Raw genomic sequence first — 43,981 nt, 5'->3', positions numbered from 1 at the left:
TCTCAAACATCGGACGCTCACGACATCCCGGACCAAATGCTTGGGCCTTCGTGTCGAGGCTGTTAGTTTCCGAATCACATCTTGGGCTTCTCGGACCAGATCAATGACCTGCGGAGCGCGCTTGGCGTGTTCGGTTCCTCTACTGTAGCAGGTGTTTCTCCCGCTTCCTAATCGAGCATTTCCGCTCATCAGGACATACCGAAGTACCTTCTCGGTAGAGGTTGTCATCCGCGGGACCGGCCTACTTCGCTGCGAGGTTTCCCTGCTAGCAGTGGTGTCCGTTCCTCCCTGTCCGGGCGACATCGAGAACATTACGTGAAGGTGTCCGGGGAGACAAATCCGCTGGTCAGGACGCCGGCATACGACCAGCAGCCATGGACTTGCGCCCCCGCTTGAGCAGGGCCACCCGGCCGTGGAGGAAGTCCTGCTCCCCCAGCACGGCCTCGGGATCGGACACCTTGGCGTTGTTGACCGAGGCGCCGCCGTCCTTCAGCGCGCGGCGAGCCTCGTTGCGAGACGCCACCAGACCCACCGACACCAGCGCGTCGACCACAGTGTCCCCGGGGGACAGCTCTCCTCCAGGGAGCTCCGCCGTCGCGTCCAGCAGGGTCTGCCGGTCCAGGGCCGCGATGTCGCCCTTGCCGAAGAGGGCCTCGGACGCGGCCTGCACCGCCGCGGTCGCCTCGGGCCCGTGCACGAGCGTGGTCACGTCGGCCGCCAGCGTCCTCTGAGCCGTGCGCCGGAAGGGCTCCTCAGCGACCTGACGCTCCAGCTCGGCGATCTCGTCGCGCGTGCGGTCGGTGAAGACCTTGAGCAGCTTCACCACCGAGGCGTCCTCGACGTTGATCCAGTACTGGTAGAAGGCGTAGGGCGAGGTCATCCGCGGGTCCAGCCACACGGCGTTGCCCGCAGACTTGCCGAACTTCTCCCCCGACGAGTCGGTCAGGAGCGGCGTGGTGAGCACGTGCACCGACGCCCCCTCGACGCGACCGATGAGGTCGACGCCGGCCGTGAGGTTGCCCCACTGGTCCTGGCCGCCGGTCTGCAGGGTGCAGCCGTACTGCCGGTAGAGCTCGAGGTAGTCCAGCGCCTGCAGGATCTGGTAGCTGAACTCCGTGTAGGAGATGCCCTGGTCGGAGCTGAGCCGCGCCGCGACGGCGTCCTTCTTGAGCATCTGGTTGACCCGGAAGTGCTTGCCGTAGTCGCGCAGGAAGTCCAGGGCGGAGATCGGCGCGGTCCAGTCCAAGTTGTTGACGAAGATCGGCGGGTTGTCCGTGTCGGCCGCCAGGATCGCCCGCACCTGCACCGCGATCCGCTCCACGTCCGCGGCCGTCTGCTCCTTGGTCTTGAGCACGCGCTCGCTCGACGGGCGTGGGTCACCCACCAGCCCCGTCGACCCACCCACCAGACCGATCACCCGGTGACCAGCCCGCTGCAGGTGCCGCAGGGCGATCAGCTGCACGAGGTTGCCGAAGTGCAGGGAGGGCGCGGTCGGGTCGAAGCCGCAATACACCGTGAGCGGTCCGTCCTCGAGGGCCTGGCGCAGCTCGGCCTCGTCGGTGGACTGTGCCACCAGGCCGCGCCACTGCAGCTCGTCGAGGATGTCGGTCACGGTGCATCACTCCTTGCGTCGAGGTCCCCGCCGCCGTCGGGCGGGCCGTGACTAGCCTGCCCTATCCCTGCCGGTCGGCGTAGTCGGTGTCGAGCACCGAGTAGTAGTACTCGTCGAGCCAGCGTCCGTCGTGCTGCGTCGACTTGCGGAGCGCGGCCTCGCGGGTCATGCCGAGCCGGGCCATCAGCCGACAGGCGGCGTCGTTGCCCTCGATGGTGGTGGCGAACACCCGGTGCGCACCCAGGCCGCGGAACGCGTGGTCGAGCAGCGCCCGCCCCACCTCGGTGGCGTAGCCCCGGCGGTGGTACTTGGGGTGCAGGACCCACGAGATCTCGTAGACGTCGGGGTGCTCGTAGCGGTGGAAGACGACGTGCCCGACGACCTTGTCCTTGTCGCGACGGACCAGCGCCAGCACCGGCGGGTCGTCGCCCACCCAGCGCGACAGGAAGCGCTTGACCTGCTTGTCGGAGTAGGGATCGTCGACGTAGCGCATCACCTGCGGGTCGCCGAGGTAGCTCCGCACGGCCTTGAAGTCGTCCTGGTCGAAAGGTCGTAGCGCCAGCCGCTCCGTGCGGACGGACGCGCTGACCTGCCCGGTCCGTCGTTGGTCCTTGCTCACGCTGTCGTGCTCCTGCCTGGGGCGAGGCCCGCCGTCGATCAGTGGCGCGGCAGACGGCGCCGCACCACGGCTGGACGATACGCCGAGACGGTAGGCTCGTCCGCCAGCCAGTAGCGCCAGGGGTACGTGTCGCCGTCTCCGCCCGGGCCCGACACACCGACCCGGGGGCCGGTGCGGATCAAGCCCGCGTCAGCACCCAGTGTGCCCGGCGCCAGACGGACCGGCGCGGCGGGGTCCAGCAGGTCCAGCCCGTGGTGGCCGAGGTCCAGGCCGAGGGCCTTGGTCAGTCGCCCCGGCCCACGGGCCAGGTCGCGGGGCCGTATGCCGGGGCGTCGCTCGGTCACCTGCTCGTGACCGGCGACGACCTCCCCGGCACGCAGCAGCACGGCCGACGCCTCGCCCGTGGGCCCGCACACGACGTTGACCGCGTGGTGCATGCCGTAGGACAGGTAGACGTAGAGGTGGCCCGCCTCGCCGAACATGACGCGGGTGCGCGGCGTCGGACCACGGAAGGCGTGCGAACCGGGGTCCCGCTGACCGGCATACGCCTCGACCTCGGTGAGCCGCAGACCGACCGGGCCGTGCCACAGGACGCACCCGAGCAGGTCGGGGGCGACCTCGAGGACCGGCCGCGCGAAGAACGCGCGCGTCAGCATCAGGCGCGGACGTCCAGGGCGGATCCCGCGAACTCCCGCAGCCGCCGGGCCTGCTCGGCCACGCGGCCGCGCTGCTCGGTGACCCGCGCCGGGGCGGTCCCGCCCTTGGCGGAGCGGGACGCCAGGGACCCCTCGACCGACAGGACCGAGCGGACGTCGGGCGTCAGGTGCTCCGAGATGCCGCGCAGGTCGTCGTCGTCGAGGTCCCACAGCTCGATGCCGCGCTCCTCGCACGCGCGGACGCAGGCGCCGGCCACCTCGTGGGCGACGCGGAACGGCACGCCCTCGCGCACCAGCCACTCGGCGACGTCGGTGGCGAGCGAGAAGCCCTGGGGCGCGAGGGACTCCAGGCGGTCGTCGTGGAAGGTCAGGGTCGCGACCATGCCGCTGAAGGCCGGGAGCAGCACCTCGAGGGTGTCGACGGCGTCGAAGACCGGCTCCTTGTCCTCCTGCAGGTCGCGGTTGTAGGCGAGCGGCAGGCTCTTGAGCGTGGTCAGCAGGCCGGCCAGGTCCCCCACCAGCCGGCCGGCCTTGCCCCGCGCGAGCTCGGCGACGTCGGGGTTCTTCTTCTGCGGCATGATGCTCGAGCCCGTGGAGTAGGCGTCGTCGAGGGTGACGAAGCTGAACTCCTTGGTGGCCCAGAGGACGACCTCCTCGGCCAGCCGGGACACGTCGACGGCCGTCATGGCGCAGACGAAGGCGAACTCGGCGACGAAGTCGCGCGACGCCGTGCCGTCGATGGAGTTCTCCACGCTGGTCGCGAAGCCCAGGTCGGCGGCGACGGCCTCGGGGTCCAGGCCGAGGGAGGACCCGGCCAGGGCGCCGGCGCCGTAGGGCGAGACCGCGGTCCGGGCGTCCCAGTCGACGAACCGCTCGACGTCGCGCAGCAGGGCCCAGGCGTGGGCGAGCAGGTGGTGGGCCAGCAGCACGGGCTGGGCGTGCTGCAGGTGCGTGCGACCGGGCATGGCGGTGGTGGCGTGCGCCTCGGCCTGGGCGACGAGGGCGTCGACGACGTCGAGGACGAGGCCGGCCACGGAGCGCGCGTGGTCGCGCAGGTACATCCGGAACAGCGTCGCGACCTGGTCGTTGCGCGAGCGACCGGCCCGCAGCCGTCCGCCGACGTCGGTGCCGGCTCGCTCGATGAGCCCCCGCTCGAGCGCCGTGTGGACGTCCTCGTCGTCCTGCGCCGGCGTGAACGCCCCGGACTCCACGTCGTCCCGCAGCCGGCCCAGGGCCTCGAGCATCGCGTCGAGCGTGGCGTCGTCGAGCAGGCCCGCGCGGTGCAGGACGCGGGCGTGGGCGCGCGACCCGGCGATGTCGTAGGGCGCGAGCCGCCAGTCGAAGTGCGTCGACTTGGACAGGGCGGCGAGGGCGTCGGCCGGTCCACCGGCGAAGCGACCGCCCCACAGGCTGGTGCGCTCGGAGGTCATGCGGGTCCTCTCGGGAGGTGATGTGAGGTGATCTGAGGTGATGGCGGGGTGTTGTCGGGGTGAGGTCGACCGGATGAGGTGGACGGCGTGGCGCGTCGGGTCAGTCGTCGTTGACGCCGGCGAGGCCGAGCAGCTTGCCCGCCACGGCCTCGCCGCCGTCGGGCGCCGCGGTGATCACCAGGATGGTGTCGTCGCCCGCGATGGTGCCGATGATGTCGCCCTCGCGGGCCATGTCGATCGCCGAGGCGAGGAAGCTGGCCGCTCCCGGCGGGGTGCGCACGATGACGAGGTTGGCGGACGCGCGGGCGGAGACGAGGAGCTCCTCGCACACCTTGCGCAGCCGCCCGGACACCTCGGCCATGTCGGGTGCGATGCGGGGGGTCTGGTCGCCGCCGAGCCCGGGCAGGGCGTAGACGAGCGTGCGGCCCTGGCGGACCTTGACGGCGCCGAGGTCGACGAGGTCGCGGGAGAGCGTGGCCTGCGTGATCTCCACGCCCTCGGCCGCCAGGAGCTCGAGCAGCTCGTTCTGCGAGCGCACCGTGGTGCGGGCGAGGATGTCGGCGATCAGCTGGTGCCGGGCCCCGCGGGTCTGGGCGATCATGGAGTTCCTCCCTCGGAAGCGACGATCCCGTCCAGCACGACGGACAGGTCCGCGACGAACTCGTCCACCTCGTCCGTGGTGAGCACGAGCGGCGGCGCGAGCCGGATGGTGTCCGGGCGTACAGGGTTGACGATAGGCCCTCGGGCCTCGAGGTCCGCGGTGACCTGGGCGGACACGTCCCGCGTGAGGGCGATCGCGCGCAGCAGGCCGACGCCGCGGACCTCGCGGACCAGCGGGTGGCCGAGCCCCTCCACGGCCTCGACGAGGTGCTCGCCGGTGGCCTTGACCTGCTCGAGCAGACCGTCCCGCTCGATGGTGTCGAGGACCGCGAGGGCGGCGGCGCAGGCCAGCGGGTTGCCGCCGAAGGTCGTGCCGTGCTGGCCGGCGCCCAGCAGGCCGCTCACCTCGTCGCCGAAGGTGACGACCGCCCCGATCGGCACGCCGCCGGCGAGACCCTTGGCCAGGGTCATCACGTCCGGCCGGACGCCGTGGGCCTGGTGCGCGAACCAGAGCCCCGAGCGACCCACCCCGGACTGGATCTCGTCCAGGACCAGCAGCGCACCGGCGGCGGTGGTCACCTCGCGGGCGGCCCGCAGATAGTCGGTCGAGGCCGGTATGACGCCGGCCTCCCCCTGGATCGGCTCGAGCACGACCGCGGCCACCGTCTCGTCGACCGCCGCGCGCAGAGCCTCGACGTCGTCGTAGGGCACGAACGTGACGTCCCCGATCAGCGGCTCGAAGGGCGCGCGGTAGGCCTCCTTGTGGGTGAGGGCCAGCGCACCGGTGGTGCGCCCGTGGAAGGCTCCCTCGGCGGCGACGATGCGCGTGCGGCCGGTCCGGCGGGACAGCTTGACGACCGCCTCGATGGCCTCGGTCCCGCTGTTGCACAAGAACACCCGCGACCCCGACGGGGCGTCCGACAGCTCCAGGAGCCGCTCGCCGAGGCGCACCTGGTCGGGGGTGACGAAGAAGTTGGAGACGTGGACGAGCTCGCGGGCCGCGCGGCTGATGGCCTCGACCAGGGCCGGGTGGCCGTGCCCGAGGCTGTTGACCGCGATGCCCCCCAGCAGGTCGAGGTGCCGACCGCCGTCGGCGTCGTAGACGTAGCAGCCCTCGCCGCGGACCAGGGTGAGGCGCGGTCGCCCGAAGACGCCGAGCAGGACCTCCTGGGAGCGGTCGAGGGTGGTGGCGCCGGTCGTCATACGGTCTCCTCGGTCGGATGGTCGGCTCCGTCGGTGCCGTCAGGGTCACCGGGGTCACCGGGGTCACCGGCGGTGATCATCGTGCCGACCCCCTCGCTGGTGAAGACCTCCAGCAGCAGGGAGTGCGCCACACGGCCGTCGATCATGTGGGCCTGGGGGACGCCTCCGCGCACGGCTGCGACGCAGGCCTCGAGCTTGGGGATCATGCCGGCGTCGACCTGCGTCGCCAGCTCGGCGGCCTCGTCCACGCCCATGCGCGACACGATCGACGCGGGGTCCGGGTAGTCGAGGTAGACGCCCTCGACGTCGGTGAGGACGACGAGCTTGGTGGCCCCGAGCGCGGCGGCCAGCGCCCCCGCGGCGGTGTCGGCGTTGACGTTGAGGACCTGCCCGTCGACGTCCAGGTCGGGGGCGACGGTCGAGACGACCGGGATCCGCCCGGCATCCAGGATGTCTTGCACCGCAGCGGGATTGACGACCTCGACGTCGCCGACGAGGCCCAGGTCGACGTCCTCGCCGTCGACGACGGTGCCGCGGCGCCGAGCCCCGAACAGGTGGGCGTCCTCGCCGGACAGGCCCACCGCCAGGGGTCCGTGCTGGTTGAGCAGGCCGACGAGCTCTCGCCCGACCTGGCCCGTCAGCACCATCCGCACGACGTCCATGACCTCGGGGGTCGTGACGCGCAGGCCGCCCCGGAACTCGCTGGTCAGACCGAGCCGGTCGAGCATGGCCGCGATCTGGGGGCCGCCACCGTGGACCACGACGGGCCGCAGGCCGGCGTAGCGGAGGAAGGCGACGTCCTGGGCGAACGCGGCCTTGAGCTCGTCGTCGATCATGGCGTTGCCGCCGTACTTGACGACGACGAGCGCGCCGCGGAAGCGCTCCATCCAGGGCAGGGCCTCGACGAGGACGGAGGCCTTGGCGAGCGTCCGCGGGTGGGACTCGTGCAGGCGCGGGGTACGGGCGGCAGGTCGGGTCGTCATGTGCTGTAGGCCGAGTTCTCGTGGACGTAGTCGTGGGTCAGGTCGTTGGTCCAGATCGTGGCCTCCGCGTCGCCGGCGTGCAGGTCGACGAGGACGTGCACCGCGCGCGGGTCGAGGTCGACGAGCTCGCGCGGCTCCCCCACCCCCATGGCGCGGCAGACCTGGACCCCGTTGATCGCCACGTCGAGGAGGTAGGGGTCGAACGTCGCCCGGGTGGTGCCGACGGCGGCGAGGACACGGCCCCAGTTGGGGTCGTTGCCGAAGACCGCGCACTTGAACAGGTTGTTGCGGGCGATGGAGCGCCCGACCTCGAGGGCGTCGTCCTCGTCGGCTGCGTGCACGACCTCGATCCGGATGTCGTGGTGCGCGCCCTCGGCATCGCCGATCAGCTGTCGGGCGAGGTCCTGGCAGACCTGGGTGAGGGCTCCGGTGAGCTCGTCCTCGCCGGGCGTGACGCCGCTCGCGCCGCTCGCCAGGAGGACGACGGTGTCGTTGGTCGACTGGCAACCGTCGGAGTCGATCCGGTCGAAGGACCGTGCCGTGGCCGCCCGCAGCGCCCGGTCGAGCAGCTCCGGCTCGACCGCCGCGTCCGTGGCGAGGACGACGAGCATCGTGGCGAGCGCCGGTGCCAGCATGCCGGCGCCCTTGGCCATGCCGCCGACCGTCCAGCCGTCCCGGGAGACGGACGCCTGCTTGCTGCGGGTGTCGGTGGTCATGATCGCCTCGGCCGCGTCGGCTCCCCCGTCGGCGCCGAGCCGGCCCGCGGCGTCGTCGATCCCCGCGGCCAGCCGGTCCATGGGGAGGCGCTCGCCGATGAGGCCGGTGGAGCAGACGACGACGTCACCGGAGCTGAGGCCGAGCCGGTCGGCGACCTGCTCGGCCGTGCGGTGGGTGTCGAGGAAGCCCTCGGGGCCGGTGCAGGCGTTGGCCCCGCCGGAGTTGAGCACCACGGCGTCGACCCGGTGGTCGGCCAGGACCTGCCGGCTCCAGGTGACCGGGGCGGCCTCCACGCGGTTGCTCGTGAAGACCGCGGCGGCGGCGTGCTGCGGTCCGTCGTTGACGACGAGGGCCACGTCTGGCCGGCCGCTGGCCTTGAGTCCGGCGGTGACCCCGGCGGCGCGGAAGCCCTGGGCTGCGGTGACGCTCACGGGGCGACTCCTGCGGTCGGCAGGCCCAGGCCCTCCTGGAGCCCGAGCGCGAGGTTGGTGCACTGGACGGCGGCGCCGGCCGTGCCCTTGGTCAGGTTGTCCTCCGCCGCGACGGCCACGACGCGGCCCACCCGCTCGTCGAGGACGACCTGGACGTGGACCTGGTTGCTGCCCAGCACGTTGCTGGTCCGCGGCCACTGCCCCTCGGGCAGCACGTGCACGAACGGCTCGTCGGCGTAGCAGCGCTCCCAGGCATCGCGCACCTGGGCGGCGGTCGTGCCCGGACGGACTCGCGCGGTGCACGTGGCGAGGATGCCGCGGGGCATGGGCGCGAGGGTGGGCGTGAAGGACACGGTCACTCCGGCACCCCGGCCCGGTGACGCTCCCCGGGCCCGGGAGAGGTTCTGCTCGATCTCGGGGGTGTGCCGGTGGCTGCCGCCGACGCCGTAGGGCGACATGGCGCCCATGGCCTCGGCGCCGAGCAGGTGCGGCTTGAGGCCCTTGCCGGCGCCGCTGGTGCCGCTGGCCGCCACGACGACCACGTCGTCCCCCTCCAGGAGCCCGGCCGCGAACCCCGGTGCCAGGGCCAGCGTCGTCGCCGTCGGGTAGCAGCCGGGGACGGCCACGCGGCGCGCGGTCCTTAGCGCCTCGCGCTGGCGTGGCTGGTCGAGCCCGCCGAGGGGCAGCTCGGGCAGGCCGTAGGGCCAGGTCCCGGCGTGGTCGGAGCCGTAGAAGTCCCGCCACGCCTCGGGGTCCTCGAGGCGGAAGTCCGCGCCGCAGTCGACGACGAGCGTGCTCTCGGGCAGGGCGTCGGCGAGCTCGGCCGAGGCGCCGTGCGGCAGGGCGAGGTAGACGACGTCGTGGCGGGCGAGGAGCTCGGGGTCGGTCGGCTCGAGGCGACGCCCCGCGAGGGGGGTGAGGTGCGGGTGGACCGTGCCCAGCAGGGACCCGGCCTGGGACGCGGCGCACACGGCACCGATGTCGAGCTCTGGATGGCCGAGGAGCAGCCGGAGCAGCTCGCCCCCGGCATACCCGCTCGCTCCGGCGACGGCTACGGACAGCATTGCATGATCATACGCGAATCGGGGTGCTCATGCATGCGTGCTCCGGCGGCCGGGCAGGAGCAGGAGCAGGCCCAGCAGGACCTCGGGCGGGGCTCGGAGACGCCACGGTCAGGCGAGCGGGTCGTCCTCGCCGTAGGGCAGCAGGCCGATCGTGCGGGCCTGCTCGGACAGACCCGCCGCGGCCGCGGAGCGGAGCGACTCGACGGTGTCGGTGCCCGCGCGGACCATGCGGCCGGACCAGGCGTCGAGCTCGCCCGAGGCGAGGGCGAGCGCCAACGTCACCACGTCGGCGGGCTCGGTCCACTCGGTGCGGCCCCGGTGCTGGGGCATGGCCTCGGTCATGTCGGTCCGGACCACCCCCGGCGCGAGGTCGAAGGCGCGGATGCCCCGCTCGGAACCGGCCAGGTGCAGGCCACCGGTGATGCGGGCGAGCGCAGTCTTGGAGGCGTGGTAGGCGCTCTGGAGATCGTCCGCACGGGTCCCCGAGCCGCTGTTGAGGTTGATGACGCGCCCGCCGCCCCCGGCCAGCATGTGCGGGACGACGGCCCTGCTCATGAGGAAGGGGCCCAGGACGTTGGCGCGCTGCACGCCCCACCACGCGTCGACCTCCGCCTCCCAGAGGGGAGCCGGGGGCTCGATCACGCCGGCGTTGTTGACCAGCACGTCGACCTGCGCGTGCCGTTGCAGGAGCTGCTCGACGAACACCTGCACGAGGTCGGGCTCGGCGACGTCGAGGGCGCTCCCGACGGCGTCCAGCCCCTGGCGGGACAGCTCGTCGGCCAGCCGACGCGCGCCCTCGCCGTCACGCGAGGTGAGCTCGACGGCATACCCGGCCTCGGCGAAGCCGCGGGACAGGTGGGCCCCGATGCCGCGGGACCCTCCCGTCACGACGACGACCGGCCGCACATCAGGCTCCACGCTGGGTGGCGCCGGTCGCCGCGGCCGCCGCGGCGGTGGCCTGGTCGCGCAGCCCGCTGACCTCGGCGGTCGTGAGCGTGCGGTCGGGTGCGCGGAAGGTCAGGCGGTAGGCCAACGACCGGCGCCCGGGACCCAGCTGGTCGGACCGGAAGACGTCGAACAGCGCGACCGACTCGAGCTCGTCACCCGCGCCCTCGCGCAGCGCCTGCTCGACGCGCGCTGCCGGCACGGACTCCTCGACCACGAGCGCCACGTCGCTGTGCGCGACGGGGTAGGTCGACAGCTTGCGGGCCTCGGCCACGTGACCAGTCGCCGCCCCAACGAGCACGTCGAGGTCGAGCTCGGCGGCGCAGGTGCGCTCGGGAAGCTCCAGGGCGGCCACGACCTTGGGGTGCAGCTCCCCGGCGTGGCCGACGGTGGCGCCGTCCGCCAGCACCAGGCGCGCGCACCGGCCAGGGTGCCAGGGCGCGACGTCGTCCTGCTCGACGCGCAGGGTCACCCCGAGGGCGGTCGCGACGCCGAGCGCCACCGCCACGGCGTCGGACGCCTGCACGGGACGGGCCGCTCCCCACGGCCCGGCGGGCGTGGCGTCGCCGCAGAGGGCGATGGCCGCGTGCCACGGCTGTGCGGGGACGGCCTCGCGGATCCGGTCGAGCGTCGCGTCGTCGGGACGGGTGCCGAGCGGGGCTACCGGAGCCTGTCGCCCCTGACCGTCCGACCGGGTCACGAGCCCCAGCTCGTAGACGGAGACGTCGCGGGCGCCGCGCGAGACGTTGCGGCGCAGCACGTCGAGCAGGGTGTCCAGCACCGAGGTGCGCATGAGCGGCTGCTCGTCGTTGATCGGGTTGGCGAGACGCACCGTGCGGCGGCGCTCGTCGTCCGCGGCGTAGCGCAGGTCGTCGAAGCGCCCCTCCGCCACGAAGGGGTTGCTGAGGACCTCGACCAGACCCTGCTGCGCCAGCGTCGACGTGACCAGCCGCCGGGCACGCTGCGCCGCGGTCAGGCCGTGACCGCCGGGGGCCTGCGGCAGGACCGACGGGATCTGCGCGAAGCCGCGGACCCGGGCCACCTCCTCGACGAGGTCCGGCCCGGTGCGCAGGTCGGCCCGCCAGCTGGGCGGCGTCACCCGCACCTCGTCGCCGTCGAGCTCCTCGACCTCGCAGCCGATCTCGGCCAGCGTCCGGAGGACCTCGGCGCGCTCGAAGGTCAGCCCCACGAGCCGGGTCGGCAGGGTCACGTCGAAGCCGAACGGCTCGGGGAGCGTGATCTCGCCGACGTCGGTGACGCCCCCGTCGGCCGTGCCGCCCCCGAGCTCGACGAGCAGGCGCACGGCGAGCTCGGCCGCGGCGCCCGCCAGCGCGGGGTCCACCCCCCGCTCGAAGCGCTTGGCCGCCTCGCTCGGCAGCCGGTGCCGCCGCGCCGAGCGGGCCACGGTGACGGGGTCGAAGTGAGCCGCCTCCACGAGCACGTCGGTCGTCGAGTCGGTGACCTCGCAGTCCTCGCCACCCATGACGCCCGCGATGACCAGGGGCGTGGTGCCGCCGTCGGTGATCAGCAGGTCCTCGGGGTCGAGGACCCGCTCCACGCCGTCGAGCGTCGTCAGTCGCTCGCCGGCGCGGGCGCGGCGCACCTCGATCGAGCCCGAGAGCCGGTCGAGGTCGAAGGCGTGCAGGGGCTGGCCGAGCAGCAGCATGACGTAGTTGGTCACGTCCACGGTCAGCGAGATGGGGCGCATGCCGAGCTGGGTCAGCCGGGTCGCCATCCACGACGGCGTCGTCGCGTGCACGTCGACGCCGCGGACCGTGCGGGCGACGTAGCGGTCGCAGCCGGCGCGCCCGTGCAGCGGGGCGTCGTCGCGCAGGCGCACGGCATACCCCTGGTCGTCCGGCGCCGGGGCGGTGCGCGAGGGCTCCGCGGCCGGGTCGGTGAAGGGCACGCCGAGGCTCAGGGCCAGGTCGCGGGCGATGCCGCGCAGGCTGAAGGCGTAGCCGCGGTCGGGGGTGATGTTGACCTCGACGACCTCGTCGCCCAGGCCGAGCAGCTCGATGGCGTCGACGCCGGGCACGGCGCGGGCGAGCCGCTCGGGGTCGTCGGCCAGGTGGTCGCCCAGCACGATGATCCCGCTGTGGTCCTCACCGAGCCCCAGCTCGTCGACCGCGCACATCATGCCGTTGGAGACGTGGCCGTAGGTCTTGCGCGCGCTGATCCGGAACCCTCCGGGCAGCGTGGCGCCGGGCAGGACGACGACGACGAGGTCGCCGACCGCGAAGTTGTGCGCGCCGCAGACGATCTCCTGGTGCTTGCCCTCGGTGACCATCTGCCCGTGCTCGCCGACGTCGACGGTGCACCAGCGGATGGTCTTGCCGTTCTTCTGCGGCTCGTCGGTGTAGTCCAGGACCCGACCGACGACGAGGGGACCGGTGATATCGCCACCGTGCAGCCCCTCCTCCTCCAGGCCGACCTTGACCAGCGCGGCGGCGATCTCGGAGCCCGTCGTGGTCGCCGGCAGGGCGTCCTCGCCGACGAGCTCTCGCAGCCATGACACGGGTGCGCGCATCAGATCTCCATCCCGAACTGTGTGCTGAAGCGGACGTCTCCCTCGACGATGTCGAACATGTCGGGCACCCCGTGGCGCAGCATGACCGCGCGCTCGATGCCCATCCCGAAGGCGAACCCGGTGTAGCGGTCGGGGTCGATCCCGGCCGCCGCCAGGACGTTGCGGTTGACCATGCCGCAGCCACCCCACTCGATCCAGCCCGTGCCGCCGCAGACCCGGCAGCGCTCGTCCTGCCCCAGGCAGATCGGGCACTGGAAGTCCATCTCGGCGCTCGGCTCGGTGAAGGGGAAGAAGGACGGGCGCAGCCGGGTCGTCACGGCCGGGCCGAAGAGCTCGGCCGCGAACCGGTCGAGGGTGCCCTTGAGGTGCGCCATCGTCAGGCCCTCGGCCACGGCGAGGCCCTCGACCTGGTGGAACACGGGGGTGTGCGTCGCGTCGAGGTCGTCGGTGCGGAAGACCTTGCCCGGGCACACGATGAACAGCGGCAGGTCGCGGGTCAGCATCGCCCGCATCTGCACCGGGGAGGTGTGCGTGCGCAGGACGAGCCCCGCGTCGCTCGGCTCGACGAAGAAGGTGTCCTGCATGGCGCGGGCCGGGTGGTCGGGGGCGAAGTTGAGGGCGTCGAAGTTGAACCACTCGGCCTCGACCTCGGGCCCCTCGGCGACCTCCCACCCGAGGCCGGTGAAGATGTCCTGGACCCGCTCGATCGTGAGCGAGACGGGGTGCCGGGCGCCCAACGGGCGACGTGGCGCCACGACCGTCATGTCGAGCCGCTCGTCGACCAGCATGCGCTCGTCCCGCTCGGCCTCCAGGACGTCCTGGCGCGCCTTGAGGGCGGCACCCACCCGCCCGCGCGCCTGGCCGACGCGCTTGCCCGCCTCGGCCTTGGCCGACGGCGGCAAGGCGCCGATCTCGCGGTTGGCCAGGGCCAGCGGCGACCGGTCCCCCGCGTGCGCGAGCCGGACGGCCTTGAGCGCCTCCAGGTCGGTCGCGGCCTCGATCGCGGCCAGCGCGTCGGCGACGTTGGCGTCGACGGCTGCGGGGTCCAGGGCGCTGACCTCCACCGGGTCGTACTGCGTGTTGGGTCCAGACATCGCTCTCACTCGGATCGGGTCGGTGGCTGCGGCGGCCGGTGCGCTGCGGGCCCGTCGCCGGGCCCCGGCACGGCCCGGGCGACGACGTCCGTCATCCTAGTGGGCCGCCGCCGGGCGTCGTCGCGGCTGCTCGCAGGACGTGCTCGCAGGACGTGCTCGGCGGACGGGCTCGGACGACGGGCTCAGACGACGTGCTCAGGTGCCCCGGCGGGCAGGGTGAAGCGGAACAGCGCCCCTCCGGACGGCGCCCGGCCGACGGTGATCCGCCCGCCGTGCGCCTCGACGAGGCCCCGCACGACGTAGAGCCCGAGCCCCGTGCCGCCGCGCCGCGTCGAGTGCCAGAACCGGGTGAACACCATGGGGTAGTTCTCCTCCGGGATGCCGTCACCCTCGTCGGACACCGCCACGACCAGCTCGGGGCGCTCTCCGCCGCGCTCCCCGCCGGGCTCGACCCCTGCCTCGACACTCGGCTGCAGGTCGACGGTGACCGTGCCCGCCCCGTGGCGTACGGCGTTCTCGACGAGGTTGGCCATGACCTGCTCGATCCGGTCGGGGTCCGCCCACACCTCGGGCAGCGTCCCGTGGACCCGGATGGCGAACCTCTCCTGGGGATGACCGGCCGCGACGAGACCGTCGACGTGGCGGTCGAGCAGCCGCGGCAGGTCGACCGGTTGCCGGCGCAGCTCGAGTCGCCCGCTGTCGATGCGGGACACGTCCAACAGCTCAGCGACCAGCCGGGTGATGCGGTCGGTGTCGGCCTCGATGGTCTCGAGCATGAGGCGCTTCTGGTCGTCGGAGAACCGGTCCCAGCGCCGCAGCAGCGTGGACGTGAAGCCCTTGACGCTGGTCAGCGGCGACCGCAGCTCGTGGGCCACGGTGGAGATGAGCGCCGAGGTCTTCTGCTCGGCCCGTCGACGCGCCTTGGCGTCGCGCAGCGTGATGATCACCTGCTGCACCGGCCCGCGCGGGACGTGGCGCACCAGCGACGCGGTGAGGAAGACCTCGTGACCACCGGGCAGGACAAGCAGCGTCTCGGTGATGCGGGTGCGGGTCGCGAGCCCGCCGAAGGGATCGGCGCAGGTCCACCAGCTGCGGCCCTCGAGGTCCTGCAGCGGCACGGCCTGCCGGGCGTCCATGCCGGCCAGCGTCTCGGCCGCAGCACCGAGGAGGCCGGCGGCACGGGTGTTGAGGGACTGCACGCACCCGTCGGCATCGATCACGAGGACCCCGTCGGGCAGCGCGTCGAGGTCGCACCCGCACCGACAGCCACCGATCCGGGGCTCCGCAGGGCGCGAATCCTCCAGCCGTGCGATGTCGGTCGTCATAGAAGAACCATAGTCAGGCGGGGACCAGCCTCCACCCGAACGGCCTAGACAGATCGGCCTGCGTGGAGCATCCGCGCCGAGGCGTACAGACAAACCGTTGCAGCCATGGCGAGGTTGAGCGACTCGGCATGGCCGTGGATGGGCAGGCGCACCACGTCGTCGCACAGGGCCCGGGTCTCGGGTGGCATGCCCCACGCCTCGTTGCCCATCACCCACGCGTGCGGCCGGGCGAGCCGCCGCTCCACCGTCTCGTCGGTGAGCAGCTGGTCCCCGTGCCCGTCGGCGGCCAGCAGTCGTATGCCGCTCCCCCGCACCGCCTCGAGGGCCTCCTCGACGCCCACCCCCGTCACGACCGGCAGGTGGAACAACGAGCCGACCGTGGAGCGGACGACCTTGGGGTTGTAGACGTCGACGCTCGCCTCGCTCACGATGACCGCGTCGGCGCCGACGGCGTCCGCGCCGCGCAGGACCGTGCCGGCGTTGCCGGGGTCACGCACGTGCGTGAGCACGCACAGCAGACGGGGCCCTCGGGCCAGGACGGACTCCAGCGACACGTCGAGGTGACGGCACACGGCCACCATCCCCTGAGGGGCCTGGGTGTCCCCCATCGCGGCGAGGACCTCGTCGGTGACCTCGTGGACGGGCAGGCCCGCGTCGCGCGCGTCCTTGAGGATCGGCTCGTGCCGGGCGAGAGCGGCGGTCGTGACATAGACGTCGCGCACGACGTCCGGGCGGAAGGCCACCGCCTCGCGGACCGCCTGCGGTCCCTCGGCCAGGAAGGCCTGCTCGCGCTCGCGCACGGACCGGCGCGCGAGGGCCCGCATCGCGCGGACCCGCTCGGACCGCACGTTGCTCATCACGGCGCGCCCGTGGGGGCGACCACGGCTGTGGTCGCCCCCACGGGAACGGTGCGCGTCAGGACCGGTGGACGGCATACGGGCCGATCGATCCGATGATCCGGCTGGTCCGACTGATCTGCTGATCGCTCGGATCAGGCGGCGTCGGTCGCGGCCTGGGCCGGGACGTTGGCCTTGGCGATCTCGACGAGCGCCGCGAAGGCGGCGGCGTCGTTGACGGCCAGCTCGGCCAGCATGCGACGGTCGACCTCGACGCCCGAGGCCTTGAGGCCCTGGACGAAGCGGTTGTAGGTCATGCCGTTGGCGCGGGCCGCGGCGTTGATGCGCTGGATCCACAGGCGACGGAAGTCACCCTTGCGGGCGCGGCGGTCGCGGTAGGCGTACCCGAGGGAGTGGGTCACCTGCTCCTTGGCCTTGCGGTAGAGACGGGACCGCTGACCGCGGTAACCGCTCGCGCGCTCGAGGACGACCCGGCGCTTCTTCTGGGCGTTGACTGCCCGCTTCACGCGTGCCACGTGAGTACTCCTTAGCTAAGACTGAACAGGGGAAAGGGGCTCACTTGCCCAGGAGACGCTTGATCTTCTTCTCGTCGGCCTTGGCGACGACGACGTCAGGCACCAGGCGGCGCGTCTGACGCTTGGCGCGCTCCTCGAACTTGTGCACGTGGTGCGCACGCTCGCGCATGACCTTGCCGGAGCCGGTCAGGCGGAACCGCTTCTTGGCACCGGAGTGCGTCTTGTTCTTCGGCATGGTGGCCGATCTCCTCTAACTCGTTGTGCGGGCGGGGAAAAAAGATGGGTGGAGGCGAGGCGCCTCACTCAGGACGGGCGGCCTCTGCGACCTCGGCCGCGGGCGCTTGAGCCTCGGTCTCGTCCGGCTGAGCCTCGTGCGGCTCGTCGTCGTGGCGGGAGGCGTCCTCGCGGCGCTTGCGCTGCTCCGCCTTGGCGTCCGCCTTCTTCTTGGTCGGGCCCAGCACCATGACCATGTTGCGGCCGTCCTGCTTGGGTGCGGACTCGACGAAGCCGAGCTCGGACACGTCCTCGGCGAGGCGCTGCAGCAGCCGGAAGCCCAGCTCGGGCTTGGACTGCTCGCGACCGCGGAACATGATGGTCACCTTGACCTTGTCACCGCCGTTGAGGAACCGGACGACGTGGCCCTTCTTGGTGCCGTAGTCGTGCGGGTCGATCTTGGGACGGAGCTTGATCTCCTTGATGACCGTGTTGACCTGGTTCTTGCGGGCTTCACGGGCCTTCTGCGCTGCTTCGTACTTGAACTTGCCGAAGTCCATGAGCTTGGCGACCGGAGGCTTGGCCATGGGGGCCACCTCGACGAGGTCGAGGTCCGCCTCGGCTGCCAGGCGCAGGGCATCCTCCACGCGGACGATGCCGACCTGCTCGCCGTTGGGTCCAACCAAGCGCACCTCGGGGACCCGGATGCGCTCATTGATACGAGGCTCGCTGATGTGATGCTCCTTAAGTCGTCCGTGCCGGGACCGCGGCCGGAGATGCCGAAAGGCCCCTCGCGACCAGCACGAGGAGCCTTGGGTTTCCGCACAGACACCTGGGCAGGACGTCACCTTGGTGGGAGACGCACCGACGGTCGACGAGGAGACCTCGACGACTGCCGCACCTGCGACAGGACCTAGGACCCGGCTGCCTGCTGCTCGACTGGCGTCGATCGGTCGGCTGCGCGGGTGGAAGCGGGGCTTCTCTTGCACGTGGCACCCACGAGGGTGCCACCGGTCAGGGATCAAGGTTACCAGGTGGGCCGCACCGACCCTAATCGCGGGCGGGCGAGGGTCGCCGGGAGCGAGAACCCGCCCATGTGAACATCGCGTGACGGGAGCCGTCCCGCCTTGCCCGCCGCTGGTGGCCGGGCAGAGGGTGGACGGAGCGACGCTACGAGGAGGACGAGAGACGATGACGACCCAGCCGAGCCAGCCGAGCCAGCCGAGCCCGGGAGTACGTCCCGAGCTCACCCCCGCCGCCCCCCTGACGGAGGAGGTCCGCGACCGGCTCGCCCACCCGGACGAGGCCGAGCTCGCCGCCCTGGACGCCTGGTGGCGCGCCGACAACTACCTCACGGTGGGCCAGATCTACCTCCAGGCCAATCCCCTGCTGCGGGAGCCGCTCTCCCCCGAGCACATCAAGCCGCGGCTCCTCGGTCACTGGGGCACCTCGCCTGGCCTCGCGTTCGTCTACGCCCACGCGTCCCGGCTCGTGCGGCACACCGGCCAGCAGCTGATCTACCTCGCCGGCCCCGGCCACGGTGGTCCCGCGCTCGTGGGCGCCGCCTACCTCGAGGGCGAGTACACCGAGACCTTCCCGGACATCACGCAGGACGTCGAGGGGCTGCGGCGGTTCTTCCGGCAGTTCTCGGCGCCCGGCGGCATCCCCTCGCACGCCTCCGTGACGACGCCGGGCTCGATCCACGAGGGTGGAGAGCTTGGCTACGCCCTCATCCACGCGTTCGGCGCGGTGATGGACAACCCGGACCTGGTGGCGCTGACGGTCGTCGGTGACGGCGAGGCCGAGACCGGTCCGCTCGAGGGCTCCTGGAAGGGCATCTCCTTCCTCAACCCCGCCCGGGACGGCGCGGTGCTGCCGGTCCTGCACCTCAACGGCGCCAAGATCGCCGGCCCGACGGTGCTCGCCCGCAAGGACCCGGAGGAGGTCCGGCAGCTCTTCCGTGGGCACGGCTACGAGGTCCTGGAGGTCGAGGGCGACGACCTCCCCGGCATGCACCAGCGGTTCGCCGAGACGTTGGCGACGGCATACGGCCTAATCAGGGACATCCAGGACCGGGCGCGCGCGGGAGAGGCCCCGACGACCAGGCCGCGCTGGCCCATGATCGTCCTGCGCTCCCCCAAGGGCTGGACCGGTCCGCACGAGGTGGACGGCACGCTGATCGAGGGCACCTGGCGGGCCCACCAGGTGCCGCTGTCCGGGGTCGAGGACGACCCGGACCACCTGCGGCTGCTCGAGGAGTGGCTGCGCAGCTATCGCCCCGAGGAGCTCTTCGACGAGGCCGGGGCGCCCACGGAGCTGGTGACGCGCAACAACCCCGCCGGGCTGCTGCGGATGAGCGCGAGCCCCCACGCCAACGGCGGCCTGCTCACGCAGGACCTGGACCTGCCCGACGTGCGCGACTTCGAGATCGACGTGCCCGCGCCCGCGGTCGTGCGGCACGAGTCGACGCGGGTCCTCGGCGAGCTCATGAAGGCCCTCTACGAGCGCAACCCCCGCACGTTCCGGCTGTTCTGCCCCGACGAGACCAACAGCAACCGGATCGGCGCCGTCTTCGACGTCTCGGACCGGATGACGATGGAGCGGGTCACCGAGGACGACGTGAAGCTCTCGGCCGACGGGCGCGTGATGGAGGTGCTGTCCGAGCACAACTGCCACGGGTGGCTGGAGGGCTACACGCTCACCGGGCGGCACGGGCTGTTCGCGACCTACGAGGCGTTCGCGATGGTCAGCGCCTCGCAGACGATCCAGCACTGCAAGTGGCTCGAGGAGGCGCACCACCTGGACTGGCGGGCCGACATCCCCAGCCTCAACATCCTGCTGAGCTCGACCGCGTGGCGCAACGACCACAACGGCTTCAGCCACCAGGGTCCCGGCCTGATCCAGAACGTCCTGCAGATGCGCGGGGACGTCGCCCGGATCTATCTGCCCGCCGACGCCAACACCCTCCTGGCCGTCTCGGACCACTGCTTCCGCTCGCGGTCGCACGTCAACCTGATCGTGCAGGACAAGCAGCCGCAGCTGCAGTACCTCACCCTCGACGAGGCCCGGGAGCACTGCGAGCGCGGCGCCTCGATCTGGGACTGGGCGGGCAACGAGCTCGACTCGCGCGAGGAGCCGGACGTCGTGCTCGCCTGCGCCGGCGACGTCGTCACCATGGAGACGGTCGCCGCCGCGCAGATCCTGCGCGAGCGGCTGCCCGAGCTGTCGGTGCGCGTCGTCAACGTCGTCAACCTCATGACGCTGGCGCGGCGCAAGGACCACCCCAACGGGATGTCGGACATGTTCTTCGAGGAGCTGTTCACCACCTGGCAGGACGTGGTCTTCAGCTTCCACGGCTACCCGGGGGCCATCCACCAGCTCGTGCACGGCCGCAACGACGCCGACCGGTTCCACGTGCGCGGGTTCATCGAGCAGGGCACGACCACCACGCCGTTCGACATGGTCGTGCGCAACCAGGCGTCGCGCTACCACCTCGTGATGGACGCGCTCAACAACTCCCAGCGGCACCCGCGCGGCTCCGCCGAGCTCAAGGCCTGGTGCGAGGCGCAGCTGGACCGGCACGAGGAGTACATCCGCGAGCACCTGCAGGACATGCCCGAGGTGCGCGACTGGGTAGCCCAGGACCCGGGCTCGGAGGTCAGCGGGCGGCCGGTCGAGGCCTGAGGACGGTCGTCGCGACGGACCCGAGGCACCCCGAGCGCGAGAGGCGCCCGACCCCGCGTGGGGTCGGGCGCCTCGCCATACGGGCGATCAGTCGTGCTTGGGGACCAGGGCGCAGACCAGGGCGCCGAACACCGCGACCCCGGCGAACACGTAGAACGCGGTGGCGGCCGTCGCGGTCGGGCCGGCCAGGGCCGCGATGACCAGGCCGCCGATGATCGAGCCGGTGTTGAGCAGCAGGAGGAAGGTCAAGGAGTAGGTCGCGTTGAAGCCGTAGGACTCCATGATCCGCGGGAGCCAGGTGTTGAGGCCGTAGGTCAGCAGCAGGCCGGAGAAGGACATGAAGCCGAGCAGGATCGTGGGCACGAGATAGCTGCCGGTGAACAGCCCGCGGAAGCCGACCCGCTCGACGGCCTGGGGCGCGACGGGGGCGGACTCGATCGAGCCGGTCGAGCCGGTCGCGCTGGACGAGCGGGCAGGCGCCCCGTCCAGGGCCACCCCGGTGCGCTCGGCGACCCGCTGCGCCTCCTCGTGACGACCCTTGGCCTCGAGCCACTTCGGCGACTCGGGGATCTTCTTCCACGCGAACGGCAGCAGGATCACCAGAGGCAGGGCGCCGATCCAGAACAGCCCGCGCCAGCCGACGATCGGCAGCGCCACCAGGGCGATGATCGAGGCCAGGACGCCGCCGGCCGGGATGCCGGAGTAGACGAGGGCGTTGAAGAGGTTCTTCTTGTCGATCGGCGCGAACTCGGCGACGACCGCGCCCAGGGTGGCCAGCAGCGCGCCCAGCCCGATCCCCGTCAGGAGCCGCATGGCGCCGAAGTAGGTGAAGTTCATGGAAACGGCGGTGAGGGCCATGCCGATGGAGAACCACGCGATGGACCCGAGGACGATCTTGCGGCGGCCGATGTGGTCGCCGACGGCGCCGGCCGCGAGCGCGCCGATCATGACGCCGATCAGCGCGTAGGAGCCGATGGTGCCCGCCTGGGCCGCGTTCAGGCTGCCGAGCTGGCTGGGGTCCTTGAGCAGCCGGGACACGATCGTGCCGTAGACGACGATGTCGTAGCCGTCGAAGATCAGGGCGGCGCAGGACAGCGCGAGGATCCAGTAGGTCTCGGCCATCTGCTTGACGGTCCGGGTCGCCGAGGACCCCGGCAGGTGCGTGTCCTGCAGGAGGTGGTCAGTAGTCTCTGCGGGCTCTGCGGGCTCTGCTGACTGGGGGGATGCCGCCCGGTCGGGGATGGTGCTCATCCGTGGCCTCCGTTGGCTCGGTCGTGAGGGGGGCGCGTCGTGCGGGGCTGGCACGGATCGCTCTGCGCACCAGTAACGCCCGGGGCGTCCACCCGCCGTAAGACCGCGACACCGGACAACTCCGCATGCGAGACGAAGTCGGACGGCATACGGTGTGAACCCGCCGACTGACTCGCAGGGCGAGACAGCGCCGAGGGCTGGCAGGACGGCCACGAAGGGGTGGCGGATGAGCACGAGCTATGGGCAGTCCCTGTCGTCCCTGGACGCCGGGCTGCGGGCGATGACCCTCTTCACGACCCACGACGTCCTCACCGTGACGCTGGTCGCGCGCGAGCTGGGCTGCTCGAGGGCGACGTCGTACCGCATCCTCAACACCCTGAGAAACCGCGACATCGTCATGCTCGGGCCCGGTGGGCGCGGCTACTACCCCGGCCCGGCGCTCGTCGAGCTGAGCCGTCCCCGCGGGCTGGACCAGGCGGACCGGGCCCGGCTGCGACCCGTCATCGAGGAGGCGGTCTCGCTGACCGCCGAGACCGTGCACGTGGCGGCGCTGATCGGCACCCAGGTGCTCTTCTTCGACGGCCAGGAGCCCGACCGGGCCGTGCGGGCCAGCCTGCGGCCAGGCTACCTCCGGCTGGCCCACGCGATCTCGGCCGGCAAGCTGCTGCTCGCGCAGTTCACCGACGAGCAGGTCCTGCGGCTCTATCCCGACGAGCGCCTGGGCCGGGTCACTCCCTGGACGGTCATCAGCCGCGGGCAGCTCATGGCGGACATCCGGACGATCCGCGAGCAGGGCTACGCCACCAACCAGCAGCAGACCGAGGTCGGCCTCGGCGGCGTGTCGATCCCGCTGCCCGGGCGCAGCTGGCGCGAGCGCGTGGCGCTGTGCGCCACCATCCCCATCGACCGCGCCACGCCCGCCGACCTCGAACGCGTGCGGCAGGGCCTGCAGCACGCGGCGCGTCGCCTGCGCTAGCCGCTCAGACGACCGTGGCGCCGAGCGACTCCGCGACGAGGGCGGCCTGCGCCAGGTCGATCGTGACGCCGCGCAGGTCGACCTCGGCGAGCTGCACCCCGGACAGGTCGCTCCCGACGAGGGAGGCGCCGCGCAGGAGGGCTCCCCGGAGCGAGGCTCGCGCCATACGGCAGGAGTGGAGCGAGGCACCCGTCAGGTCGGCCTCGGTGAGGTCGACCTCCTCGAGGTTGAGCCCGGTGAGCTCGACTCGCCGCAGGTCGGCCTGCCGCAGGGAGACGTAGGACCAGTCTCCGCCGTCGACGGTGAGGGGCAGGAGGGTGCAGCCCACCAGCTCGGAGCCGGTGAGCTTGCAGCCGACCAGGGTCGCGTCGAAGAAGGAGGTCCGCTCGAACGTGCAGCCGGTGAGCCGGGTGCGCTCGAGCCTGGCGGCGTTGAGCCGGACGTTGCGGAACCGGGTCCCCTCGAACGCACAGTCCGTGATGGTCGCCTCGGTCAGGTCGACGTCCACCAGCTCGCAGTCCACGAGGCGCTCCCCCACGAGCTCGCGGGCGTACCAGTCCTCGCCGGAGAAGCGCCGGCCGGTCACGTCGGTAGTCATGACGCCAGCATGCCAGTGCGGTGAAGGGGTTGACCGCTGAGGCTAACGCCGTTAGCGTCAATGTCATGGCTAACGCCGTTAGCCCCTGGGTCGAGGAGAGCTCCATGTCCGTCCGTCCGATCGTCACCGTCGCCGCTTCCATCGTGCTCGTCGTCGCGCTCGTCGCCGTCGCGTCCTACCTCTGGTCGCGTCGCAGCCCGCACGTCATCGAGGCCACCAGCGAGATCCGGGCCACGCCGGCCGAGGTGTGGCAGGTACTCGTCGACAACGACCGCTACCCGGAGTGGAACCCCTCGATCACCCGCAGCGAGGGCCGTCTCGAGGTGGGTGGGACCGTCACCAACACCGTCCGCCTCGGGGACGGCACCATGACCTTCACGCCCGAGGGCCTGGCCGTGCGCCCCGGGCGCGAGCTGCGGTGGGTGGGCCGGACCTACCTGCCTCGGGTGGCGGACGGGGAGCACTCCTTCGTCCTGGAGGAGATCCACCCCGGAGTCACCCGCCTCACCCAGCGCGAGGAGTTCACCGGCGTGATCGTGCCGTTCGCGTCCGGTCTGCTGGCCGGGATGGACGAGGAGTTCGCCGCGGTCAACGCCGCGCTGGCACGCCGGGTCGAGGCGGTCCGGGGGTCCGTCGGCGCCGGCCGCTAGCGTCGACCCCGTGACCACGCCACCTGCCCCACCCCCCGTGCCCGCCCGCACGGCCCGCCAGGCCGAGATCGTCCAGGCGGCCCGCGCGCTGCTGACGTCCGGGGGGTGGGGCTGCGTCACGGCGCGCGCCGTGGCCGATCGGCTCGGCATCAAGGCCCCGTCGCTCTACAAGCACGTGACCGGGCTCGACGACATCCGGGTCGCCCTGCTCACCGATGCCCTGGTCGAGTCCGGCACCCGCCTGCACGAGGCCGTGGCGCAGGACCGCACGGTCGCGTCGGTCGCGTCGGCCTATCGCGACCTGGCGCGACGCGAGCCCCAGCTCTATCGCCTCGCCACGGTGGAGCCGCTCGCCCGCGACGCCCTGCCGGCCGGCCTCGAGGAGTGGGCCGGCTCGCCGTTCTGGCTCGTCACCCCCGGCGGCGACCCGGCCCGCGCCCAGGCCCTGTGGGCGTGGTGCCACGGCATGGCGATCCTCGAGATCGAGGACCGGTTCCCGCCGGGGTCGCCCCTCGACCAGACCTGGGCCGTCGGGGCGGCGGCGTTCGCGTCATGACGCGGACCCTGTGGATCGACGCGACCTTCCGGACGCTCGACCCCGACCGGCCCACGGCCACCGCGCTGCTGACCGAGGACGAGCACGTCCTGGCCGCAGGAGACGTGGCCGAGCTGCGCGCCCACACCACCGGCATCACCAGCACGATCGGCCTGGGTGGCGCGACGGTGACCCCGGGGCTGGTGGACGCCCACATCCACACGGCGGGCTACGCGCGCGACCTGACCACGGTCGACCTGCGGGACTGCACCACCCAGCGGGAGGCGCTCGCCGAGATCGCGCGGTTCGTGGCGGGGCTCGAGCCCGGGCGGTGGCTCTTCGGTGGGCGCTGGGACGCCAACGACTGGCCCGAGGGACTGCCGGACCGCGACGTCCTCGACCGGGTCTGCCCCGACCGACCGGCCATCCTGCCGTCCATCGACGGCCACACGCACTGGGTCAGCTCCCCTGCCCTGCAGCAGCTCTCGATCGACGACCACACCCCCGACCCGCCCGGCGGCACCATCGAGCGCGATGCCGTGGGCAGGGCGACGGGGATCCTGCGCGAGTCCGCCACCATGGCCGGCGAGCACCTCATGACGCTCCACTCCGGCGACCTCACCGACCAGCTGCGGGTGGCCCAGCAGCGCCTGCTCGCCGTGGGCCTCACCGGGGTCCACTGCTTCGACGGCGAGGACGCCACGGCGGCATACGAGACCTTGCGAGCCGCAGGCGAGCTCACGATCCGGGTCCACAAGTCCGTCCCGCTGACCGCCCTGGACCAGGCGATCGACGAGGGCCGCCGCACCGGCGACGGGGACGACTGGCTGTCCACGGGGCCGGTCAAGGTGTTCAGCGACGGTGCCCTCGGGTCGCACACGTGCCACATGGGCGAGCCGTTCCCGGGCGGCGGGCGCGGGATGGAGGTCATCAGCGTGCCCGACCTCGTGGACGTCGTCGTCCGGGCGACGCGCGCCGGCCTCGGCGTCGCCACGCACGCCATCGGCGACGAGGCCAACCATCGGGTGCTGACGGCGTATGCCGAGGCCCGGCGCCTCGCGGGGCCGCCGGCCGTGCGCCACCGGGTCGAGCACACCCAGCACCTGCGACCGGGCGACGTGGCACGGCTCGCGGCCCTCGACGTGGTCGCGAGCATGCAGCCGACCCACTGCACCAGCGACATCCGGCTCGTGGAGCGGCTGCTGGCGGGCCGGGACCTGCGGTCCTATGCCTGGGCGAGCCTGCTGCGGGCCGGGGCCCTGGTGGCGCTCGGGTCCGACGCGCCGGTCGAGGAGCCCGACCCGATGGCGGGGATCCAGGCAGCGGTGACCCGTCAGGAGCCCGAGACGGGCCACCCCGCAGGGGGATTCGAGCCGCACGAGAGACTCACGATCGACCAGGCGGTGCACGGGTTCACCGTCGCCCCGGCCCGGGCGGCCGGCCTGGCGGCACCCACGGGGACGCTGCGCCCGGGAGCGCCCACCGATCTCGTGGCCTGGAGCGGAGACCCCTGGCGGGTGCCCGCCACCGAGCTGGGTGCGCTGCGCGCCCTGACGACGGCGGTCGGCGGCGTGGTGCGTCGCACCACGGCGTGACGGGTCAGGCCCCGGACGCCCCGACGCGCTCGACGTTGCTCGACAGCCCCTGGATGACGCGCGGCTTGGGCGCGATCACCGTGGCGGCCGGCGGGACGTCGCGCAGGACGGCGACGTTGGGCCCGATGGCGGCATGGTCGCCCACGGTGATCTTGCCGGCCACGACCGCGTTGACGCCGATGCTGACACCGTCGCCCACGACGGGAGCCTGGTCGCCGAAGGTCTCGCCGCCGGTCGTCCCCCCGATCGTGCAGCCCTTGCGCAGCACGCAGTCGTCGCCGATGACCGAGCCCGGGTGGATGCCGATGGCGGCCTCCTGGACGATGACGCGCCGGCCGATGCTGGCGGTGCGCGGGATGTCGATGCCGTAGACGTTGACCGAGACGCGGTGGCCGACGGTGTAGGCCAGCTCGGCGCCGCGACGCTTCCAGGTCGGCTCGTGGTCGGAGTCGAGGGCCCACCGACCGAGGCGGTAGGCGGCCAGCGCGTGGAAGCCGGGCTCGAGCCACCCGAGGTTGGTCTGTCTGTCCTCGCGGATCGTCCGCAACAGGGCGGAGCCGTCGAGCAGACGGGCCTTGAGGGGGTTGGCCGGCCGTGCGGCGTCATGCTGCGTCATCGATGCTCCTCCGCGTGCGGCAGCCCCGCTCCTGACGTCACGATCGCGGTTACGCTGCGTGATGGGGTGGCGACACCCACACCTGGGGCTCACCCTATCGGGGAAACCTGGGTGGATCCGGGACCCGCCACGACCGAGAACGTCAAACCGTCGATGCGCGTCCGCAGCTCGGCGTCCTCGGACAGCTGTCGACCCACCTCGGCGAGCACCAGGTGCAGGGTCTCGCGGTCCAGCCCCCGCGGCACGACCACGTCGACCCGCAGCTCGCCGGAGGGGGTGAGCCCTCCGACCCGGACGTCCTGGACGAGCCCCGCCAGCCGCTCCTCGGCGAGCACCACCCGACGACCGCCGTCGATCGACTCCTGCACCACCACGTCGCGGTCGGCCGGCACCCAGGCCCGCCCTTGGGCGAGGGCGTAGACCATGGACGGCCGCAGGACCCGGTGCTGGTCCGACCCCAGGTCGAGCACGAGCAGGTCGCAGCGCTCCTGGACGGCGGCCTGGCCGAGGGTCTGGGCGGTCACGGGGACGGGTCGGGCCGAGGGGTCCCACGCGGCCAGGGTCGCGAGGCCGGTGAACGCCGGCAGGGCCCGCTCGCCATCGGGGCTGGTCAGGACGACGGTGGCCATGTCCGCCACGGAGTCGGTGCCCACGGCCGCCCCCTCGCCCGGCGCCGCGACGACGGGCACGAAGAACCGGGCCGCCGACACCGCGCTCATGAGGGACTCGTCGTCCACGTCGCCGTCCAGCGCCGCGGCGAGCCGCGGGTCGACCTCGCCCCGGTCGTCGCTGAACGGGTTGTCGGTCAGCTCGCGGCCGTGCCACGGCACCCCGCCCGTGTCATGGCCATGGGAGGCGTCGTGGCCCGCCATACGGCGCTCGATCCGTGGGTCGCGCTCTCGGTCGCTCATCGCCGCCAGCTCGGCCGGCCGGCCGCGTCGAGGGCCTCGGGGAGCGTGAAGGCGCCCTTGTAGAGCGCGGACCCGACGATCGCGCCCTCGACCCCCTCGGCCACGAGACCCCGGATGGCCACGATGTCGTCGAGGGTGGAGAGGCCTCCGGAGGCGACGACGGGGCGGTCGGTCGCGGCGCAGACCTGACGCAGCAGGTCGACGTTGGCGCCCGCCATCATGCCGTCCTTGTTGACGTCCGTGACGACGTAGCGGGCGCAGCCCTCGGCGTCCAGGCGCGCCAGCGTCTCCCACAGGTCGCCGCCGTCCTTGGTCCAGCCGCGGGCCGCCAGGGTCGTGCCGCGGACGTCGAGGCCGATCGCGACCCGGTCACCGACCTCGGCGATCGCGCGCCGCGTCCACTCGGGGTCCTCGAGCGCGGCCGTGCCGATGTTGACCCGGCGGCAGCCGGTCGCGAGCGCCCGCTCGAGGCTCGCCTGGTCGCGGATGCCGCCGCTGAGCTCGACCTTGAGGTCCAGCCGCCCGACGATGTCCGCCAGCAGCTCGTGGTTGGACCCGCGCCCGAAGGCCGCGTCCAGGTCGACGAGGTGGAGCCACTCGGCGCCCTGGTCCTGCCACGCCTTGGCGGCCTGCCAGGGATCGCCGAACTCGCCCCCCGAGCCGGCCACTCCCTGGACCAGCTGGACGGCCCGGCCGTCCACGACGTCGACGGCGGGCAGGAGCTCGAGGCGGGGGGCGTCAGTCACGGGACCGACGCTATCGCGCTCGCCCGACGTGGCGCCGCGGGCGGTCACCGGGTGGGCAGCAGCCGCTTGTCGACGTCGAGGCGAGCACCGAGGTGGATCTCGAGGTACTCGTTGCGGTCCGGCTGGGTCGCCGAGCGGCCGCCGGTGCCGGGGAAGTTGTTGTCGTTCATCACGGCGATCGTGCGTGCGTCGATGATCTCGACGTCCTCGATCGTGACGAACGGGAACGTGAACGGGTCGCCGGCACCGCCCAGCTGCCGAGGGTTGGTGAGGTCCATGAGGTCGACGAGCAGGTGCTTCTCGACGTAGCCGTCGTTGTCGCGGTCGCGCAGGTCCACGAGGTAGACGCGCTTGACCTGCGCGGTCGGTCCGGCCCCGCCGTCGCGCTCGATGACCATGCCCTGGTGGTCGTTGATCATCGCGAAGTCGCCGATGGCGTGGGCCTTGTCCTCCATGCGGTAGCGCACGACCTCTCCGGTGTAGCGGGCGCCGGCCCGGCCGCCGAGGCGGACGGTGTGGATGCGCAGGTCCTCGGGGTGCCCGGCGGCCTTGTCCTCGGCCGTCGCCCCCTCGAGCAGCGGGTAGAGGGTGCGTCCGTCGGGGCTGATGGCCATGCCTTCGTAGCCCTTGGAGTCGGGGACCTGCGGGGCCTCGCCCGGCTTCAGCGTGGGGTTGGACGGGGACTTCACGCCTGGCGTGGGGATGGGCGCCTGGAGCAGCCGGCCGCGGGCGTCGGTGTGCAGGAGGTAGGGGCCGAACTCGTCGCCGAACCAGAAGGTGCCGTCGGGGGCGATCTGCATCGACTCGGGGTCGAAGTCCCAGCCGGTGAGGCGGCGGTCGGGCGTCGGGCACGTGTAGCCCTGGGGCAAGGACGTGGCTGCGCGGCAGGCGCCGTCGCGCCAGATGGGCCACGGGACGAGGTGGCCGGGGTCGGACAGCTGCATCGGGGTGGCGAGGTAGCGGGTGCGCCCCGTCCGGGTGTCGGGCTTGATGCGGTGCACCGCGAGCAGCGCGTCGGCGGAGTTGGCCTTGGTGCCGAAGCCGTTGTCGCTCATCACGAGGTAGGTCCCGTCCGTGGACCGGTGGGTCGCGGAGAAGCCCTGGACCGGCTGGCCCTTGAAGGGTGCCGGGACGGCGGCGTTGCCGGTGACCCAACGACCGCTCGGCTCGCTGCCGGGGACATAGGTCTCGGTGGGGAGCACCGCCCAGCCGGTGAGCTGCGCGGCCGAGGCGTGGGGCAGCGGGCGATCGTTAGACGGGCCCCTCCCCTGGCCGCGGTGGTCGGGTCCCGTGCTGTCGGGGCCCGCGGTGGCAGGGAGGGCCGTGGCGGCGGCGAGACCGAGGGCGAGGACGGTGGTGGCGAGGCGGCGCATGGCGACTCCTGTGGCGCGGGCGGGTCCGGTTGGGTCTGCTCCCCCATCCCAGCCGCCGTCCGCGACCTGCGCGTCGCGCCCGGTCGACGACGAGGCGACGAGCAGGTGACGGGCACGCGTCGCGACGGTCAGCGCGCCAGGGCGCCCAGCGCCTTGACGAGCCGGTGGACGTCCTCGTCCGAGGTGTATGGCGCCAGGCCCACACGCACGCCGACGTCGGGCTCGAGGCCCAGCCGCCGCCAGGCCTCGTAGGCGTAGAAGTGCCCGGCCGGCGCGAGGACGCCCTGCTCGAGGAGGCCGCGGCTGACCTCGTCGCCGGGCACGCCGTCGACGACGAGGTAGGACGTGGGTGTGCGCTCCGACGCGCGGGACAGGACACGCACGCGAGGCAGCTCGACCAGGCTGTCCTCGAGGAGGCGGTGGAGGCGGTGCTCGTGCTCGTGGACCGCCTCCCACGAGGCGCGGAGCCGGGCGCGTCGGGTGGGGGCGTCGCCGGGTGCCAGCCCCGCGATCAGCTCGACCGTGGCCGTGACCCCGGCCAGCAGCTCGTAGGGGAGGGTGCCCAGCTCGAAGCGCTCGGGGACCTCGTCGGTCGACGGGAGCAGCTTGTCGGGGTGCAGGTCGTCCAGCAGCGCCGGGTCGGCGGCGAGGACGCCGCAGTGCGGCCCGAGGAACTTGTAGGGAGAGCACACCAGCGAGTCGGCGCCGAGGGCCTCGCGGTCGACCAGGCGGTGCGCCGCGAGGTGGACGGCGTCGACGTGCAGGAGGGCGCCGGCGTCGTGGGTGATCTCGGCGGCCCCGACCACGTCGGGGATCGTGCCGAGCAGGTTGGACGCGCCGGTCATGGCGACCAGGCGGGTCCGCTCCCCCACGACCTCGCGGAGGGCGTCCAGCGGCAGCTCTCCGGTGGCGGGGTCGAGCTCCCACCACCGTATGACGGCGCCGACGCGCTCAGCGGCCCGGATCCACGGCCGGACGTTGCTGTCATGGTCGAGGCTGGTCACGACCACCTCGTCGCCCGGGCGCCAGGTGTCGGCCAGCGCGCGCGCGAGGTCGTAGGTGAGGGCCGTCGCGCTGCGCCCGTGCACGATGCCGCGGGGGTCGCTGCCGAGCAGGTCGGCCCCGGCCGCCCGGAACTGCTCGACCTGCCTCTGGGCGTTGCGCTGGGAGGTGGCGCCCGTGCCGCGGTTGGACAAGGGCGCGCACAGCGCCGCCGCGATGGCCTCGCCGACGTCGCGCGGCGTCTGCGTGCCGCCGGGCCCGTCGAAGTAGGCCGTGCCCTCCTCGAGGGCGGGGATGCGCGCGCGGAGGGCGGCCACGTCATGTGTCATGGCGCCATCCTGCCCCTCGGACGCGCCGGCCGCGCAGCGATCCCCGGCGCGGTCAGCGGAGGGTGGCGACCCAGTTGGCGAGCAGCTGCTTCCCGGCGTCGCCGGACTTCTCCGGGTGGAACTGGGTCGCGGACAGGGGGCCGTTCTCGACGGCGGCCACAAAGCGCGTGCCGTGCTCGGCCCAGGTCACGCGGGGGGCGACGACCTCGAACGGCCCGTGCGGGTCGAGGGTCCAGTCCTGCACGGCGTAGGAGTGAACGAAGTAGAAGCGCTCGTCCTGCACCCCGTCGAGCAGGACGGTGCCCTGGGGCGCCTCGACCCGGGACCACCCCATGTGCGGCACGACCTCGGCCGGCAGGCGGTCCACGGTGCCGGGCCACTGGTCCAGGCCGGGGACGGCGCCCTGCACGGACGGCTCGCTGGACCCCTCGAACATCGCCTGCATGCCCACGCAGACGCCGAGCACGGGCCGGGACCCGGAGAGGCGGACGTCGATGAGCCGGTGACCATCGACCGCCCGCAGCCCCCGCATGCAGGCGTGGAAGTTGCCCACCCCGGGGACGAACAGCCCGTCGGCGTCCAGCACGCTGCGCTCGTCGGCGGTCAGCGTCACGTGCGCGCCCACGCGCTCCAGAGCGCGCACGGCCGAGCGGACGTTGCCGCTGCCGTAGTCGAGCACGACCACCTCGGGTGCGGTCACAGACCCTCCTCCACCTCGGCATCCAGACGCTGCTCGTCGGACACCACCTTGTCGAACCGCCGGACGGACTCGTCCTTGGGCGTCACCAGCTCGGCGCCTGGCAGGTCGGCGGCGGACACGCCGCGAACCAGCTCGGCGCCTGGCAGCCCCAGCAGGACCGCCAGGTCGATCAGCACCTCCTCGGCCGTGCCCCCCGGGTCGGCGAGCACGTCGTGGATGGCGCCCGGCGCGCCCTGGTCCCGGGCGAATCCCGCGGCCCGGGCGAGGTCGGTCGGGCGCGCCAGGGGGAAGCCGGGCACGGGGCCGGGCCCCTCGCCCGGGATCCACAGGACCCAGCGCGCTCCCCCGCGCCAGCGGCTCGGCCAGCACGTGACCACCGCTCGGCCGTCGTCGACGAAGAGCCCCACGGCGGGGCGCAGGTCGTGCCGGACGGGGTGCGCGGCGAGCATGGCGACGCCGTCGCGGTAGGGGGCCATGGCTCGGCTGGGGCCGGCTGCGGCGAGGGCGGTCCAGGGGGTGCCCGCAAGGACGTGCACCGGCAGGGTGCCGCGTCGCACCCACCGGATCACGCGATCGCGTCGGCCCCTGACCAGGAGCACCCCGTGCTCCATGACCGTCAGAGGGCTCCCTTGGCGCTGGGGATGCCCTGGACCCGCGGGTCGGCCTGGCAGGCGAAGCGCAGCGCGCGGGCGAAGGCCTTGATCTGCGCCTCGACCACGTGGTGGGGGTCGCGGCCGGACAGGACGCGCACGTGCACGGCGATCTGGGCGTTGTGCGCGATGGACTCGAAGACGTGCCGGGTCAGCGAGCCGACGTACTGCCCGCCGATGATGACGTACTCCTGGCCGGCGGGCTCGCCCTCGTGCACGACGTAGGCGCGGCCGGCGACGTCGACGACGGCCTGGGCGAGCGCCTCGTCGAGCGGGACCATGGCGTCGCCGAAGCGGGAGATGCCGCGCTTGTCGCCGAGCGCCTCGCGCAGCGCCTGGCCGAGGCAGATGGCGACGTCCTCGACGGTGTGGTGGGCGTCGACGTCGACGTCGCCCTCGGCGCGGACGGTGAGGTCCATCAGCGAGTGCTTGGCGAGCGACTCGAGCATGTGGTCGTAGAAGCGGACGCCGGTCGACACGTCGCCGCGGCCGGTGCCGTCGAGGTCGAGGGTGAGCTCGATGCGCGACTCGGACGTCGCGCGCGTGATGGTGGCGGTGCGGTGGGTCGTGCTCGGTGCCTGCAGGTCGGTCATCAGGACTCCAGTCGGTGGGTCGGGGCGAGCTCGCGCAGGGCGTCGAGGAAGGCATCTGTCTCGGCCGGCGTGCCCGCCGTCACCCGAAGGTAGTGCGGGATGCCGACGTCGCGGACGAGGACACCCCGGTCGAGCAGGGACTGCCAGGTGCCATGGGCGTCCGCGACGTTGCCGAAGAAGACGAAGTTGGCGTCGCTGGCCACGGGGGTGAAGCCCATCGCGGACAGCTCGATGACCATGCGGTCGCGCTGCTGCTTGATGGCCTCGACGGTGCCGAGCATGAGGTCGGCGTGCTCGAGGGCGGCCCGTGCGACGGCCTGCGTGACGGACGACAGGTGGTAGGGCATGCGGACCAGGCGCAGCGCGTCGACCAGCGCCGGGTCGGCGACCAGGTAGCCGAGACGTCCCCCGGCGAGCGCGAAGGCCTTGCTCATGGTGCGGGTGACCACGAGTCGCGGACGCCCGGCCAGCAGCGTCAGTGCCGACGGGGTGCCGGGGCGGGCGAACTCGGCATACGCCTCGTCGACGATCACGACGGCGCGGGGGGCCGCGTCGTGGACGGCCACGACCGTGTCGAGGTCGAGGGCGGTGCCGGTCGGGTTGTTGGGCGAGCAGAGAAAGACCAGGTGCGGGTCGACCTCGCGGACCTGCGCGACCGCGGACGCCGTGGACAGGTCGAACCGGTGCGCCACGTCGTCGAAGCCCTCGCCGCGGCGACCGTGCACGAAGGCCGTGCCGGTCGTCTCGGTGATGATCGGATGCATGGAGTAGGCCGGGGTGAAGCCGAGGGCGCGGCGGTCGGGGCCGCCGAAGGCCTGCACCAGGTGCAGCAGCACCTCGTTGGAGCCGTTGCCGGCCCACACCTGCGCCGCCTCGACCGCGACCCCGGACGTGCGGGTCAGGTAGCCGGCGAGCGCCTCGCGCAGCGCGGTGAACTCGCGGTCGGGATAGCGGTTGAGGTCGGGGACGACCTTGGTGACCGCCTCGGCCACCGCGTCCACGACGACCTGCGGCACGGGGTAGGAGGACTCGTTGGTGTTGAGCTGGACCGGGACGTCGAGCTGCGGCGCGCCGTAGGCCGTGCGACCGCGCAGGTCCGGGCGCAGCAGCCCCTCGATCTGGACGGCCGCGCGAGAAGCGCTGTCGCTCATGCGCGCTCCCCCGCCGGCGCCGGGACCTCGTCGCCGAACCGCGCCGTGACCGCCTGCCCGTGGCCGGGCAGGTCCTCGGACTGGGCGAGCGTGACCACGTGCCGGGCGACGTCGCGCAGCGCCGCCTCCGAGTAGTCGACGACGTGGATCCCGCGCAGGAAGGACTGGACCGACAGGCCGCTGGAGTAGGCCGCGGACCCTCCGGTGGGCAGCACGTGGTTGGATCCCGCCGCGTAGTCGCCGAGGCTCACCGGCGAGTAGGGGCCGACGAAGATCGCGCCGGCGTTGCGGATGCGAGCGGCCACCGCGGCGGCGTCACGGGTCTGGACCTCGAGGTGCTCGGCGGCGTAAGCATCGACCACGCGCACCCCCTCGTCCAGGTCGTCCACGAGGACGATGCCGGACTGGGTGCCGGTCAGCGCGGTGCGGACCCGCTCGGCGTGCTTGGTCTCGGGGACGCGCCGCTCCACGGCCGCGACGACGGCCCGGGCCAGCTCCTCGGAGTCGGTGACCAGCACGGACCCCGCGAGCGGGTCATGCTCGGCCTGGCTGATCAGGTCCGCCGCGACGTGCTCGGGGTCGGCCGAGTCGTCGGCGAGCACCGCGATCTCGGTCGGCCCGGCCTCGGCGTCGATGCCGATGACGCCCTGCAGCAGCCGCTTGGCCGAGGCGACGTAGACGTTGCCCGGCCCGGTGACCAGATCGGCGGGCTCGATCGCAGGGGTGCCGGTCGCGTCGTCGGCGGCCACGCCGTAGGCGAACATCGCGACGGCCTGGGCCCCGCCCACGGCATACACCTCGTCCACCCCGAGGAGGGCGCACGCGGCGAGGATCGTCGGGTGCGGGTAGCCCGCGAACACCCCGGAGCTCTCGCGCTGGGGCGGGCTGGTCACCGCGAGGGAGCCGACGCCGGCCTCCTGCGCGGGGACGACGTTCATCACCACGCTGGAGGGATAGACGGCCAGACCGCCGGGGACGTAGAGCCCCACGCGCTCGACCGGCACCCACCGCTCGGTGACCGTCCCGCCGGGCACGACCTGGGTGGTGACGTCCTCGCGACGCTGGGCGCGGTGGACCCGGCGAGCCCGCTCGATGGAGACCTCGAGGGCGGCCCGCACGTCGGGCTCGAGCCGCTCGACGGACGCCGCGAGCACCTCGGCCGGGACCCGCAGGCTCGGGGGACGGACCCCGTCGAAGCGCTCCCCCAGCTCCAGCAGGGCCTGCGCCCCACGATGACGCACGTCGTCGCAGATCGGACGGACGACGTCGAGGGCGGCCTCCACGTCGAGCTCGGCCCGGGGCAACGCGTCGCGCAGCGCGCGTGCGTCGAGCACGCGACCGCGCAGGTCATCGATCGAGAGCATGCGGGCCAGTCTAGGTGGTGGGTCGGACAGGCCCGCCGCCCGTCTCACCCGGGTCGGTCGGTCACAATGAGCCGTATGACCTACCCCTACGCCACGGCTCCGCCACGGCCGCGGATCCCGGACCTGCCCCCGCGCGCGACGGAGTACCACCAGCTCCTGCGCGGGCCGAGGCACCGCTGGTGGCGGCCGTTGCTGTCGGTCGTCATCGTGGTCGCGTCCCTGCTCATGGTGGTCATCGCCGTCTCCGGGATCGCGGCCGCCGTGGTGGTCGGGTCCGGTGGCGACCTCGAGGAATGGATGGCCTCGGCGGCGTCCGGCCGGATGTCGCCGTCGGCCTTCCTGTCCACCAACCTCATGCTGGCGGCGCTGATCCCGGTCTCGCTCTTTGCCATCTGGGTCGGGCACACCGTCAACCCCCGGTGGGTGCAGTCCGTGACCGGGCGCTTCCGGTGGGGCTGGTTCGCGCGCTGCCTGGCGGTCCTCACCCCGCTCTGGCTCGCCTACCTCGCCGTCGGGACCCTGGTCGACGGCCTGCCGGACGGCGGCCGCTCCGCGGACTGGGTCGCCCTGCTCGCCATCATGCTGCTCACCACGCCGCTGCAGTGCGCGGGCGAGGAGCTGCTCTTTCGCGGATGGGTGCTGCAGAGCCTCGGGTCGTGGTTCTCCCACCGCTGGGTCGCGCTCGCGGTGCCGACGGTCGTCTCCTGCCTGGCCTTCGGTGCGGCGCACGGCAGCTCGGACCCCTGGACCTTCGCCGACCTGGCGGTGTTCGCCGTCACGGCGTGCCTGCTGACCTGGCGGACCGGCGGCCTGGAAGCGGCCATCGCCCTGCACGTCGTCAACAACATGCTGGTGATGGCGCTGTCGCTCGCGCTCGGCGGCTTCGACGAGGGCTTCATCGACGGCGACACCAAGGGTTCGCCGCTCGCCGTCCTGACCTCCGTCGTGATCATGGCCATCGCCTACGCCCTGGTCGCCTGGCAGGCGCGACGCGTGGACCTGCAGCGCCGCAGCACCCCGCAGATCCCGCCACCACCCGTCGTGCCCCTCGCCCCGGGCCCGGTGCCCCCGGTGCCCCCGGTGCACCCGGTGCACCCGGTGCCGCAGCCGGGGCAGGACGGCGGCCACGCCGGCGGGTGGCACCCGCCATACGGCAGCTGAGTCAGGCATGGGTCCTGCCACGGGCTCCGGCTCCTCGCTCGTCTCGGTCGGGAGCACCGCCGACGTCGTCCGCCTCGTCCTCGTCGTCGCGCTGCTCGCGCTCGCGGCCGCGGGCGTCCACCGGTGGGGCGGCCTGGGTCACTCGGGCGCGACCCTCACCGCTGCGGGCCGGGCAACGGTCCAGCTCGCCGTCGTGGGCCTGCTCATCGCCGCGGTGCTCGAGAGCTGGTGGCTCACCCTGGGCTTCGTCGCGCTCATGCTGGGCGTGGCGTCCGTGACCGCCGGCCGACGGGTGCTGCCCGGCCGCGGGACCTGGTGGGCGGCGCTGCCGGTGTGCCTCGGCGCCGTCCCGGTCGGGCTCGCGCTCGCCGTCTCCGGCGTGATCCCCCTGCGGCCCGTGGCCCTGGTCCCGATCCTCGGCATCCTGATCGGCAACGCCATGACGGCCACCACGCTGGCCGGCAAGCGCACCCTCGACGCGCTGGTGACCCGGCACGGGGAGTTCGAGGCCGGCCAGTCGATCGGCCTCGTCGACCGCGACGCGGCCCTGCTCGTCGCCCGGGAGGACGCCGCCCTCGCGCTCGTCCCCGGCATGGACCAGACCCGCACCGTGGGTCTCGTGACGCTGCCCGGGGCGTTCGTCGGGACGCTGCTCGGTGGGGCGACGCCGCTCGAGGCCGCCGCCGTCCAGCTCGTCGTCCTGGCGGCGCTGCTGCTCGTGCAGGCGCTCGCCGTCGTGACCATGCTCGAGCTGGTCGCGCGTGGCCGCATCGGCGACTACGGCCGCCGCACCGACTGAGGTCAGGCGCTCCAGGCGATCCTGTCCACGAGCATCGAGAGCGGCTCGGGCAACTCGTCGCGCGACAGCTCGGCGGCGAGCACCCCGGCGACCTGCTCCTTACGCCCGGACGCGACGCCGCAGAAGCGATGGAGCTGCTCGGCCAGCGGACGGTCGGCCCACGCCGGCTGGATCTGCAGCGCCTCGAGCTTGCCGCCGAGCCCCGCGCTCTGGATCGCCTCGACGGCGCGACTCGTCCCGAGGGCGCGGATCAGCTCGTCCTCCAGGTCCGCCTCGCACACGAAGAAGCCGTACGCCGGCAGGTCGCTCGCGTCGCTGACCGGGCAGCCGTCGGCGACGAGCGCCCGCTCGACGAACCTCACCTCGGCCGCGTCGCACATCCCCACCACGTCGGCGTCCGGCTGGAGCTGCCGGATCTCGGGGAGCACCCGCCCGATGTTGGTGACGCCCTGCAGGTTGCGCAGCTCGACGTGGTCGCCGCCGATCTCGTTGCGGCGCATGATCGCTCGCACGGCGGCGACGTCGCTAGGGCCTTCGAGCAGGGCGATGAGGGATGGCGTGGCACTCATGCGGCCACCCTAGACTCACCCCTCCCCCGGCATGAGCCCGTATGACGTCCGCCCGCTGGCGGGTCGGCCGGCAGCAGCGCGTCATACGTGCAGGCCTCGGTCCTCACGCGAGCCTGCGTCAGCCCACCGCAGCACTCGCAGGGCGCGCAGGGTGTTCCACCGGCTGGGGCGGCCGTCGCCGTCCTCCATCTCGAGGTGCACCAGCCCCGGGTGGGTGTCCTCCAGCAGCCATCGCCCGTCGGACTGGCGCTTCGACCGCACCACCTCGATCGCCTCCGCGGCGCGCGGGTCCGGCCGGGCGCCGCCACGACGGGTCGGTGATCCCCGCGAGGGTCAGCCACGCTTCGAGTGCGGTGACGGGGCACCGGTCGGTCCTGGAGGCGCGGGGGAGGACCACGAGCTCCGGCCGGTCGCCAGTCTGGTTGGTCTTGGAGCGGGGGAGGGTCAGGACCAGCCCGTTGGCGTGCGCGCCCACGTCACGGACCCGCAGGCCCGCGAGTTCGCTGCGGCGTAGTGCGCCGACGAACCCGACGAGTAGGAGCGCTCGGTCGCGGGCACCGGCCAGGTCCGGCTCGGGTGGGCGGCCTTTGGTCTTCCAGGTCTTGGTGACCGGGCAGGCCTCGAGGATGTCGAACAGCTCGGGTGGCATCAATGGGCGGGCTTGGTCCGGGGGAGCGGCGTGGGTGCGCCGGATGCCTTCCCACACCGTCATGACGCGGGCGTTCGAGGTCGGGTCGGGAAGGCCGCGGCCGGCGTGGACGAACTTCAGCGCTGACAGTCGGCGGGACATAGTGCCGACCTTGGCTCCTGCGGCGGCCAGGTCTGACAGGTATGCCGTCACGGTCGAGGCGGCCGCCGGCAACGGGGCACGGTCGTGCTGGGCGCACCACGCGGTGAACTCTCGCCAGTCCGAGGCGTACCCACGCATCGTGTTCTGGGCCCGAGCGGCCGCGACGTATGCGGCTTCCTCGGCCGACAGGGGCTCGCCGGCTGCTAGCTCTTCGACCACTCGGCCCGGGTCCGAGACGGGGGGGCGGTCAGGTTGCGAGTGGACGGGAGATGAGGGTGCACGGACGTGGTCTCCTACAGCGGGCCGCTGGCACGGAGCTGTTCATCGACCCGGTCATCAAGCTTCTTCATGACGCCGTCAGAGACCGTAGGCCCGTGCCGGGGGGCCCACTGCGGCAGGCGGACAGCCTGCTGACGCACGGCATCGGCCAGGCCGGCGGGGTCGGGCAGCAGCGCCCGGTAGGTCTTGTCGTACTGGTCCAGGACCACCTTGCAGACCTCGCGGACGAGCGCTCGGGGGATGACCACGGCGGCGAACGGGATGTGCACTGGCTCGCTCGGTGGCTCGTGCTCCAGCAGCGCCCTCAAACTCGGTCCGTTTGACGACGCCTCGACCTGGTCGTAGGTAACGGCGCGCAGGCCGGGGATCGGGCTCTCGCGGCGCTCATCGTCCGCGGCCCCCTCCGGTGCCTGCGAGGCGGGCTGTCCGATGAGGAACCGCCCGGACTGGGCGAGCATCCGCGCGTCAGGAAACGCGGGCCGGACCAGGACCGGACGCGAGGCACCAGCGCTCAGCGCCTGGTTCAGGGACCATGCCAACCCATCGTCGAGCTCGCTAACGGTCCCTTCCGGGACGGTCATGGTGAGCTCTTCCTCTCCTGCTGTGGCGAACGCGAACAGGGCGGCGTCCTCGCTGTCATCTTCGCCCCTCGACGGTGGGAAGGCGCAGGCGAACCACAGCGCAGTCACCGGGTCGGTGGTCACATCCAAGAGGCGGGTCGGGACGCCGTGGTGCTGCAGGGTGGCCAGGACCTGAAGGTCGGTGTGGAAGGCGCCGTTGTTGGCTCCGATGCCCCAGTCCCTGGCCAGCGTGATCAAGGAGCGCTCAGCCTGTCGCAGCAGGTCGGGCCCGCGTTCGTGGCGTGCCGCCTCGTAGTAATCCGGATAGTCGCGGATGGCGCGCTGCAGGGACGACTCGATCGGCCAGGACGCGCACCGCACCCCACGCCAGACGATCCGTTCGCCCAGAACGCGGGTCAGTGTCAGCCGAGAGACGAGGCGCATGAGCTCGTCGACCGAGCTGATGCGCAGCCCCCAGCCCGAGCTCTCCCAGTCGATCGTGGTCATGCGACCCAGTGTGCCCTGCGAGACGCCAGGCAGTCATTATGACACGGGATTCCGTGCATTATCCCGGGCAATAGGACTGCACGACTGGACCGGAGCGGCCAGGGTAGCGGCTGCTCTGATGGCCGACTTGGACGCTGCGCGTCAGCTCTCGAACACAGTCCACACTAGCCATTTCTCCAGCCCGCCCCGGGCGCATCCGCCCGGCCGTACGGGCATCCTTTCGATAGCCCGATACATATCGGAGCCCTATTCCAGAAAAACCGAAAGTCGCGAGGCGGTGAGATCGATTTCGGAGGCCTCTAAGAGAACCGTGAAGGAGAGACTATCTGCGTTTTCTCTTGTCAATAAGGCGGCGAAGAAGCGCAGATTATGCCCGTAGGAAAGACACTCTATGGACAACTTATGAACTTTCGCGCCGATCCACACAAGCTTGATTCGTGTGGGGCCGTCTACTCCACGTGGAGAAGTGAGTATGATCTCAAAGGACTCACCATCGTATAGGACGGTGTCCGTGGCGTAGTCGTTCTTTAAGTCAAGAGGGATGGGATGGAAAGGCACCTCGATCTCATCCTGGTTGAGTCTCCAAGCGCCCAGGTTACCGGGACTCGCCGACGTAATCATTAGCTACCTCCGGTAGTGTAAATGGATTCGGACGCGTGCCAGGTCAAACCAGCCCATGGGAGTGGTGGGTGAGCGGAAGTTCGGCTGACCCTTCCCGTTGAATCGAAAATGATATTTGTGGGGAGTATGAATATACCTCTGGGTCGACTTCTAGAAGTGTGCGTCGCCCGCCACGTCGTAATGGTATTGACGCCCGCGGAGGTGGTCCAGCCCCCACAGCACGTCGTAGTGCCACTGCGTCGGGAACGAGAACAGCAGGAAGGACGGGTCGACCCCCTCCCCGGTCGACAACCGCCGGAACAGGCGCCGCCCCTGCAGGTAGTCCTCGCCCCGCCGCAGGGCGTCGCTCACGTCCAGCGCGCCGGTGGCGCGCTCATGCTCCGCGAGTCCGTCCAGCACGCAGATCGTCGAGTGGTATGACGACCGCACCGACCCACGCTCGGCCCCGCAGTTCCACCCGCCGTCAGCCAGCTGCTCGCCCAGCAGACGCTCGACCACGCCGTCGACCGGCACACCGAAGTAGGCCCCCAGCGCCACCGTGCCGCCGTTGATGCACGGCTCGACCTCGCCGTCGAAGATCATGCTCGCCACGCTACGAGGGGTTGCGGACGTCGTCCTTCCGGTTGTCGCCGGCAGGGGGACGTCCGCGCCGAGGCAGCGGCCCCGCGTCCTTCGGCATACGGCCCGATCTCTTGAGGGCGTCGCGCAGGACCACCTCGACCTGGGCGTTGACGCTGCGCAGCTCGTCACCCGCCCAGCGGGTGAGGGCGTCGTGGACGGCGGGGTCGAGGCGCAGCAGCACCTGCCTGCGCTCGGCCCCGCCGCGACGCTCCCGGGGAGGGGTCACTGGTAGAGCGATCCCGTGTTGACGATCGGGGTGGCCTTGGACTCGCCGCACAGGACCACGAGCAGGTTTGACACCATGGCGGCCTTGCGCTCGTCGTCGAGGGCCACGATGTCCTGCTCCTCGAGCCGCGCCAGGGCCATGTCGACCATCCCGACGGCACCCTCGACGATCCGGGACCGGGCCGCGACGATGGCCGACGCCTGCTGGCGCTGCAGCATCGCCTGGGCGATCTCGGGGGCGTAGGCGAGGTGGGAGATGCGCACCTCGACGACCTCGACGCCGGCGACCACGACCCGCTCGGCGACCTCGCGGGCCAGCTCGCCGGACACGACGTCGGTGGACCCGCGCAGCGACTCGACGTCCTCGCGGTCGCTGTCGTAGGGGTGGGAGATCGCCACGTGCCGCAGCGCCGACTCGGACTGGGCGCGCACGAAGTTCTCGTAGTGCTCGACCGAGAAGCTCGCGCGGGCCGTGTCGGCGACCTGCCAGACGACGATGGCGGCGATCTCGACCGGGTTGCCGTCGGCGTCGTTGACCTTGAGGACGTTGGTCTCGAAGTTGTTGACGCGCACGGAGACTCCGCGCTTGGAGGTGAGCGGCATCACCATCGTCAGGCCCGTGCGGCGAGCCGTCCCGACATACCGTCCGAAGAACTGGATGACCTTGGTCTGGCCGGGCTGGATGATGACGACGGCGCTGGCCACGACGGCGGCGAGGAGGATGACGACGGCGCCGCCGACGAAACGGCCGATGGGCGGCTGGCCTGTCTCGTTGGCCGCGAGGGCGCCGCTCACGATCAGCCAGACGCCGCCGACGAACAGCAGCAGCGACAGGGCCAGCGCCAGGAAACCGTCGACCGCGAAGGCCGGCCGCTCGCTGACGTCGACGCGCGTGCCCTGATGACCGACAGGCCGGGCCGAGGGTGGCGCGGCCTGCGGGTCGATGGTCTCGTCGTGCGTCTGCTGCGTGCTCATGGTCTCCCCCTGGGCGTTCGTCGTGTGACATCTTTTTGATATCACTTAAACCTGAGACGCGGCTAGGGAGCGGGGGGTTCCGGGCACGTTTCTTGACCCGGCTCCTGCTCGGACGTCGAGGCACGATGACGGCGTGACCCCGGACGAGCTGCGAGCGGTCGGACAGACCATGTCGAGGTCAAGGCCGACGACGCTCGGTCGACCGCCGAGCTGGTCCGCACCCCCGACGAACCCCCCTGCTGAGTCGTGTCGACTAGGGGGTCTCGCGGGAGTAGGCGGACGCCCGGGCGACCTGCTCGTCGCTCGGGCGCACCCCGGTGTAGAGCACGAACTGCTCGGCCGCCTGCAGGGCGATCACCTCGGCTCCGGTGATGACGCGCCGGTCCAGCTCACGCGCCAGACGGATCAGCGGGGTCTCGGCGGGGAAGGCCACCACGTCGAACACCGTCCGCGCTGCCTCCACGGCGGGCCGTGGCACCGGCAGCTCCTCGGCCTGGGGCCCGCCCGCCATACCGACGGGAGTCGCGTTGAGGATCAAGGCCGGTCGCAGGTCACCCAGTGAGTCCGCCCAGCGGTGGCCGTACTTCGCGGCGAGGGCGGGTCCGGTCCGCGAGTTCCGCGCCACGACATGGCCGTTGGTGAAGCCCGCGTCGGTCAGGGCGGCGACCGCGGCCTTCGCCATACCGCCGGATCCGAGGACGGCGAAGTCGTCCGTCGGCGAGACCCCGTGGGACGCAAGGAGATTGCGGATGGCGAGATAGTCGGTGTTGTAGGCGACGAGGTGGCCGTCGTCGTTGACGATGGTGTTGACCGACTCGATCGCTGCCGCGGACTCGGTCATCTGGTCGACCAGGGGTATGACGTCCTCCTTCCACGGCATGGAGATCGCGCAGCCGCGGATCCCGAGAGCGCGCACGCCACCGATCGCCGCCGTGATGTCCGAGGTCGTGAACGCCTTGTAGACGTAGTCCAGCCCGAGCTCGCGATAGAGGTAGTTGTGAAAACGCGTGCCGATGTTGGACGGTCGCGCCGACAGCGACAGGCACAGCTGCGTGTCCTTGGTGATCCGCTCGGTCACGAGGACGCTCCTGCCTGGTCGATGAGCCAGGCGTACTCGAACGCGGCCTCGCGCCAGGCGTGGTAGCGCCCGCTGACGCCGCCGTGCCCGGCGACCATCTCGGTCTTGAGCAGGATCGGACGCGTCGTGAGGTCGTTGGTCGCGAGCTCGCGCAACAGCGCCACCCACTTGGCGGGCTCGACGTAGTAGACCCGGCTGTCGTTGAGCGAGGTCGTCGCCAGGATCGCCGGGTAGGGGCGCGCCGCGACGTTGTCGTAGGGCGAGTAACCCTTCATGTA

General features: G+C 72.4%; 44 protein-coding genes and 1 pseudogene (1 of these 45 only partly in view). 7 read left to right on the top strand and 38 right to left on the bottom strand.

Translation table 11 applies throughout. From position 1 onward, the window contains the following. Positions 1-346 precede the first annotated feature (346 nt). From tyrS to infC, 17 genes are all read right to left on the bottom strand, one after another. The gene (gene tyrS, locus B4K29_RS14505) at positions 347-1,612 is read right to left on the bottom strand and encodes a tyrosine--tRNA ligase (RefSeq protein WP_286967887.1); all 1,266 of its coding nucleotides are present in this window, start codon (positions 1,610-1,612) and stop codon (positions 347-349) included. A 61-nt stretch (positions 1,613-1,673) separates the two neighbouring features. Beyond that, positions 1,674-2,231, bottom strand: a complete 558-nt coding sequence (locus tag B4K29_RS14500; protein ID WP_029211399.1) for a GNAT family N-acetyltransferase — start codon at positions 2,229-2,231, stop codon at positions 1,674-1,676. A 38-nt stretch (positions 2,232-2,269) separates the two neighbouring features. After that, on the bottom strand, positions 2,270-2,887 hold the full coding sequence (locus tag B4K29_RS14495) for a DNA-3-methyladenine glycosylase (RefSeq protein WP_029211400.1): 618 nt from the start codon (positions 2,885-2,887) through the stop codon (positions 2,270-2,272). Further along, entirely contained in the window at positions 2,887-4,317 is a 1,431-nt protein-coding gene (gene argH / locus B4K29_RS14490; RefSeq protein WP_286967885.1) for an argininosuccinate lyase, read from the bottom strand. Before argH ends, B4K29_RS14495 begins: the two co-directional genes overlap by 1 nt. 100 nt (positions 4,318-4,417) lie before the next feature. Continuing rightward, positions 4,418-4,918, bottom strand: coding sequence for an arginine repressor (gene argR / locus B4K29_RS14485; protein ID WP_286967882.1), 501 nt, complete (start codon positions 4,916-4,918; stop codon positions 4,418-4,420). Next, a complete protein-coding gene (locus B4K29_RS14480) occupies positions 4,915-6,120 on the bottom strand; it encodes an acetylornithine transaminase (RefSeq protein WP_239265836.1) in 1,206 nt (401 codons plus the stop codon). Before B4K29_RS14480 ends, argR begins: the two co-directional genes overlap by 4 nt. Continuing rightward, on the bottom strand, positions 6,117-7,103 hold the full coding sequence (argB, locus tag B4K29_RS14475) for an acetylglutamate kinase (protein ID WP_376783742.1): 987 nt from the start codon (positions 7,101-7,103) through the stop codon (positions 6,117-6,119). Before argB ends, B4K29_RS14480 begins: the two co-directional genes overlap by 4 nt. Further along, complete coding sequence (gene argJ, locus B4K29_RS14470) at positions 7,100-8,251, bottom strand: bifunctional glutamate N-acetyltransferase/amino-acid acetyltransferase ArgJ (protein WP_286958630.1); 1,152 nt, start codon at positions 8,249-8,251, stop codon at positions 7,100-7,102. The genes argB and argJ overlap by 4 nt, the downstream gene beginning before the upstream one ends. Further along, positions 8,248-9,315: an N-acetyl-gamma-glutamyl-phosphate reductase gene (gene argC / locus B4K29_RS14465; RefSeq protein ID WP_286967878.1), complete on the bottom strand. Its 1,068-nt coding sequence runs from the start codon at positions 9,313-9,315 to the stop codon at positions 8,248-8,250. Before argC ends, argJ begins: the two co-directional genes overlap by 4 nt. Before the next feature lie 108 nt (positions 9,316-9,423). Continuing rightward, on the bottom strand, positions 9,424-10,221 hold the full coding sequence (locus B4K29_RS14460; protein WP_286958628.1) for an SDR family NAD(P)-dependent oxidoreductase: 798 nt from the start codon (positions 10,219-10,221) through the stop codon (positions 9,424-9,426). A gap of 1 nt (position 10,222) precedes the next feature. Further along, positions 10,223-12,790: a phenylalanine--tRNA ligase subunit beta gene (pheT, locus tag B4K29_RS14455; protein WP_286967876.1), complete on the bottom strand. Its 2,568-nt coding sequence runs from the start codon at positions 12,788-12,790 to the stop codon at positions 10,223-10,225. Beyond that, complete coding sequence (gene pheS, locus B4K29_RS14450) at positions 12,790-13,884, bottom strand: phenylalanine--tRNA ligase subunit alpha (RefSeq protein ID WP_286967874.1); 1,095 nt, start codon at positions 13,882-13,884, stop codon at positions 12,790-12,792. The genes pheT and pheS overlap by 1 nt, the downstream gene beginning before the upstream one ends. A 182-nt stretch (positions 13,885-14,066) precedes the next feature. Further along, complete coding sequence (locus B4K29_RS14445; RefSeq protein WP_286967872.1) at positions 14,067-15,209, bottom strand: ATP-binding protein; 1,143 nt, start codon at positions 15,207-15,209, stop codon at positions 14,067-14,069. Positions 15,210-15,253: 44 nt separating this feature from the next. Continuing rightward, entirely contained in the window at positions 15,254-16,069 is an 816-nt protein-coding gene (locus B4K29_RS14440) for a TrmH family RNA methyltransferase (RefSeq protein ID WP_286967870.1), read from the bottom strand. A 131-nt stretch (positions 16,070-16,200) separates the two neighbouring features. Beyond that, complete coding sequence (gene rplT, locus B4K29_RS14435; protein WP_019287234.1) at positions 16,201-16,581, bottom strand: 50S ribosomal protein L20; 381 nt, start codon at positions 16,579-16,581, stop codon at positions 16,201-16,203. 40 nt (positions 16,582-16,621) lie between these two features. After that, a complete protein-coding gene (rpmI, locus tag B4K29_RS14430) occupies positions 16,622-16,816 on the bottom strand; it encodes a 50S ribosomal protein L35 (protein WP_019287233.1) in 195 nt (64 codons plus the stop codon). A 64-nt stretch (positions 16,817-16,880) separates the two neighbouring features. After that, on the bottom strand, positions 16,881-17,486 hold the full coding sequence (infC, locus tag B4K29_RS14425; protein WP_019287232.1) for a translation initiation factor IF-3: 606 nt from the start codon (positions 17,484-17,486) through the stop codon (positions 16,881-16,883). Positions 17,487-17,985: 499 nt separating this feature from the next. On the opposite strand from infC, the gene B4K29_RS14420 reads away from it, so the two are divergent. Then, complete coding sequence (locus B4K29_RS14420; protein WP_286967868.1) at positions 17,986-20,478, top strand: phosphoketolase family protein; 2,493 nt, start codon at positions 17,986-17,988, stop codon at positions 20,476-20,478. A gap of 87 nt (positions 20,479-20,565) precedes the next feature. Here B4K29_RS14420 and B4K29_RS14415 read toward each other — a convergent pair whose 3' ends face one another. Beyond that, positions 20,566-21,729, bottom strand: coding sequence for an MFS transporter (locus tag B4K29_RS14415; RefSeq protein ID WP_286967866.1), 1,164 nt, complete (start codon positions 21,727-21,729; stop codon positions 20,566-20,568). Between the two features lie 226 nt (positions 21,730-21,955). Between B4K29_RS14415 and B4K29_RS14410 the strand changes: the two genes are divergently transcribed. Beyond that, the gene (locus B4K29_RS14410; protein ID WP_286967864.1) at positions 21,956-22,705 is read left to right on the top strand and encodes an IclR family transcriptional regulator; all 750 of its coding nucleotides are present in this window, start codon (positions 21,956-21,958) and stop codon (positions 22,703-22,705) included. Between the two features lie 4 nt (positions 22,706-22,709). Here the strand turns inward: B4K29_RS14410 and B4K29_RS14405 are convergent, their stop codons facing one another. Beyond that, a complete protein-coding gene (locus tag B4K29_RS14405) occupies positions 22,710-23,303 on the bottom strand; it encodes a pentapeptide repeat-containing protein (protein WP_286960582.1) in 594 nt (197 codons plus the stop codon). Positions 23,304-23,368: 65 nt separating this feature from the next. Here B4K29_RS14405 and B4K29_RS14400 point away from each other — a divergent pair, with 65 nt between their 5' ends. From B4K29_RS14400 to B4K29_RS14390, 3 genes are read left to right on the top strand one after another with little or no spacing between them, the layout of a single operon-like run. Next, entirely contained in the window at positions 23,369-23,953 is a 585-nt protein-coding gene (locus B4K29_RS14400; protein ID WP_286967862.1) for an SRPBCC domain-containing protein, read from the top strand. A gap of 10 nt (positions 23,954-23,963) precedes the next feature. Then, positions 23,964-24,509: a TetR/AcrR family transcriptional regulator gene (locus B4K29_RS14395; protein ID WP_034252611.1), complete on the top strand. Its 546-nt coding sequence runs from the start codon at positions 23,964-23,966 to the stop codon at positions 24,507-24,509. Then, positions 24,506-26,083, top strand: coding sequence for an amidohydrolase (locus B4K29_RS14390; protein WP_286967859.1), 1,578 nt, complete (start codon positions 24,506-24,508; stop codon positions 26,081-26,083). Before B4K29_RS14395 ends, B4K29_RS14390 begins: the two co-directional genes overlap by 4 nt. Positions 26,084-26,087: 4 nt before the next feature. Here B4K29_RS14390 and B4K29_RS14385 read toward each other — a convergent pair whose 3' ends face one another. The 10 genes from B4K29_RS14385 to hisD form a co-directional block, all read right to left on the bottom strand. After that, complete coding sequence (locus tag B4K29_RS14385; RefSeq protein ID WP_029211417.1) at positions 26,088-26,699, bottom strand: serine O-acetyltransferase; 612 nt, start codon at positions 26,697-26,699, stop codon at positions 26,088-26,090. Between the two features lie 89 nt (positions 26,700-26,788). Further along, positions 26,789-27,610, bottom strand: coding sequence for an SseB family protein (locus B4K29_RS14380; RefSeq protein ID WP_286960549.1), 822 nt, complete (start codon positions 27,608-27,610; stop codon positions 26,789-26,791). Beyond that, a complete protein-coding gene (gene priA, locus B4K29_RS14375) occupies positions 27,607-28,356 on the bottom strand; it encodes a bifunctional 1-(5-phosphoribosyl)-5-((5-phosphoribosylamino)methylideneamino)imidazole-4-carboxamide isomerase/phosphoribosylanthranilate isomerase PriA (protein ID WP_286958614.1) in 750 nt (249 codons plus the stop codon). Before priA ends, B4K29_RS14380 begins: the two co-directional genes overlap by 4 nt. A gap of 44 nt (positions 28,357-28,400) precedes the next feature. Continuing rightward, positions 28,401-29,729: an esterase-like activity of phytase family protein gene (locus B4K29_RS14370; protein ID WP_286967857.1), complete on the bottom strand. Its 1,329-nt coding sequence runs from the start codon at positions 29,727-29,729 to the stop codon at positions 28,401-28,403. A 128-nt stretch (positions 29,730-29,857) separates the two neighbouring features. After that, complete coding sequence (locus B4K29_RS14365; protein ID WP_286967856.1) at positions 29,858-31,060, bottom strand: cysteine desulfurase-like protein; 1,203 nt, start codon at positions 31,058-31,060, stop codon at positions 29,858-29,860. 52 nt (positions 31,061-31,112) lie between these two features. Further along, on the bottom strand, positions 31,113-31,760 hold the full coding sequence (gene hisH / locus B4K29_RS14360) for an imidazole glycerol phosphate synthase subunit HisH (protein WP_239264871.1): 648 nt from the start codon (positions 31,758-31,760) through the stop codon (positions 31,113-31,115). Further along, complete coding sequence (locus B4K29_RS14355) at positions 31,757-32,317, bottom strand: hypothetical protein (RefSeq protein ID WP_239264868.1); 561 nt, start codon at positions 32,315-32,317, stop codon at positions 31,757-31,759. The genes hisH and B4K29_RS14355 overlap by 4 nt, the downstream gene beginning before the upstream one ends. 59 nt (positions 32,318-32,376) lie before the next feature. After that, positions 32,377-33,003, bottom strand: a complete 627-nt coding sequence (gene hisB / locus B4K29_RS14350) for an imidazoleglycerol-phosphate dehydratase HisB (protein ID WP_239264866.1) — start codon at positions 33,001-33,003, stop codon at positions 32,377-32,379. Further along, positions 33,003-34,154 carry a histidinol-phosphate transaminase gene (locus B4K29_RS14345; RefSeq protein ID WP_239264863.1) on the bottom strand — a complete coding sequence of 384 codons (1,152 nt, stop codon included), beginning with the start codon at positions 34,152-34,154 and terminating at the stop codon, positions 33,003-33,005. The genes hisB and B4K29_RS14345 overlap by 1 nt, the downstream gene beginning before the upstream one ends. Continuing rightward, on the bottom strand, positions 34,151-35,518 hold the full coding sequence (hisD, locus tag B4K29_RS14340; RefSeq protein WP_239264860.1) for a histidinol dehydrogenase: 1,368 nt from the start codon (positions 35,516-35,518) through the stop codon (positions 34,151-34,153). The genes B4K29_RS14345 and hisD overlap by 4 nt, the downstream gene beginning before the upstream one ends. Before the next feature lie 75 nt (positions 35,519-35,593). On the opposite strand from hisD, the gene B4K29_RS14335 reads away from it, so the two are divergent. Together B4K29_RS14335 and B4K29_RS14330 are read left to right on the top strand one after the other, a co-directional pair. After that, positions 35,594-36,679: a CPBP family intramembrane glutamic endopeptidase gene (locus B4K29_RS14335; RefSeq protein WP_239264858.1), complete on the top strand. Its 1,086-nt coding sequence runs from the start codon at positions 35,594-35,596 to the stop codon at positions 36,677-36,679. A 7-nt stretch (positions 36,680-36,686) separates the two neighbouring features. Further along, positions 36,687-37,478, top strand: coding sequence for an ABC transporter permease (locus B4K29_RS14330; protein ID WP_239264856.1), 792 nt, complete (start codon positions 36,687-36,689; stop codon positions 37,476-37,478). A 2-nt stretch (positions 37,479-37,480) separates the two neighbouring features. Here the strand turns inward: B4K29_RS14330 and B4K29_RS14325 are convergent, their stop codons facing one another. The 9 genes and pseudogenes from B4K29_RS14325 to B4K29_RS14290 all read right to left on the bottom strand — a co-directional run. Beyond that, positions 37,481-38,047: a hypothetical protein gene (locus B4K29_RS14325; RefSeq protein ID WP_239264854.1), complete on the bottom strand. Its 567-nt coding sequence runs from the start codon at positions 38,045-38,047 to the stop codon at positions 37,481-37,483. A gap of 81 nt (positions 38,048-38,128) precedes the next feature. Next, positions 38,129-38,311, bottom strand: a complete 183-nt coding sequence (locus B4K29_RS14320) for a hypothetical protein (RefSeq protein ID WP_308191425.1) — start codon at positions 38,309-38,311, stop codon at positions 38,129-38,131. 502 nt (positions 38,312-38,813) lie between these two features. Further along, positions 38,814-39,056, bottom strand: a pseudogene (locus B4K29_RS18475) (site-specific integrase); the annotation flags it as partial. Between the two features lie 74 nt (positions 39,057-39,130). Then, positions 39,131-40,183: an FRG domain-containing protein gene (locus tag B4K29_RS14315; protein WP_239264852.1), complete on the bottom strand. Its 1,053-nt coding sequence runs from the start codon at positions 40,181-40,183 to the stop codon at positions 39,131-39,133. A gap of 771 nt (positions 40,184-40,954) precedes the next feature. Further along, positions 40,955-41,386, bottom strand: coding sequence for a hypothetical protein (locus B4K29_RS14310; protein WP_239264850.1), 432 nt, complete (start codon positions 41,384-41,386; stop codon positions 40,955-40,957). A gap of 10 nt (positions 41,387-41,396) precedes the next feature. Further along, a complete protein-coding gene (locus B4K29_RS14305) occupies positions 41,397-41,651 on the bottom strand; it encodes a hypothetical protein (RefSeq protein WP_239264848.1) in 255 nt (84 codons plus the stop codon). Next, positions 41,648-42,625: an SPFH domain-containing protein gene (locus B4K29_RS14300; protein ID WP_239264846.1), complete on the bottom strand. Its 978-nt coding sequence runs from the start codon at positions 42,623-42,625 to the stop codon at positions 41,648-41,650. Before B4K29_RS14300 ends, B4K29_RS14305 begins: the two co-directional genes overlap by 4 nt. A gap of 253 nt (positions 42,626-42,878) precedes the next feature. Continuing rightward, positions 42,879-43,703 (bottom strand): shikimate 5-dehydrogenase, encoded by an 825-nt coding sequence (locus tag B4K29_RS14295; RefSeq protein ID WP_286967848.1) that lies wholly within the window; start codon positions 43,701-43,703, stop codon positions 42,879-42,881. Next, positions 43,700-43,981, bottom strand: partial view of a S9 family peptidase gene (locus B4K29_RS14290; protein WP_286967846.1) — the 3' end only. The gene runs 1,884 nt beyond the window's last position; 282 of the gene's 2,166 nt are visible here — the last part of the coding sequence; the start codon falls outside the window, past its right edge; the stop codon is at positions 43,700-43,702. The genes B4K29_RS14295 and B4K29_RS14290 overlap by 4 nt, the downstream gene beginning before the upstream one ends.

The sequence above is a fragment of the Arsenicicoccus sp. UBA6765 genome, assembly GCF_002453335.1.
GTDB classification, from domain to species: domain Bacteria; phylum Actinomycetota; class Actinomycetes; order Actinomycetales; family Dermatophilaceae; genus Arsenicicoccus; species Arsenicicoccus bolidensis.
The sequence above is the reverse complement of the archived record's forward strand: the minus strand, read 5'-3'. Positions and strand labels throughout refer to the sequence as shown.

What these genes read in the sequence shown, in the direction of transcription:
- B4K29_RS14495 (WP_029211400.1), bottom strand. Translation starts at nt 2,887, where the DNA reads ATGCTGACGCGCGCGTTCTTCGCGCGGCCGGTCCTCGAGGTCGCCCCC.
- argH (WP_286967885.1), bottom strand. Translation starts at nt 4,317, where the DNA reads ATGACCTCCGAGCGCACCAGCCTGTGGGGCGGTCGCTTCGCCGGTGGA.
- argR (WP_286967882.1), bottom strand. Translation starts at nt 4,918, where the DNA reads ATGATCGCCCAGACCCGCGGGGCCCGGCACCAGCTGATCGCCGACATC.
- B4K29_RS14480 (WP_239265836.1), bottom strand. Translation starts at nt 6,120, where the DNA reads ATGACGACCGGCGCCACCACCCTCGACCGCTCCCAGGAGGTCCTGCTC.
- argB (WP_376783742.1), bottom strand. Translation starts at nt 7,103, where the DNA reads ATGACGACCCGACCTGCCGCCCGTACCCCGCGCCTGCACGAGTCCCAC.
- argC (WP_286967878.1), bottom strand. Translation starts at nt 9,315, where the DNA reads ATGCTGTCCGTAGCCGTCGCCGGAGCGAGCGGGTATGCCGGGGGCGAG.
- pheT (WP_286967876.1), bottom strand. Translation starts at nt 12,790, where the DNA reads ATGCGCGCACCCGTGTCATGGCTGCGAGAGCTCGTCGGCGAGGACGCC.
- pheS (WP_286967874.1), bottom strand. Translation starts at nt 13,884, where the DNA reads ATGTCTGGACCCAACACGCAGTACGACCCGGTGGAGGTCAGCGCCCTG.
- B4K29_RS14445 (WP_286967872.1), bottom strand. Translation starts at nt 15,209, where the DNA reads ATGACGACCGACATCGCACGGCTGGAGGATTCGCGCCCTGCGGAGCCC.
- rpmI (WP_019287233.1), bottom strand. Translation starts at nt 16,816, where the DNA reads ATGCCGAAGAACAAGACGCACTCCGGTGCCAAGAAGCGGTTCCGCCTG.
- B4K29_RS14420 (WP_286967868.1), top strand. Translation starts at nt 17,986, where the DNA reads ATGACGACCCAGCCGAGCCAGCCGAGCCAGCCGAGCCCGGGAGTACGT.
- B4K29_RS14415 (WP_286967866.1), bottom strand. Translation starts at nt 21,729, where the DNA reads ATGAGCACCATCCCCGACCGGGCGGCATCCCCCCAGTCAGCAGAGCCC.
- B4K29_RS14410 (WP_286967864.1), top strand. Translation starts at nt 21,956, where the DNA reads ATGAGCACGAGCTATGGGCAGTCCCTGTCGTCCCTGGACGCCGGGCTG.
- B4K29_RS14405 (WP_286960582.1), bottom strand. Translation starts at nt 23,303, where the DNA reads ATGACTACCGACGTGACCGGCCGGCGCTTCTCCGGCGAGGACTGGTAC.
- B4K29_RS14400 (WP_286967862.1), top strand. Translation starts at nt 23,369, where the DNA reads ATGGCTAACGCCGTTAGCCCCTGGGTCGAGGAGAGCTCCATGTCCGTC.
- B4K29_RS14390 (WP_286967859.1), top strand. Translation starts at nt 24,506, where the DNA reads ATGACGCGGACCCTGTGGATCGACGCGACCTTCCGGACGCTCGACCCC.
- B4K29_RS14385 (WP_029211417.1), bottom strand. Translation starts at nt 26,699, where the DNA reads ATGACGCAGCATGACGCCGCACGGCCGGCCAACCCCCTCAAGGCCCGT.
- B4K29_RS14380 (WP_286960549.1), bottom strand. Translation starts at nt 27,610, where the DNA reads ATGAGCGACCGAGAGCGCGACCCACGGATCGAGCGCCGTATGGCGGGC.
- B4K29_RS14370 (WP_286967857.1), bottom strand. Translation starts at nt 29,729, where the DNA reads ATGCGCCGCCTCGCCACCACCGTCCTCGCCCTCGGTCTCGCCGCCGCC.
- B4K29_RS14365 (WP_286967856.1), bottom strand. Translation starts at nt 31,060, where the DNA reads ATGACACATGACGTGGCCGCCCTCCGCGCGCGCATCCCCGCCCTCGAG.
- hisB (WP_239264866.1), bottom strand. Translation starts at nt 33,003, where the DNA reads ATGACCGACCTGCAGGCACCGAGCACGACCCACCGCACCGCCACCATC.
- B4K29_RS14345 (WP_239264863.1), bottom strand. Translation starts at nt 34,154, where the DNA reads ATGAGCGACAGCGCTTCTCGCGCGGCCGTCCAGATCGAGGGGCTGCTG.
- hisD (WP_239264860.1), bottom strand. Translation starts at nt 35,518, where the DNA reads ATGCTCTCGATCGATGACCTGCGCGGTCGCGTGCTCGACGCACGCGCG.
- B4K29_RS14335 (WP_239264858.1), top strand. Translation starts at nt 35,594, where the DNA reads ATGACCTACCCCTACGCCACGGCTCCGCCACGGCCGCGGATCCCGGAC.
- B4K29_RS14330 (WP_239264856.1), top strand. Translation starts at nt 36,687, where the DNA reads ATGGGTCCTGCCACGGGCTCCGGCTCCTCGCTCGTCTCGGTCGGGAGC.
- B4K29_RS14325 (WP_239264854.1), bottom strand. Translation starts at nt 38,047, where the DNA reads ATGAGTGCCACGCCATCCCTCATCGCCCTGCTCGAAGGCCCTAGCGAC.
- B4K29_RS14315 (WP_239264852.1), bottom strand. Translation starts at nt 40,183, where the DNA reads ATGACCACGATCGACTGGGAGAGCTCGGGCTGGGGGCTGCGCATCAGC.
- B4K29_RS14310 (WP_239264850.1), bottom strand. Translation starts at nt 41,386, where the DNA reads ATGATCTTCGACGGCGAGGTCGAGCCGTGCATCAACGGCGGCACGGTG.
- B4K29_RS14300 (WP_239264846.1), bottom strand. Translation starts at nt 42,625, where the DNA reads ATGAGCACGCAGCAGACGCACGACGAGACCATCGACCCGCAGGCCGCG.